This is a genomic window from Arundinibacter roseus (assembly GCF_004348825.1).
Taxonomy (GTDB): Bacteria; Bacteroidota; Bacteroidia; order Cytophagales; family Spirosomataceae; genus Arundinibacter; species Arundinibacter roseus.
On sequence record NZ_SMJU01000001.1, the window covers coordinates 286,282 to 343,952 of the forward strand.

51 protein-coding genes and 1 tRNA gene (2 of these 52 only partly in view) are annotated in these 57,671 nt (G+C 46.2%); 20 read left to right on the forward strand and 32 right to left on the reverse strand.

The window, feature by feature from the left end; genetic code table 11:
* The 9 genes from rseP to EZE20_RS01280 form a co-directional block, all read right to left on the reverse strand.
* Nucleotides 1–464, reverse strand: partial view of an RIP metalloprotease RseP gene (rseP, locus tag EZE20_RS01240; RefSeq protein WP_132113646.1) — the beginning only. Its footprint begins 856 nt before the window's first position; the window shows 464 of its 1,320 coding nt (coding positions 1–464); it begins with the start codon at nt 462–464; its stop codon lies off the left edge, out of view.
* Between the two features lie 95 nt (nt 465–559).
* Nucleotides 560–1,867, reverse strand: coding sequence for a flavin-containing monooxygenase (locus EZE20_RS01245; RefSeq protein WP_132113648.1), 1,308 nt, complete (start codon nt 1,865–1,867; stop codon nt 560–562).
* 54 nt (nt 1,868–1,921) lie between these two features.
* On the reverse strand, nt 1,922–2,824 hold the full coding sequence (locus EZE20_RS01250) for an SGNH/GDSL hydrolase family protein (RefSeq protein WP_132113650.1): 903 nt from the start codon (nt 2,822–2,824) through the stop codon (nt 1,922–1,924).
* 290 nt (nt 2,825–3,114) lie between these two features.
* The gene (locus EZE20_RS01255; RefSeq protein ID WP_132113652.1) at nt 3,115–3,663 is read right to left on the reverse strand and encodes a hypothetical protein; all 549 of its coding nucleotides are present in this window, start codon (nt 3,661–3,663) and stop codon (nt 3,115–3,117) included.
* Nucleotides 3,664–3,748: 85 nt separating this feature from the next.
* The gene (locus tag EZE20_RS01260) at nt 3,749–5,494 is read right to left on the reverse strand and encodes an Ig-like domain repeat protein (RefSeq protein ID WP_228713489.1); all 1,746 of its coding nucleotides are present in this window, start codon (nt 5,492–5,494) and stop codon (nt 3,749–3,751) included.
* A gap of 110 nt (nt 5,495–5,604) precedes the next feature.
* The gene (locus EZE20_RS01265; RefSeq protein WP_132113654.1) at nt 5,605–8,403 is read right to left on the reverse strand and encodes a TonB-dependent receptor; all 2,799 of its coding nucleotides are present in this window, start codon (nt 8,401–8,403) and stop codon (nt 5,605–5,607) included.
* Nucleotides 8,404–8,625: 222 nt separating this feature from the next.
* Nucleotides 8,626–10,107, reverse strand: a complete 1,482-nt coding sequence (locus EZE20_RS01270; RefSeq protein ID WP_132113656.1) for a M14 family zinc carboxypeptidase — start codon at nt 10,105–10,107, stop codon at nt 8,626–8,628.
* A 161-nt stretch (nt 10,108–10,268) separates the two neighbouring features.
* Nucleotides 10,269–11,054 carry a Fic family protein gene (locus EZE20_RS01275; RefSeq protein ID WP_132113658.1) on the reverse strand — a complete coding sequence of 262 codons (786 nt, stop codon included), beginning with the start codon at nt 11,052–11,054 and terminating at the stop codon, nt 10,269–10,271.
* 220 nt (nt 11,055–11,274) lie between these two features.
* Nucleotides 11,275–13,065: an RNA-binding domain-containing protein gene (locus tag EZE20_RS01280; protein WP_199879860.1), complete on the reverse strand. Its 1,791-nt coding sequence runs from the start codon at nt 13,063–13,065 to the stop codon at nt 11,275–11,277.
* Between the two features lie 207 nt (nt 13,066–13,272).
* Here EZE20_RS01280 and EZE20_RS01285 point away from each other — a divergent pair, with 207 nt between their 5' ends.
* The gene (locus EZE20_RS01285; RefSeq protein WP_132113660.1) at nt 13,273–13,995 is read left to right on the forward strand and encodes an RluA family pseudouridine synthase; all 723 of its coding nucleotides are present in this window, start codon (nt 13,273–13,275) and stop codon (nt 13,993–13,995) included.
* A gap of 46 nt (nt 13,996–14,041) precedes the next feature.
* On the opposite strand, the gene EZE20_RS01290 is transcribed toward EZE20_RS01285, so the two are convergent.
* Entirely contained in the window at nt 14,042–14,668 is a 627-nt protein-coding gene (locus EZE20_RS01290; protein ID WP_132113662.1) for a hypothetical protein, read from the reverse strand.
* Between the two features lie 248 nt (nt 14,669–14,916).
* Between EZE20_RS01290 and EZE20_RS01295 the strand changes: the two genes are divergently transcribed.
* Complete coding sequence (locus EZE20_RS01295; protein WP_228713490.1) at nt 14,917–16,449, forward strand: DUF4394 domain-containing protein; 1,533 nt, start codon at nt 14,917–14,919, stop codon at nt 16,447–16,449.
* 95 nt (nt 16,450–16,544) lie between these two features.
* Here the strand turns inward: EZE20_RS01295 and EZE20_RS01300 are convergent, their stop codons facing one another.
* Both EZE20_RS01300 and msrA read right to left on the reverse strand, forming a co-directional pair.
* Nucleotides 16,545–17,069, reverse strand: coding sequence for a hypothetical protein (locus EZE20_RS01300; RefSeq protein WP_132113664.1), 525 nt, complete (start codon nt 17,067–17,069; stop codon nt 16,545–16,547).
* Nucleotides 17,070–17,392: 323 nt separating this feature from the next.
* Entirely contained in the window at nt 17,393–17,974 is a 582-nt protein-coding gene (gene msrA / locus EZE20_RS01305) for a peptide-methionine (S)-S-oxide reductase MsrA (protein ID WP_132114171.1), read from the reverse strand.
* A gap of 277 nt (nt 17,975–18,251) precedes the next feature.
* Here msrA and EZE20_RS01310 point away from each other — a divergent pair, with 277 nt between their 5' ends.
* Nucleotides 18,252–18,794: a CopD family protein gene (locus tag EZE20_RS01310; RefSeq protein ID WP_132113666.1), complete on the forward strand. Its 543-nt coding sequence runs from the start codon at nt 18,252–18,254 to the stop codon at nt 18,792–18,794.
* Between the two features lie 47 nt (nt 18,795–18,841).
* On the opposite strand, the gene EZE20_RS01315 is transcribed toward EZE20_RS01310, so the two are convergent.
* The 3 genes from EZE20_RS01315 to hpt all read right to left on the reverse strand — a co-directional run bounded on the left by EZE20_RS01315 (nt 18,842) and on the right by hpt (nt 21,050).
* Nucleotides 18,842–18,925 (reverse strand) — tRNA-Leu (locus tag EZE20_RS01315).
* Between the two features lie 112 nt (nt 18,926–19,037).
* Nucleotides 19,038–20,435 (reverse strand): MBL fold metallo-hydrolase, encoded by a 1,398-nt coding sequence (locus EZE20_RS01320; protein ID WP_132113668.1) that lies wholly within the window; start codon nt 20,433–20,435, stop codon nt 19,038–19,040.
* An 84-nt stretch (nt 20,436–20,519) separates the two neighbouring features.
* Nucleotides 20,520–21,050 (reverse strand): hypoxanthine phosphoribosyltransferase, encoded by a 531-nt coding sequence (hpt, locus tag EZE20_RS01325; protein ID WP_132113670.1) that lies wholly within the window; start codon nt 21,048–21,050, stop codon nt 20,520–20,522.
* 123 nt (nt 21,051–21,173) lie between these two features.
* Here hpt and EZE20_RS01330 point away from each other — a divergent pair, with 123 nt between their 5' ends.
* Nucleotides 21,174–22,394, forward strand: a complete 1,221-nt coding sequence (locus EZE20_RS01330; protein ID WP_132113672.1) for a tetratricopeptide repeat protein — start codon at nt 21,174–21,176, stop codon at nt 22,392–22,394.
* A 54-nt stretch (nt 22,395–22,448) separates the two neighbouring features.
* On the opposite strand, the gene EZE20_RS01335 is transcribed toward EZE20_RS01330, so the two are convergent.
* The 3 genes from EZE20_RS01335 to fcl all read right to left on the reverse strand — a co-directional run bounded on the left by EZE20_RS01335 (nt 22,449) and on the right by fcl (nt 24,340).
* Nucleotides 22,449–22,922, reverse strand: a complete 474-nt coding sequence (locus EZE20_RS01335; protein WP_132113674.1) for an Lrp/AsnC family transcriptional regulator — start codon at nt 22,920–22,922, stop codon at nt 22,449–22,451.
* Nucleotides 22,923–23,092: 170 nt separating this feature from the next.
* Nucleotides 23,093–23,392 carry a TIGR03643 family protein gene (locus tag EZE20_RS01340; RefSeq protein ID WP_132113676.1) on the reverse strand — a complete coding sequence of 100 codons (300 nt, stop codon included), beginning with the start codon at nt 23,390–23,392 and terminating at the stop codon, nt 23,093–23,095.
* Between the two features lie 6 nt (nt 23,393–23,398).
* A complete protein-coding gene (gene fcl, locus EZE20_RS01345) occupies nt 23,399–24,340 on the reverse strand; it encodes a GDP-L-fucose synthase (protein WP_132113678.1) in 942 nt (313 codons plus the stop codon).
* Between the two features lie 91 nt (nt 24,341–24,431).
* Between fcl and EZE20_RS01350 the strand changes: the two genes are divergently transcribed.
* Nucleotides 24,432–25,454, forward strand: a complete 1,023-nt coding sequence (locus EZE20_RS01350) for a toxin-antitoxin system YwqK family antitoxin (protein ID WP_228713491.1) — start codon at nt 24,432–24,434, stop codon at nt 25,452–25,454.
* Between the two features lie 72 nt (nt 25,455–25,526).
* Nucleotides 25,527–27,230, forward strand: a complete 1,704-nt coding sequence (locus tag EZE20_RS01355; RefSeq protein WP_132113680.1) for a hypothetical protein — start codon at nt 25,527–25,529, stop codon at nt 27,228–27,230.
* Between the two features lie 6 nt (nt 27,231–27,236).
* On the opposite strand, the gene EZE20_RS01360 is transcribed toward EZE20_RS01355, so the two are convergent.
* A complete protein-coding gene (locus tag EZE20_RS01360) occupies nt 27,237–28,535 on the reverse strand; it encodes a D-alanyl-D-alanine carboxypeptidase/D-alanyl-D-alanine-endopeptidase (protein ID WP_132113682.1) in 1,299 nt (432 codons plus the stop codon).
* Nucleotides 28,536–28,732: 197 nt separating this feature from the next.
* Here EZE20_RS01360 and EZE20_RS01365 point away from each other — a divergent pair, with 197 nt between their 5' ends.
* Together EZE20_RS01365 and EZE20_RS01370 are read left to right on the forward strand one after the other, a co-directional pair.
* A complete protein-coding gene (locus EZE20_RS01365) occupies nt 28,733–30,658 on the forward strand; it encodes a RecQ family ATP-dependent DNA helicase (protein ID WP_132113684.1) in 1,926 nt (641 codons plus the stop codon).
* Complete coding sequence (locus EZE20_RS01370; protein ID WP_228713492.1) at nt 30,655–32,103, forward strand: DUF5723 family protein; 1,449 nt, start codon at nt 30,655–30,657, stop codon at nt 32,101–32,103. Before EZE20_RS01365 ends, EZE20_RS01370 begins: the two co-directional genes overlap by 4 nt.
* Before the next feature lie 27 nt (nt 32,104–32,130).
* On the opposite strand, the gene EZE20_RS01375 is transcribed toward EZE20_RS01370, so the two are convergent.
* The gene (locus EZE20_RS01375; protein WP_132113686.1) at nt 32,131–32,451 is read right to left on the reverse strand and encodes a four-helix bundle copper-binding protein; all 321 of its coding nucleotides are present in this window, start codon (nt 32,449–32,451) and stop codon (nt 32,131–32,133) included.
* 159 nt (nt 32,452–32,610) lie between these two features.
* Between EZE20_RS01375 and EZE20_RS01380 the strand changes: the two genes are divergently transcribed.
* Entirely contained in the window at nt 32,611–33,213 is a 603-nt protein-coding gene (locus EZE20_RS01380; protein ID WP_132113688.1) for a methyltransferase domain-containing protein, read from the forward strand.
* Nucleotides 33,214–33,368: 155 nt separating this feature from the next.
* On the opposite strand, the gene EZE20_RS01385 is transcribed toward EZE20_RS01380, so the two are convergent.
* Together EZE20_RS01385 and EZE20_RS01390 are read right to left on the reverse strand one after the other, a co-directional pair.
* On the reverse strand, nt 33,369–33,812 hold the full coding sequence (locus tag EZE20_RS01385; protein WP_132113690.1) for a hypothetical protein: 444 nt from the start codon (nt 33,810–33,812) through the stop codon (nt 33,369–33,371).
* A 383-nt stretch (nt 33,813–34,195) separates the two neighbouring features.
* Nucleotides 34,196–35,560, reverse strand: coding sequence for a dihydroorotase (locus EZE20_RS01390; RefSeq protein ID WP_132113692.1), 1,365 nt, complete (start codon nt 35,558–35,560; stop codon nt 34,196–34,198).
* A gap of 194 nt (nt 35,561–35,754) precedes the next feature.
* On the opposite strand from EZE20_RS01390, the gene EZE20_RS01395 reads away from it, so the two are divergent.
* The gene (locus EZE20_RS01395) at nt 35,755–35,967 is read left to right on the forward strand and encodes a hypothetical protein (RefSeq protein ID WP_132113694.1); all 213 of its coding nucleotides are present in this window, start codon (nt 35,755–35,757) and stop codon (nt 35,965–35,967) included.
* 79 nt (nt 35,968–36,046) lie between these two features.
* On the opposite strand, the gene hemB is transcribed toward EZE20_RS01395, so the two are convergent.
* Both hemB and EZE20_RS01405 read right to left on the reverse strand, forming a co-directional pair.
* Nucleotides 36,047–37,027, reverse strand: a complete 981-nt coding sequence (gene hemB / locus EZE20_RS01400) for a porphobilinogen synthase (protein WP_132113696.1) — start codon at nt 37,025–37,027, stop codon at nt 36,047–36,049.
* 77 nt (nt 37,028–37,104) lie between these two features.
* On the reverse strand, nt 37,105–38,244 hold the full coding sequence (locus tag EZE20_RS01405) for a cystathionine gamma-synthase (RefSeq protein ID WP_132113698.1): 1,140 nt from the start codon (nt 38,242–38,244) through the stop codon (nt 37,105–37,107).
* A gap of 122 nt (nt 38,245–38,366) precedes the next feature.
* On the opposite strand from EZE20_RS01405, the gene EZE20_RS01410 reads away from it, so the two are divergent.
* Nucleotides 38,367–39,041: a TVP38/TMEM64 family protein gene (locus tag EZE20_RS01410; RefSeq protein ID WP_228713493.1), complete on the forward strand. Its 675-nt coding sequence runs from the start codon at nt 38,367–38,369 to the stop codon at nt 39,039–39,041.
* Nucleotides 39,042–39,098: 57 nt separating this feature from the next.
* Here the strand turns inward: EZE20_RS01410 and EZE20_RS01415 are convergent, their stop codons facing one another.
* From EZE20_RS01415 to prfB, 3 genes are all read right to left on the reverse strand, one after another.
* Nucleotides 39,099–40,196 carry a sulfatase-like hydrolase/transferase gene (locus EZE20_RS01415; RefSeq protein ID WP_132113700.1) on the reverse strand — a complete coding sequence of 366 codons (1,098 nt, stop codon included), beginning with the start codon at nt 40,194–40,196 and terminating at the stop codon, nt 39,099–39,101.
* 69 nt (nt 40,197–40,265) lie between these two features.
* Complete coding sequence (locus tag EZE20_RS01420; protein WP_165933378.1) at nt 40,266–41,090, reverse strand: alpha/beta fold hydrolase; 825 nt, start codon at nt 41,088–41,090, stop codon at nt 40,266–40,268.
* Between the two features lie 72 nt (nt 41,091–41,162).
* A protein-coding gene (gene prfB / locus EZE20_RS01425) for a peptide chain release factor 2 (protein WP_132113704.1) occupies nt 41,163–42,237 on the reverse strand; the annotation gives its coding sequence in 2 pieces (ribosomal slippage) (nt 41,163–42,176 and nt 42,178–42,237; 1,074 coding nt in all).
* Nucleotides 42,238–42,425: 188 nt separating this feature from the next.
* On the opposite strand from prfB, the gene lpdA reads away from it, so the two are divergent.
* Complete coding sequence (gene lpdA, locus EZE20_RS01430; RefSeq protein ID WP_132113706.1) at nt 42,426–43,823, forward strand: dihydrolipoyl dehydrogenase; 1,398 nt, start codon at nt 42,426–42,428, stop codon at nt 43,821–43,823.
* 86 nt (nt 43,824–43,909) lie between these two features.
* On the opposite strand, the gene EZE20_RS01435 is transcribed toward lpdA, so the two are convergent.
* The 3 genes from EZE20_RS01435 to EZE20_RS01445 form a co-directional block, all read right to left on the reverse strand.
* Nucleotides 43,910–44,605: a LytR/AlgR family response regulator transcription factor gene (locus EZE20_RS01435; RefSeq protein WP_132113708.1), complete on the reverse strand. Its 696-nt coding sequence runs from the start codon at nt 44,603–44,605 to the stop codon at nt 43,910–43,912.
* The gene (locus EZE20_RS01440; RefSeq protein WP_165933379.1) at nt 44,602–45,465 is read right to left on the reverse strand and encodes a sensor histidine kinase; all 864 of its coding nucleotides are present in this window, start codon (nt 45,463–45,465) and stop codon (nt 44,602–44,604) included. The genes EZE20_RS01435 and EZE20_RS01440 overlap by 4 nt, the downstream gene beginning before the upstream one ends.
* Before the next feature lie 307 nt (nt 45,466–45,772).
* Nucleotides 45,773–46,027: a hypothetical protein gene (locus EZE20_RS01445; protein ID WP_132113712.1), complete on the reverse strand. Its 255-nt coding sequence runs from the start codon at nt 46,025–46,027 to the stop codon at nt 45,773–45,775.
* A 261-nt stretch (nt 46,028–46,288) separates the two neighbouring features.
* Here EZE20_RS01445 and EZE20_RS01450 point away from each other — a divergent pair, with 261 nt between their 5' ends.
* Nucleotides 46,289–47,776 (forward strand): tagaturonate reductase, encoded by a 1,488-nt coding sequence (locus tag EZE20_RS01450; RefSeq protein ID WP_132113714.1) that lies wholly within the window; start codon nt 46,289–46,291, stop codon nt 47,774–47,776.
* 103 nt (nt 47,777–47,879) lie between these two features.
* Entirely contained in the window at nt 47,880–49,034 is a 1,155-nt protein-coding gene (locus tag EZE20_RS01455) for a DUF748 domain-containing protein (RefSeq protein ID WP_132113716.1), read from the forward strand.
* Between the two features lie 203 nt (nt 49,035–49,237).
* Here the strand turns inward: EZE20_RS01455 and atpC are convergent, their stop codons facing one another.
* Nucleotides 49,238–49,480, reverse strand: coding sequence for an ATP synthase F1 subunit epsilon (gene atpC / locus EZE20_RS01460; RefSeq protein WP_132113718.1), 243 nt, complete (start codon nt 49,478–49,480; stop codon nt 49,238–49,240).
* A 15-nt stretch (nt 49,481–49,495) separates the two neighbouring features.
* Nucleotides 49,496–51,010, reverse strand: a complete 1,515-nt coding sequence (gene atpD / locus EZE20_RS01465; RefSeq protein WP_132113720.1) for a F0F1 ATP synthase subunit beta — start codon at nt 51,008–51,010, stop codon at nt 49,496–49,498.
* Nucleotides 51,011–51,180: 170 nt separating this feature from the next.
* Here atpD and EZE20_RS01470 point away from each other — a divergent pair, with 170 nt between their 5' ends.
* The 6 genes from EZE20_RS01470 to EZE20_RS01495 form a co-directional block, all read left to right on the forward strand.
* Nucleotides 51,181–53,838: a UDP-N-acetylglucosamine--peptide N-acetylglucosaminyltransferase SPINDLY family protein gene (locus EZE20_RS01470; protein WP_132113722.1), complete on the forward strand. Its 2,658-nt coding sequence runs from the start codon at nt 51,181–51,183 to the stop codon at nt 53,836–53,838.
* A gap of 34 nt (nt 53,839–53,872) precedes the next feature.
* Nucleotides 53,873–54,376, forward strand: coding sequence for a hypothetical protein (locus EZE20_RS01475; protein ID WP_132113724.1), 504 nt, complete (start codon nt 53,873–53,875; stop codon nt 54,374–54,376).
* Between the two features lie 41 nt (nt 54,377–54,417).
* Nucleotides 54,418–55,524 carry a serine hydrolase gene (locus tag EZE20_RS01480; RefSeq protein WP_132113726.1) on the forward strand — a complete coding sequence of 369 codons (1,107 nt, stop codon included), beginning with the start codon at nt 54,418–54,420 and terminating at the stop codon, nt 55,522–55,524.
* A gap of 22 nt (nt 55,525–55,546) precedes the next feature.
* Nucleotides 55,547–56,077, forward strand: a complete 531-nt coding sequence (locus EZE20_RS01485; RefSeq protein WP_165933380.1) for a DinB family protein — start codon at nt 55,547–55,549, stop codon at nt 56,075–56,077.
* Between the two features lie 106 nt (nt 56,078–56,183).
* Complete coding sequence (locus EZE20_RS01490) at nt 56,184–56,903, forward strand: ABC transporter ATP-binding protein (RefSeq protein WP_132113730.1); 720 nt, start codon at nt 56,184–56,186, stop codon at nt 56,901–56,903.
* A 153-nt stretch (nt 56,904–57,056) separates the two neighbouring features.
* Nucleotides 57,057–57,671: the beginning of an amidohydrolase family protein gene (locus EZE20_RS01495; RefSeq protein WP_132113732.1), read on the forward strand. It continues 999 nt past the right edge of the window; the window shows 615 of its 1,614 coding nt (coding positions 1–615); it begins with the start codon at nt 57,057–57,059; the stop codon falls past the right edge of the window.

The window sequence follows — 57,671 nt, forward strand, 5'->3', positions numbered from 1 at the left end:
CCCGTTTTGAGGCCAATTTCCTCGGCTAATTTTCCGGCCACAATCCCGTAGCGGTTCACTTCCTCCCGGGAAAGAAAACGGTCGCCGTTGTTATAGGCAATGACAATGAATATAAAAACTCCAACAACAATATTGACAAAAATTCCTCCCAACATCACTACCAATCGTTGCCAGGCGGGCTTGGAGCGAAACTCCCAGGGCTGAGGTTCCTGATTCATTTGATCGGTGTCCATAGACTCGTCAATCATCCCGGAGATTTTCACAAAACCTCCGAGCGGAATAGCGCCAAGGCCATATTCTGTTTCACCTTTTTGAATACTCCATATTTTGGGAGGGAAACCAATAAAGTACTTTTCGACCCGCATGCCAAACATTTTGGCGGCGACGAGGTGACCCAACTCGTGCAATCCAACTAAAATAGACAAGCCCAAAATGAGCTGTCCGGCCATTATCAAAATTTCCATGTAAGCTGTTATTGTAATTAAATGGGGGGTAATTTCACGAAATAATCCTTTTTCCTAACAAAAATTTAAACCGTAAAGTTACGCAAAAGGTGGTTCTATACCCTCATCTTTTTCATCTCGCGTTCAATACCGGCCTTGTAGGGGTAAAAGTCCACTTGTAACGTATGCCGGGGCGAAGGATTGTAGCGCTTCTGCACTTTTTTGGCATCCTGACTTATCTCCTGCTGCATCTGCTCCCGAGTGGGCAGGCGGCATTCACCCGAAATGAGCCGGGCAATCCATATTGCCTGCACTTCGGCCAAAGGCATAATGGCGCCTAAGGGCTGGATCAATCCCTGAAAAAACAGATTGGGGTAGTTGGGATGGACCACTTTCTTATACAACCGGATGTCGTTTTCTTCGCTATTAGTAAAAATAGGTTCTTTCAAAAAAGGAAACGAGATTTTATAACCTGTTGCATACACAATCTGATCATACGCTGCATGCGAACCGTCTTCAAAATACACTTCTTTTTCCTGAAATGCTTTGATGTTTGGCTTAAATTCTATGAGCCCCCGGCCGGCAAGCGTCAGTAAATCCTGTGAGAGCGTCGGATGTTCGCTCAGAATCGGTCGTTGTGGTGTAGGCACACCGTAGGCCTCCTGATTGCCCCGGGCAAGAAATAGGGTAGTTTTGAGCAGTAGCCGCTGCATGAACAGTGGCAAACGAGCCGTCAGGGGATTGGCAAGGCTGTCCAGCGGTTTACCCATGATCCAGTTGGGGACAATATATGCGCCACTCCGGCTACTGATTGTCACACGGCCCTTATGCAGCCGGGCGACCTCGCAGGCGATATCCACGGCTGAGTTTCCAATACCTACTAGTAGGAGGTCCTTCCCCTGAATTTGCTCCGGCACGCGGTAATGATGCGAATGAAGTACATCGCCGGTAAATAATCCCGGGAAGGGCGGATCCGGATACCGGGGGTTCCAGTGGTGGCCATTTGCTACAATTACGTAGTCGTACAGGTACTGATCACCCTGATCGGTACGAACAAGCCACCGTCCATCGGGCTGATGCAACAGCTCTTCCACAGAAGTTTGGAAACGAATCAGTTTTCGCAGCCCAAAATGATCGACGTAGTTGTCGAAGTACTGAATGATTTGTGAGTGATGCGGAAACATCGGCAATCCTCGGGGTAGCGGGTAATCGCTATATCCCATGATGTCCCGATTGGTGTTGATGTGTAAGGAATTATAGGCCGATGACCGTCCGTTATCGTTGTTATAGCGCCAGTTTCCTCCAATTTGTGATCCTTTTTCAAAGCAATCAAAGGAAATCCCGTATTCTTTCAGCGTTTTGGCTGCTGAAATACCCGACGCCCCGGCTCCTACTATGCATACTTTTTTTTCTTCATGTTCCATTGTGTTCTTTCGTAAGAGGGGGAATTCTATTTCTTTCTTGCCGTACTTTCTGCGTTACAAGCTGGAAGTTTGGCTGTTGGCCTCCTCGGTTTCAAAAACCGGCTGAGATTCTCCGGTCAAAAATCGTTCCACTTCTGTGGCAACAATCGCCGCTCCTCGGGTGGTAAAGTGGAGATTATCGTGTGTGAGGTCGTTGCCATGTATCTGAGCAATGCTGTTCCAACTTTGGCCGAGCAAGTAATGCCTGACCATCGAAATACTAATCAACGACCTTGTCTTGTGAAAACCATGCCTGATAGTTTTGGGATTTTGTAACAAAAATGCTTTCATCACCTCCCGGACGGGCAGGTAAGTCAAGCCCTTTTCCCTCGCCAGTATTTTAACAAAATGGCTGTACCGATCAGCTAATTGATTGGCGGCGCAGGAACTATCTTCGCTCATGACCGGAATGGACAACAGCGCAATTTTAGCCGAAGTTTCGGTCATGAGCCGCTCCACTATTTGTTCATAATTCGCTTTAAAAGTGTCAATAGAAGGCCGTGTACCGGGACTCAGCCGACCGATTTTATAGTAGGTCTGCAAGTTGGCAGAATCGAGTATTGCATTGATATCGTTGGTGCCGATCAACAAGGTAATGTACTTTGGTTGCAGGCGAATAACCACTTCAAGGCGATTCAGAACAGTGTAGGTCAGGTCGCAGTTTCTGCCGGCATTATAAAAAAAATGAGACTTTCCCAGCCACCCTTCGAGCAAGGGCACATAGCTTTCACCCATGTTGCCATGCGTGAGGCTGTCGCCTACACATACTACAATGGTCTTGTGGGATGCCTGTGCCAGGGTGGAAGCATTTTTTCGGGGATAGTTTTTAGGATAATGATAGACCACCCTTGCCCTCAGCTTCCAATAAAAATAGAGTACAATCAGTATGAAAATACTGATCAGTATAAAACGCAACATGTATTTACTGTCAATTAACGTTGATTCTGTAAAAAGAAAAATTTGCACTGCTTTACCGTTTCATGAGGTGTATACATGCATCATCTATTTGCTAATGTACTCACAATCAAGCGCAGCTTGGGTACCGTATACAAAATATACGTTATAGACTTCATGTATGGTTTAAAAAAGCAGGAAAAGTTTGAAGGGGCAGGATTTTTTATACAAAAAAAACCGGAGACAAGAGGCCTCCGGCTTTTCGACAATCTGACACCAATTTTAAGAATCAGGGGTTCCTTTGGACCCTATAATTATTTTCGGCTAACCCATTCGTGGATGCCTGTATCGTAGACCAGCGTTGCATCCGGCCATTCGATATAATGTTTCATTTCGAGTAAATGTTCGACGTTTCCTTTGGCGATCATTTCTTTGAATATATACTTTCCTCGTTCCTGAATAACCGTCTTTTCTTTAAAATGAGGCGTACACCACATTTCTTCAAACCCGGTAGGCATCAAAGAACCGGGCTTCAATCGAAACCGTCCGCCTACCCCTCTTTGGTAGAGATTTCCTCCGCCAACGGGCCGGCTTACAAAGAAATAGTGGGTAGAATCCGGAGTTATGTAATAATTTTCGATGGTATACTTCGTGGCCTGATTTTGGTAAAACGCTCTGAATTTTTCATCAAAGCGGGTTTCGTTGGTAGCTCCGGGTGCATAGGCATGCATGTAGGTTACCATATTTGTCAATAAAGTATCTGCATCCTGGCCGGAAAAATAGGCCGAAACTTTATCGTCAGAAGCCCCACAGCCGGTGAGCCATGCGGCCAGTATAAAGAAAAAAAATATTTTGAATTTCATGAATAAAGGTGTCGGTGCACTGGAATTAAAATGTAGAAAAGAACCCGAAGGTTTCGGGTTCTTTTCTGTGAATGGCATTGGTATTTTAACGGTACGTTTGTGCCTGTGGGTTAAACTCAGCCCATCCGCTCGTCCAGTCGGTATCTTTGAAAGCTCCGATGTAATCAACGGCCTGGAAGAAAGCACCGGAAGGCGCTGCTCCACCTTTGGTCAAAGATTCCGCTGCGGCTGCGTCTACCAGGAAGTTAGGACTGTTGGTAAAAATGGCAGGATTCAGTCCAAGTGTTTTATAATCAGCTACAATCTTATTTCCTGGCTGAGCTATAAACCACTCAGACGGCTTTTGTGTACCGATTGTAATAGGCGCTGCCGGACTTGCGGTGTTTACGTCACGAACGGCAAAACCATTGGGGACACCTGCTCCGGCACCGAAGTTGTTGGAGCCCCAACCTACTACACCTGCCACAACCACGCGGTTCAGTACGAGCTCACCATTCGCAGCATGTGTTTGCGTAGAGCCACCGTCAATATAGATTCCATTGGGGTAACCAACTACCACGGTATTGTAAATTTTCAGTTTATTTGAGCGACGCAGGTGCATACCATTCTGGTAGTTATTGCTGATCTGAGTCGTAGGGTCAACTTTGGGTCCGATAATCGATACATTGGAAAACGTACCCGAAGTATAAGGCTCTACCAATAATCCTTGTCCGTTATTGTCTACTTCAAAGCCATTGGATCCTGACTGATCTGCCAGAAGATTTCCACGAACTGCTACTGCAAACTGAACATTTCCAGAATAGCCAAAATCAACGTCAAAACAGTCATCCCAACCTTTCCAGGCTACGAGGTACTTTCCGTCAACATTTCCACCAAACCACTCAAATGAGTCATCGTTTCCAAAAGAAGCCTGCAGGTATTCCATCTTGGTTCCTTTTCCTACCGAGCCAAATGTAAATGAGTTTACTTCCTGATTTGGGTTAATCGGTACACCAGCATATTCAACACGTACATATTTCAGAGATCCTGAGTTATCGTTGTCATCCGTACCACCGCTAAATCCGCCGTATCCGCCTTCCAGCTGAAACACGCCATTGGGCTGGTTGTTGCGAGCTTTTCCACAAATTACCAGTCCACCCCAATCGCCGGGCTCACGCTCACCAGGAGCACGCTCAGACGTCATAATAATAGGTTCTTCGAGAGTTCCTTCGGCAACAATCCGGCTACCGCGCTGTACGATCAGTGTTCCTTTGCTGGCACGATCGCCGATGATAATTGTGCCGGGCTGAATAGTAAGTACGCCTGTTTTGGTAGGTTGACCATCAATCGTAGGATCTTCGCCTACACGTACGTAGCCAATCAGCTTATAGATTTTATCTTTGGTCCAGGTTACGTTACCTTCCAGCACACCGGTAACGTCTACTATTTGTTTAGCCGGAACAGCCGAAATCGTTACGATTTGGGTCGCAAGTGTAGAAGCCTGATTCTGAGAATCTGTTGCCTGGAATGTAAAGGTAACGGTACTCCCCACGGGCAGATTTTCGATGACGTAATCTTTAGTATAGCTATCGGTGGTGGTTCCGGCGGGATAGGTTTTAGAATCCCAGGCCTGACCATTTTTCAGTACTGTCATAGACTGAATTCCTTCCGGGGCATTGACAGTAGCTGTAATCTGCACGGTTGCTCCTACGGTTCCCTGTGCGGCAGTTCCTGCCGTAATAGTCGGAGCCGGGCCTATTTCCTCATCTTCCTTACAGGAGTTAAGTACGAACAGAAACGACAGGGCCGTCATGACCAGGAGTCGGGCATTGATGTGTGTTAAAAACTTCATGGGTTTTACTGTTAAGTTAAATTACAATCTGACGTATATTAATTTACATGGACTATGTACACAAGAAAATTCAACCCCTCATCGACCGCCAGGCCACCCGACTACCGGGCTTATAAAATGCGGTACGAAAGCCCCAGCTGCACCGTACTGCCGGGCCGGAAACTTTGGATAATCTGATCGTTGCGGCGGTCAAACTTTCCGTCCAGATTTCCATCCTGCAACAACAAATTGGTTTGGTTCAGAATATCCGTTACACCCCCTTTTACTGACCAACGCTTGCCGATTCCTTTGGAGAAAGTAAGGTCAAGTACGTTGCGGGGCATTTCATAAATATCAGGATAGCCATCAAAGCCTACGGCAAAAATCCGTTTGCCAATCACGTTATACAGCGCATTTACCTGAAAATCGTGCTCCTGATCGTTGTAGTTCAAGCCGAGGTTAACAATGTAGGGCGACTGTCCCTGCAAGGGTCGGTTATCGGATTGTCCAACGGCCAGGCTGCCTCCCAAATCGACCTTGCTGTAAATAAGCGCCGTGTTGAAAAGCAAACTCATCCGGTCCATGAGGGTAGAACCGGTAAGACCGTTCAGGCTCTTTTTGATTTCAATTTCTACCCCGGCAGAAGTAGCCGCATTGGCATTTCCAAAATTGATATTTTTGATTCCCTGTGAGCCAGCCCCAGCATCGAACAGCGCTTCGATCGGATCTTTGAATCTTTTATAAAATCCGGCAACACTGATAACTTCTGCAGGCGTTGGGTAGAACTCATACCGGAGGTCGGCATTCTGAACAGTAGCCGTCCGCAACGTAGGATTTCCTGCATATACGATGTTATAATCAAAATCAAAAAAGGCAAACGGCGCCAATTCGCGGAATTCAGGACGATTGACGGTCATGCCGTAAGCGAAGCGAAGCAAACTTTTTTCGTTGAAGTTGTAGCTAACATTTGCCGAAGGCAACAGCTTACCCAATGGGTACGATACCGCAACCGGCTGTCCGTTTAGTAACGAGCTGTTCAGTGCCTGCGTGTTGTGCTCGTAGCGGGCACCGACAATGGCATTCAGTTTTTTGGTAAGTGGAATGTTGACTGACACATAACCCGCTCCAAGGGTATTGGTAGCATCGTAGGAGTCGTTCGGGTTGGTTTGCTCGTCAATACGGATTCCGTTGGTATTGTTGATATTTTGGGGTTGAAAAAGGTTAGTAACCGAGCCCAAAAGAATATCCTGACTTGTCGATAGTGTTCGTACATATCCCAGGTTCCGTGCACGGAACGCCCGATCTTTGGCTTCATAGAAAGCACCCGCTTTGAGTTCTATAAAATCTTCTCCGCGGAAAGCAATTTTCTGAGTCAGATTCAAACCACCCGTATAAGCATTTTCATCCATTCTCGACGAAAAACGTCCAAGAAAGAAAGCTACTGCCGAGCCTACGGGTACGTACAATTCCTTTCGTCCGGTGGCAGGATCTACGATGTCGGCCCGGTAGCGGCGGTAGTCGGGTTGCTCACGGTACGAATTATTGTAGCCCGCCACCCAGTCAATAGTTGTTGCTTTTCCAAACTGATGCTTGCCCGTAAGTTGTCCGGTGTAGATGCCCCGATACACCTGATCAAAGCTGTTGATATCTGCCGAGAAGTTTCCTTCAATATTTTGGCCCGTCCGGTTTACGTACGTTCCGATGCTATTTTGATTGTAGAGGTTTTTGAACTCAATAGAATGGTTCTCGTTAATTTTAACGGCCCAGTTGTGGATAATTCCTACGCGGATGTTACGGCTCGACCGGCGGTCGTCGTAGTCATACACTACCTGTTCCTCATTATTTACGTTAGCATTGAACTCTTTACGATCCACATTGAAAACTGTACGCGAATCACTATAATTTACAGCCGTTACGTTACCGATTTTGAGTTTTCCGAGATTCATACGGAAATTTCCGGTAAGCGCAAAACGCTGATCGGGCGTAGCCGTTTGGCTGGTAGCGTCCCAGTTATTGCGCAGCATACGTCCGGCCTGTTCGAGCTGAGCACCGGAAATATTTTTCAAACTTGCCGGAAAAAACTTCGGCAAATCCTGATAACCATTGTTGAAGCCTGTCCAATAATTGGGGCCGGTTTCGGCCTGGTCAAAATCTGAGAAGGTAGTTCCCTGCCGAAACGTCGTGCTGTAATCAAATACAATAGAGTTTTCGTTGGGGATATTTTTAGTAAATATCTTGACAATACCTCCCGCAAACTCACCGGGAAGCTCCGCTGCGGGGCTTTTATAAATGAGCAGGCGGTCAATTTGTCCACTTGGGATTATATCAAAAGAAAACGCCTTTACGTCCGTTTCCATACTTGGCGTAAAAGCGTTGTGCAGCATTACATTATTATAGCGCTGATTGAGACCGCGAATCGTGATGAAGCGATCGCCAACGATTGTAATCCCTGGCACACGCCTAACTACCTGTGACGCGTCGCGGTCGAGGGTGCGGGCAATTTGCTGTGCCGAAATTCCGCTCACAATTTGCTGAGCAGCCTTAATTTCCGAAATCATGGAAATCTCCGTGTTGGTTTCACGGGCCGCTACTACACGAACTTCTTCAAGAGTCGTAGATTCTTCCAGAAGTGCTGTGTTGACCTCCGTTATTTTGTCGGCCTGAACCTCCACATTGGCGATGGTTTCGGTGCGGTAGGAGACGAACGAAACTTCCAGGGAATATACACCCGCTGAAAGTTTGGGGAGAGTAAAGAATCCTTCTACGTCGGTAGAAGCGCCGGTAGTTGTACCAGCCACGCGCACCGTGGCGCCAATGAGAGCTTCCTGGGTTTTGGCATCTTTGATGGTTCCCCGGATGGTTCCTTGCTGTGCGTTTGCCTGATAGCCAAGGCTGCAAAGCAAAAAGAAAGAGATTAAAATGTGTTTCATGAATTGGGTGTCAGTAGTACTTTTTACGTCAGCAAAAGTACTCCGACAATGTTACCCCAATGTTAACCCAGGATTACGGATGAATTATTTAAAAGAAATCATAAACTCACTGATTTTCAGGCATTTGTAAAAAAGAGTGACACGAAATTAAATTTGCACACTAGCTTTGTACGCATAATTTTATAGCTGCAAGTTCAATGAAACACACATGATTATTTGGCATTATTCCACAATCCCATTTCCTTTTCTAGCAAAAGGTTTTTCAAGATCATACACAAAACCATTAACAACAATGTAACGGATTTTACCATTTTTCTTCAATAAAAAAGTGGCCGTTTCGCCCAGTTCAGGCGCACCCGCAGGAGCCGCGCCATTGCGCAAAATATGGAAAGGCTGAGCCGTAAAATAAACGCCCACCGTGCGGCGTGGCGCATCTGAGGCCAGTTTTAGAAACGTATACCCCTGCTGCCACAGCGAGATAGGGTTCAGTTTTGCCGCTTCACTGATTGACTTTATCAACGTAGGATATACTTTCCCCGACTCCATTACATAGCCCTCGCCGTTGAGCTCTTCCGAGCCGTAGTGGGTGGAAAGATCGCCGTATTCTTCTATTTTACTATACTGAAAAAACTGCGTGGCATTGGCATAATTCACTTCGTTTCGATTGATGCCAAGATCCGTCTGATAGGTTTTTCCACCTTTTTTCACCGTCACATTTCGCACCAAAAGATCAAACAGGTAGCGCCCATTTTCGGGAATCGTGTAATAATCCTCCCGATCTTCCTCTACAATAGAGCCGTCGGCCACGGCGGAAAGGCCTGAAAGTAAGGCTACAAAATTCAGTTTTCGGATGTACTGCTTTTCAGGATCGCCCACATAACCACCCGATTCGATCAGGATTAAGGTCGTGCCCCATTTCTGAATATTGTCTCCAAATGCCCTTGGCTCGTGCTCGTCGGTGTAGCGCGCCACCTGACCGGGAATCATCACCTGCAACAGACGATTCATGCGTACAATCATTTTCATGGATCTTTCGCGTACCGGGTTAATGGACCGCTCGTAGTCGTAGGCCGTGGCCAAAAACGAAATAGTAGCCACCCGCCCGCTTTGACCAGCCGAGTAGCGTGGGCTTTGGTCGTGCAGGTTAAAGCCGTACTCGGGTTTCAGGCTTTGCTGCAACTCTTTCAGAATGCGCCCTTCGGGAGTTTGCAGGTACAGCGCGTCGCGGTTCATATCAATGCCCTGCGCGGTGCGCCGCTGATAGCGCTCGGCTCCATCGGGGTTGAGCATCGGCACAAAGTAGAGCGTGGTGCTGTCGAGCAGTTGCTTGCGCAGCGCATCAAATCCATCGTTTGAAGCTTCCAGAAAATTCAGAATATCGAAAACCGCCATTGTTGCGGTGGGTTCGTCGCCGTGCATTTGGGTCCATAGCAGGGCGGTATGCGGGCCGTGGCCTACTTTCAGCATCGTGATGTCGCGGCCTTCATACGACTTCCCAACATTTTTGATTTCGTACATTGGATTCTGTAAACGACTGGCAATGAGTGCCTGTACATCCTTATGTTTGAAGCGACGGTGGGCAAGTGCAGTTTCGCGGAAAGAGTCGTGCGCCTCGTGAAGTGCCTGAGCCAATACAATCGGTTGAGCGGAAAGCATAGAATACGTAAGCTGAAAAATAAAAAACAAAGCCACTACCCTTTTCATGATCTTTATTTTAGAGTGATTTACCCAACCGCAAAAGTAAGCAGATTCGGTAGTTTCCGAAGGCAGGTTTTCAAATGGCTACAAAAATTTGAGGTTTCGGTAATTTGGAGAAGTTTTTCTTTGCTTTTAAGAAAAGTCATTTTGTCAAAAACTCCCGCTGATTAGCAGTCGAAAAGAGCGTTGGGGAGCATGAGGAGGAAGGGTAAGGCCCGGTTGTACTCTAACTCAGGATATTCGAGACCTAACATTCGCAAATTTTTATAGTAGGTTTGATGCTGCTGATAGTACATTCTTTCACTTTGAATAAACCACGCTTTTTCACCCAATTTTTGAGCTAAGAACCATTTTTCCAGAAGTCTTGCGCATCTCCCATTTCCATCATTCCAGGGATGGATTTTCACAAAAACCAAATGAATCATAGCTGCGTAGAAAAATATTTCTTCACTACTCAACTGCGCATCAAGCAAAATGGAGACATCGTTATAAAACTTTGCCATTTCGGATGCCACCTCAAAAGGCGATACTGCCACGTACTCAATTCGTCCATCGGGCGTAGAAACATACATATTCATGTTCCGATAGTTGCCCTGCCACTGCCTTGCTACAATGTTCCTGCCCAATATACGATGGGCCTTTGCCACATTTTCATTATTCAGGATCTTTGATTGGGCAAAAGTATAGGCGCTGTATAAATCATCAATTTTGCGGGTATAATCTGGCAAAAACTCAATGCCAAATTTTTTATGCTTCACAAAGCTGTCCAGTTCAATTTCCTCACCTTCAATTTTGCTACTAAACACAGCAGATACCGACCTATAAAAGCTAAACGTATCGGTCGAAATCTCTGCATCCTGCAAGGCATCAAAGGCCTCCTTCAACCCGTTCGGAATCTGCTGCAGATACACGGGAAGCAATTCGGTTTTCAGGAGAGAGAGGTTTGAAATCATGGGGGATAAGGTATGTATTTGATTTGAAATGCTGTTGATAGTTCCTTATGTTGCAACTAAATAAGTATGCACTTTGGCCTGGAATCTCTTAAAACCGGATTGATTCCTTTTGAATTTTAAATCATATCATTTCATAAACAACTATAAATCAATTAGTTATGACTTAAACTCTCTTAAACTCTCTTAAACTCTCTTAAACTCTCTTATTTTTTTCAATTGATTACTCAGGCTTCACAGGTTCCCAGGTTCCGAAACCTACACTCTTGATTTTTCCCTGAATTCTTAAAGCAGAAAGCAAATTGCCCACTTTGTTTTTTTTTCGATCCTCTGAAAGTACATCGGAGAGTTTATCCCAAATAAGGTTTTCAATTTGCCTTCGGTTCGCCTTTCCCCATTTTGCGAGGTATTCTAAGATTAGATCTTTACAGTATTGATCATCAAAACCTCGATTGCGAATGTATTCTTGCCTTAGATTCTCGTTATTAATAGGCGCAATAACTTTTTCTGATAGATAGATATTTGGTTTTCTTCCTGAAATAAATTGTTTCTTTTTTAAATAATTATACTCTTCATTAGTTAGCGGCATCTTTTTTTGCACTTTGTCCATTGCAATGATCTCCTCTAAGCTTAAATCGGGATTTTGAACTAGGATATTTGCAAATTCTTCATCTAATACCTTCCCTAGAATAGTTACTTTCACCTTACCATCACTGAGGTCATAGTCAGGCATTGGGAAAAAGCGTTTTCGCTGAAAATTAAAGATTTTTCGGATACCTCCTCCTTGTGTTTCAATCATATCCAAATTCTTCATGGCCTCCACCAGATATGGATTTCGATAAACTTCCTCAGGTGAATCACTCAATACTACTTCTTCTACGGATTTAGGTAGAAAGGCTCCGTAATTGGAAAATACAAGATGGTCGTCTTCAAATTCAACGACATTAATTCTGGCCCCTTTGGTATAATCCTGGTGCGCTATGGCATTATTAAGAAGTTCCCTAATTGTAAAAGGCGCGTAACGTAATACTTCGTCCGGGAATAAGGTACCAGGTCTGAGATAACGATATTTTAGATTTCTAATTTTAGTAAATACCTCATCCACAGCCAGAATAAGAGGAATAGAAAAGACTTCGAAATCTTTGTCTTGGTTATCCAGAGTTCTCAGAGTCCATCTGATTTTCACTGTTGAATTAAGGAAATGCTCTTCCTCTTCCTTCCCCAGCAGCATCATACAAGCCCGTGTGATCTTACCTTTTATGGTGAGCCGGGCTTTGTCAAGAAACTTTACATCGTCCCATTGATCCAGCTCTGGAGCATATTTGGGGTTTCGCTTTTGAAACTCAAATCGGGCTTTTTTTAATGCCTGGACGTCAAGATCTTCAATAGTAGCCTCAGGCAAAATAACAGCTGACCAATCGTCGGTTGGTTTGACTTCGTAAAGGATAGCTTCTTTTCTTGCCTGAGTAAGTTCCACAAGGCTATCTCCCAGCCGCTGCCAGGCTTTTTTGTGTGCATAAACTGGCTGCCGAAATGGATGCTTTGGAATATGAATAACCCAAATCCACTTGCTACTTTCCAATGTCTGAAACTCCTCTACCAGTAAACCCTCTGAAACCAAATTTGGGCAGTCATTAATTAATCTTATCTTGATATTCTCTGGATTGTACGTATGAAAGTCTTGAATACCAACAATTTCCAGGGTAGTATCCTTTACTCCAAGGACCAAATGCCCACCTTTCATGTTTGAAATAGCCGAAACATAAGAGATAACGTCTTCACCAGCCTGACTCGCAATGGAATGTTTTAGGTTTTTGAACTCTTTCCATTCACATCTTTCATTTTCTTTCGGAAATTGTTGGAGTAAATACTCTTGTAACTCCTGTTCAGTAAATTTTTTCATACCCAAGATGTTAGCAGCCGTCTCTTTATGCGTCCAATTAAGCAACAGGCAGGCAATAAACAGGTCAATTCCTCTCTTGACCCAACAAAACTCTTTCTCGTAAAAAAGCATCTTTTTTATAGAAATTCAGCGTGTTCCGTAGATTTTTGTTGGACCACATGAGGTTACAGCCATTTCTGAATGATTCTGACAAAACATCCGACCCATGCACCTGCACGCAGGCAATACCAAGGCTTTTTGGTGGAATCTTCCGACCTTTGTCAACAAGTCAGATCTAACTATCAGCAAATACACACCTTCACAGGAAGGCAACAAGCTATGAAACTAAATTTTGCAGATTTAATACTTTTTGAGAACGATGATTTTTTGATTGTCAACAAACCTCCACATTTGGCTACGCTCGACGAGCGCACGCTTGACCGTGGCGGCAGTGTGTTGCGGTTGGCCAAAGAGTATAATCCCAACCTGCAGGCCGCTCACCGTCTCGATAAAGAAACGTCCGGAGCGCTGGCTTTTGCAAAAAATCGGGAAGCGTACCGGCATTTGGCGATGCAATTTGAGCACCGCGAAGTTACCAAGCGCTACCACGCCGTAGTAGGCGGCATGCACGACCTCGAAGGTGTGTCGGTTTACCTGCCGATTTTGCCGCTCAAAAACGGCACCGCCGTAACGATTGATCGGGTGAAGGGAAAATTGGCCGAAACGATCTTCAATACGCTGAAAGTGTATCGGGGTTTTACGCTCGTGGAGTGCATCCCGATCACCGGCCGCATGCACCAAATCCGGATTCACTTGTCGTGCCTGAAAGCTCCGATTGTGTGTGATCCGCAGTATGGCGGCGTACCGATTTTTTTGTCGAGCCTGAAACGGAAGTTTAACCTTAAAAAAGAAACCGAAGAGCAGCCGCTTATTCAGCGCGTGGCTTTGCATGCCTATTCGTTGTCTTTTTCTTTAATGGACGGAGAAGCTATTCAGGTGGTGGCGCCCTATCCCAAAGATATGGATGTACTCATTAAGCAGCTAAACAAATGGGGTGTATAAGCCCTTCGGCCTGTACACCCCATTTGTTTTCTCAAACTAAAAAACCTTACACAAATCCGTAAGAAGCCACGGCAGCGATGACGATTAGGCCCAAGAGGGTAACTAACCCGCCAAAAACTACGCCCAAAATAGCCATCGTACGGGAGGAAGCAGGAGCTGTGCCTTTACGGATTTTGCTAAGCCCTACAATACCCATCACAAGCCCGGCAAGGCCCAATAAAAGTCCGAGGCCGGTTCCGGCCAATAGAAGTAGTAAACCGGCGCCGCCAAAAATCAACGACAAAAGCGCCACGGTGTCCGGTTTGGCTTTGGCACTTTTGGCTTTTTCGGGAGACTGTGCCTTTTCTATTTTCTTCTGAATCTTTTTTGCCACTACTTTTTCCTTCCATGTAGTCTGGGCAGGAGTTTTTTTTGCTACATGCAGCGGAGTAATCGCCTCTGCCGGAATGGGCGTTGATTGTTCTGTCGCTTCTACAACGGCTGTCATATCTTCCGATGCGCTGGCTGTCAGTACAGAAGCGGTGGCAGATATTGGTACTTCTGCCGCTGGTTTGGGGGCAGTTTTGGCAGCAGTATACGATTCAAAATGAGGGTTATTAATAACAGGATACTGGTTTTTTTGGCACGCCTGGAAAGCAACGGCCACTACGAGCAAAAGAAGAATTTTTTTCATACGTGTTGATTTGGAAATAAGAATTGATGTTTAAATACATAAAAGCTTCATACTCCCAAATATAAAAAACGTGTCGTTAATTCAGGTATAACCTTTACCTATTTAGTAAAAGGAATTTGCTTTTGGACAATATTACCTTTCACTAATTTTTGCTGATTTTTTCAAATAGCATTCATCCAAAGAGGGAGCAACGAACGTATGTACCTGCTGTAACTATGTTTAACAACAAGCTCTAACTAGTAGAAGGTATGAAAAAATGTATGAGAAATCGGCTCAATCAGGCATTTCTGAGCCTGGGCGTGGTGCTGCTAGCCTTTTTACACCAATCCTGCGAAGACCATCGTCTTCCCCCTGCTGCTCTTGATCTACCCGATCAGATGTTCTACGCATTGACCAGCACTAATCAATTGTACGAACTAAACGTTCAGAACACAGCCACACCTTTACGCACAATTACAGTTTCGGGTCTTCAATCGGGCGAAACACTGCTGGGTATTGATTTTCGGCCAGCCACCGGGCAGCTTTACGGAGTTGGCAGCAGTAGTCGGCTTTACCACATTAACCTCGGCTCAGGGGCTGCCACGGCTCTAGGAGACGGACCATTTTCACCAGCGATTGAAGGTACAATGGTAGGTTTCGATTTTAACCCTACGGTAGACCGTATCCGCCTCGTGACCAATACAACGCAGGATTTGCGGCTGCATCCCGAACTCGGAACGGTAGTAGCCGTAGATGGAAACCTGAATGGATATCCCAACCCGATGGTGGCGGCAGTAGCCTATACCAACAGTTTTGCCGGGGCTACGACTACGCAACTATTTGATATTGATGCCAGTACCGACAAACTTTACTTACAAGATCCGCCCAATGACGGTGGACTAAAAGAAGTAGGGCTGCTGGGATTGGATATTTCGGCAGTTGGTGGTTTTGATATTTCGCCCGACAGCAACTACGGCATTGCCTCCGTGCTGTTTAACGGCACCTGGGAACTCAACTACGTAGATTTGTCGACTGGCCGCCTTCAAAAATTAGGCGATTTGCCCGCCGGAACTATCACCGGAATCGCAATTCCGGCCCGGCCCGTGGCCTATGCGGTGGATATGTCCAATACGCTCCACATCTTCAATCCTGCGGCTTCTTCCATTTCAACCATCACCCGTTCTATTGGTGGGCTGCCAACCGGCGTCACCATCGAAGGCATTGATTTCCGTCCGTTTAACGGTCAGCTGCATGCGCTTGGAAGTAACGGTTCTCTCTATACTATCAACCTGGCCAACGGTATGGCTACCATGCTTTCTACGCTGAATGTAACGCTGAGCGGATCAAGTTTTGGTGTGGATTTTAATCCCGTAGCCGACCGGCTACGCATTGTAAGCAACGACCGTCAGAATCTTCGGGTTAATGTTACCACGGGCGCAACGCTTACCGACGGCACGCTTACGCCGGCGATGGGAGTACCGTTTATAAATGGTGCTGCGTATACCAATAGTTTTGCGGGTACAACGTCTACGGTTTTGTATGACATTGATAGCCAAAGCGGTATGCTCTTTAAGCAAGACCCGCCAAATGATGGTGGACTGCAACCCATTGGCAGCCTGGGCATTACCATTGATGCGGCCAACGGATTTGATATTGGCGGTACGTCTGGCATTGCCTATGCGCTTTTGACCGTCGGTGGAAACACCGGTTTGTACTCAATCAACCTTACTACGGGAGCCGCAACAAAGATTACGGATTTCCCGGCAGCCGTGAAGGGTTTTGCGCTGGGTTTTGAGTTGTAGGGAAATAGAATTTAGTAAAGAATGATCAAAAAAAAGGTCGTCGGCAGGGAATACCCACCGACGACCTTTTTCTTTTATACGAAATGTTCTTTAAATCAGAACTTGAAAGAAAGACCAGCCTGCAACGTACCAAATCCGGAACCGAGCTCAGCAAATACACCTAAATTAGGTTTGAAGTAATACTTACCGCCAATGTGACCCAGGAAAAGAATACCGCTTCCGTAGTTGCTTCCACCCAAACCGATGCCATCATAATTCCAGCTGATATTACGGTATCCAAGACCTAAACCAGCATATAAATCAATCATATCATTGTCGAGATTAAGAAGCTCGTTGAAGTGATACGAACCGCGAGCACCAATCGTAAGTACTGACCAGCGAACACCAGAACCCAGGTAATTGGAACGGCCCGAAAAGCCACCCAACGCGCCCACGCTGATCGCATCATGAATACCTACCTCAAAGGAGCCACCCAAGCCAAGGCCACCAGCACCATAGGTACCAAGTCCAACCCCTACATTGAGTAGTTTATCACCTTTTTGATAGGATTGAGCCATTACGCCTTCGGCTGAAAACACCAGAAGAGCGACTAAAAACAGGGAAGAGAAAATCTTTTTCATGATCAATAGAGTAGTTACGTGAAAAAATTGTTGGCACAAATTAATGCGTTTATTTCCATGCCGCAAAAGCCCAAAATCCGGAACTTATTATTCGGTCATGAATATCAAACAAACACACCATTCGAGTGAGTAAAAGTACCAATTTTGAAAACAAAATAACTGACTACAATTAATTTCCTCTATGTTTTCTATCTTTTTTTGAAAGATCTACCCGTCACCACGTATCTTTTTTTAACAGGTATACTGGTGATTTTCAGGGAATCTATTCGCAAGTACCCGACAGATAATTAAAACAAATAAACCTACGGATACTTTCTCCCTCATTAGGGATTGACATATTCTTTTTTTAATTTTTCTTTAAACACCTTTTTAAACTTGTCCAGTTTAGGCGCAATCACATACGCGCAGTAGCCCTGATCCGGATTCCTGGCAAAGTAATCCTGATGATATTCTTCGGCTACAAAAAAAGGTTCTTCGGGAGTGATTTCCGTAACGATCGGGCGGGGATATGCACCCGATTTGTTAAGTTCGGTGCGGGCCGCTTCGGCGAGGGCTCGCTGTTCGTCGGAATGGTAAAAAATGACGGAACGATACTGCGTTCCAACATCATTGCCCTGCCGGTTGAGCGTGGTCGGATCGTGGCTACGGAAGAAAGCTTCCAGCAATTCGGTGTAGGTAACTTTGGCAGGATCGTAGGTAATCTGTACGCATTCGGCATGTCCGGTAGTGCCTGTACATACTTCTTTATAACTTGGATTGGGTTTTTCACCGCCGGCATAGCCCGACACTACATCGGCGACGCCTTCCATGGTTTCAAAAACCGCCTCGGTGCACCAGAAGCAACCCGTCCCGAAGGTGGCAATAGCCATTCCATCGGCAACATTTGTGGCTTGATTTGTCATCATTTTTTTCTTTTTGTTGGTTTGAGCAATTACCCGTTTCGCAGAAATTGCAAGGAATAAAGCCGCAAAAAATACGGTAAAGAGAATCGTTTTCATGAGCCGATCTGGATGTTTGGAAAAGAACTGTGCCTGGTTTTCAATCAGAACTTCACATAGCCCAAAGCTCGTTGATGAGCGATTCGTAGTAGTCCTAATTGTCGTACCTTTGCGGCTGGTATCACTACTTACTTAAACCATTCAGCCGGACAGAAAGTTTTTGATTCGGAAGAAGTAAACACGCATGGCTTATCTCTATATAAAGTCGCTTCACATCATATTTGTCGTCAGTTGGTTTGCCGGGCTGTTTTACATGCCCCGGTTGCTTGTGTATCATACCGAAGCCAACGCCCGTCCCGACGCCGAGCGGGCGATTCTTTTTCAGCAATTTATCAAAATGGAAGGCCTGCTTTTTCGGGCCATTATGGTGCCGGCCATGTGGCTGACGCTGCTCACCGGAACTGCCATGCTATACCTGATGCCCGATTGGCTCAGTCAGGGATGGATGCACATCAAGCTGACGTTTGTGCTGGGTTTGGTGGGGTATCATCTCTATACGCGCCGGCTGCTGTATGAAGTAAAGGCCGGACGTTTTCGGTTTTCGTCGTTTCAGCTGCGGCTTTGGAACGAAGTTGCCACAGTTTTTCTATTCGCTATTGTCTTTTTGGTTATTTTGAAAAGTACAGTTCAATGGCTGTGGGGTGTAGGTGGGCTTGTGCTGTTTGCGGTTATTATCATGAGTGCCGTGCGCATAGCCCGAAACCGACGGGAAAAGAAGCAGAATTAGACATAACAAAAAAACCTTCGGAAGTTTCCGAAGGTTTTTTTGTTATGTGACGAAGGCGAGACTCGAACTCGCATGTCCGTAAAGACACACGCCCCTGAAACGTGCGTGTCTACCAATTCCACCACTTCGCCGTTTTCTGATTGGGCTACAAAGATAAAAGTATCCGGAGCAGTTCTGCAAGCATTTAAAAAAAGAAAATCCAGAACGTTCAAATGGTAAACTCCGTGCCAAATTTATCCCGCGCTAAACCACGAAGCTTTCGTGCATAGCAGGTATATGAACATGCTGAAAACCAGCTTTTTGAAGTTTCAGTTTGAAGGCAACCTGCGTTTCGTATTCGCCATGAACCAAAAAGACATGCTCGACTCTCGACGCATCCTGACAGGACAAAAATTGCAGCATTTCGTTATAATCGCCGTGGGCGGAAAACGAATTGAGCGTTTCTATGCTGGCATTCACCTGATATTCTTCGCCAAAAATACGGACCGTTTTGTCGCCGCGCTTCAACGCTCCGGCCAATGTATTAGGTGCCGCATAACCTACCATCAGAATGGTAGTAGATGAATCTTCAATCGAGTTTTTGATATGATGCTTGATGCGCCCGGCCTCCGCCATGCCCGAGGCCGAAATAATAATGCAGGGTTCTTTTTTGGTATTCAGCGCTTTGGACTCTTCTACATCGGAAATATAATGCAGGTAAGGAAAGGCAAATGCATCGCCATCCCGCTCTATGTATTCCAGAATATCCGGGTTAAAATACGCTTCATTTTCTTTCATAATCTGCGTAGCTTTTATGGCCAGCGGGCTATCAATATATACCGGGATTCGCGGCAACCGTCCGCTGCTCGACAGCTGATCCAGCGAATAGATCAATTCTTGTGTACGGTCGACGGCAAATGCAGGAATCAGCAATTTTCCCTGATTTTCTACACAGGTCTTATGGACAATACGTTGCAAATGTGCCTGCAAGTCGGGCTGAGGCTCGTGCAGGCGGTCTCCGTAGGTAGACTCACAAATCAGGATGTCAGCTTGTGGAAAAGGGTCAGGTTTGCGTAAAATCTGATCTTCGGGCCTGCCAATATCTCCTGTGAAGGTTACACGTTTGAACGTACCATTATCCCGAATCGTTAAATGCACGGCGGCACTTCCTAAAATATGGGCCGCATCGGTAAAAAACACGTCTACTTCATCGGCACCAAGGTGAAACGTTTGTCCGTATTGTACTGGTTTAAATAATTTGAGGGCACGCTGCGCATCTTCCGAATCATACAGCAAATCGAGCAGGTTGCGTCCTTGACGCCGCCGCCTGGCATTGATGCGTTCGAGGTCTTTTTCCTGAATGTAAGCACTGTCCATCAACATAATACCACATAAATCTGCCGTAGCGGAGGTACAATAAATGGGTCCTTTAAATCCCTTTTTTACCAGACGAGGAATCAGCCCGGCGTGGTCAATGTGCGCATGAGACAAGATCAGGTAATCTATTTCAGAAGGTTTGAAACCAAAATCCTGGTTGAGGTCGTCGGTTTGAATGCCCTGAAAAAGCCCGCAATCCAGCAGAATTTTCGTGCCTTTTTCGGTAGTAATCAGGTGTTTGCTTCCCGTAACGGTGCGTGCGGCGCCAAAAAACTGTATTTGCATAGGAATTTGAATAATAATCTGCCAGAGGAACTATCTATTTTCTAATAAAGCCGACCACCAACCTACGTATACTTGCATTGCAGGTTATTCGGCCAATACGTAGATCGAATCCAGGTTTCTACCCTGCTCATCGTAGTCGAGGCCATAGCCGACCACAAAACGGTTCTCGATTTCGAAGCCAATATACCGAAGGTCAACGGGTTGTTTAAGCGCATCGGGTTTGTGTAAAAGCGTAGCAACTTCTACGCTTTCAGCGCCTTTTTGCCGGAGCTGCGCTACAAGTTGGGCCATTGTCAGGCCGGTATCCACGATGTCTTCCACCAGCACCACGTGCCGGTTTTCTACGGATTCTTCCAAACCCATAATCTGTTTGACCCGCCCCGACGACTCCATACTTTCGTAGGACGCAAGCCGCACAAAAGTGATTTCGCAGGGAATCGTTACGTGTTTGAATAGCTCTGCCGAAAACATAAATGCGCCTTTGAGTACCACTATGAACAAGGGCATTTTACCTTTGTAATCCTCGTTGAGTTGGTGGGCTACCTGAGCGATGCGCGCTTCAAGCGCGGCGGGAGAAAGGAAGGGTACAAACGTTTTGTTTCGGATGGTTATCATAGTTCTAATTCTCAATTCGGGCCAAATTAAACCATTTTTTAAAAACCCACCGTACAACAAACGGAAAATAAGAATCCGGCGTTACTAATGACATATTTTGAGTGAGTTATGAACATGCAACGAATGACCAAAAAAATAATTCAATTTCTTTCTTTTGCTCTCCTGATATTTCCGGCGCAGGCGCAGCTATATTCGGCGTCGGATCTGGACAAAAATTATGATTTATTACTGAAAAATCCAGGTGTACAGATCGAAGCTACGGAAGCGATTAATCTGCTGTACAACTATAAATTTGAAGAAGCCGATAAAGAATTTCGCTGGCTCAAATACCGCTACCCCAAACACCCGATGCCGCACTTTCTAATGGGATTGGCCGAGTGGTGGAAAATCGTGCCTAATACCGACAACACGGCCTACGACAATCGATTGCTGGCACATCTGGATTCGTGTATTGTGTTGGCCGAACAATTGTATGAAGAAAAGGAAAATAAGGTAGAACCTTCGTTTTTTCTGGCCGCTGCCTATGCATTCAAAGGAAGGCTGTACTCAGAGCGCAAGCAATGGACCAAGGCAACTTTTGCCGGAAAAAACTCGCTGAAATACCTTGAAAAAAGCAAAGGCTACGGCGATTTAAGTCCCGAGTTGCTTTTCGGAGATGGTGTGTATAATTATTATTCCGAATGGATTCCGCAGGAGTACCCCATTTTGAAGCCGGTCTTGATTTTCTTTCAGAAAGGAAATAAAAAACTAGGTACAAAACAGCTCGAAACGGTGGCCAACAATGCTTTTTACACACGGGTAGAAGCGCGCTATTTTTTGTTGCAGATTTACAGCATGGAAAATCAGCATGCCAAAGCCTACGATATGGCCAAGTATATGTGGCAAACGTTTCCGGACAATCCGTACTTTGAGCGCTACTTCTGCCGCTCCGCTTTCGTAACCGGCCACATGGCTGAGGCGCAACAGGCCGCCCGTAACATCCTGTCAAAAATAGATCAAAAAATGCCTGGCTACGAAGGAGTTAGTGGACGAAATGCGGCCTATGTACTGGCTTATTACGCACACAACTACGCCCGAAACTATACCGAAGCAGCGGAGTTTTACCAAAAAGCAATCAATTTTTCGGCCCAAACCAATTCGCTTAATGCCGGCTATTACGTGTCATCGCTGATTGGTTTGGGTAAAATCGCCGAAGTTCAGAAAAACCTGACCGAAGCGCAGCGCTACTACAAATTGGCTCTCGACAAAGCTGACCGCAAGTCTAACCAACATGACGAAGCAAAAAAGGCGATTGATAACCTGAAAAAAGCCCGGCGGAATGACCGACGGGCTAAGCGTAAATAAGGAAAAGGCAGGAAAGTACTGATTCAGAAACGGCTGCGCGCCTGCTGATATTTTTCAGGGAAGGGGCAGCGTTTTACTTTCTTTAAATGTAGAAAGGATCACCATCGTTTGGGTGCTTGCAACCTCTTCAATTTCGTTTATCTTTTCCAGCATCAGTTTTTGATACGTGCTGATATCTTTGGAAATTACTTTCAGCAAAAAATCTCCGGTTCCGGTAATGTGGTGACATTCAATAATATCGGCAATCGAATTGACTTTTTCCACGAACGATTCCGTCACGACTTTCTTATGCCCCACAAGCGTAATTTGCACAAATGTGGTTACACCAAGTCCTACTTTCTCAGGATCGAGCTGTGCATGATAGCTTTTGATTATACCGGCCTGTTCCAGTTTTTTGACGCGTTCAAGGGTAGGTGCGGGAGAAAGACCGATTTCTTTGGAAAGTTGCGCGTTAGTAATTTTTGCGTTGGATTGTAGTATTTCTAGTACCTTCCGATCTATCTGATCAAGTTTTAATGTAGAAGACATTGCTCTGCAACGGATTAAAATTAGTCTGTAATTGAATCCCGCAAAGCTAGTCAGTTTCCAGAAGATTACGACAAATAAATAAGGGATTTTTCACCAAAAATAAAATTATCGTGGGTAAAAGCTCTTTTTCACCCACAATAATTAGGTTTTACGCTCAAATACTTCACCAATTAATTTTTCCTCTTACTTATTTTATTGAGCGAAATTGAACGTTGTCGGTCGCACTTAAAGCGGGCATCGGTCACATTTGCTTTGGCCAAATGCTTGGTGGCGCGCCCTTGTACCCGGGCTCGCCACCTGCGCCACGACGACGCTTTTAATTCTCTTCGCATAAGCTCAATAACCCCTTGTTCGGGCAGACCAAACTGCACCAAAATAGCATCAAAGGGAGTACGATCTTCCCAGGCCATTTCGATGATCCGGTCAATTTCGGCGGGTGTTAGTGGGTTTTCCAGCGGCGATTTAGTCATTATTAATCATACGGCGTAAGCCTCCATTTTACTCAAAAAATCCTGATACGTGGCTTTTATTCCAGTTTCGATGTCAATTTTGTGTTTCCAGCCCAGACCATGTAACTTACTCACGTCCATCAGCTTACGAGGCGTTCCGTCAGGTTTTTCGGTATTCCAGTGAATGCTGCCTTCGTAACCAACTACCTTTTGAATTAATTCAGCTAATGCTTTGATCGTCAGGTCATCGCCCACACCAATGTTAATGAGTTCGGGTTCATTATAATTTTCCATCAGAAAGCAGCAGGCCTCCGCGAGGTCGTCGGCATGCAGAAATTCGCGCCGGGGCGAGCCCGTTCCCCAAAGTTCAACAAAAGGATTACCGTTTACTTTTGCTTCATGAAACTTCCGAATCATAGCCGGCAACACGTGCGAATTGGCCAGGTCGTAGTTATCATTTGGGCCGTAAAGGTTGGTGGGCATCACTGAAATGAAATTACTTCCGTATTGGCTGCGGTAGGCTTCGCACATTTTTATACCCGTAATTTTGGCAATTGCGTAGGGTTCATTGGTAGGTTCGAGCACGCCTGTAAGCAGATATTCTTCTTTCAGCGGCTGTGGAGCCATTTTTGGGTAGATACACGACGAACCGAGGAACATCAGTTTTTTGACGCCCGTGCGGTGTGCGCTGTCAATTACGTTATTTTGAATTTGGAGATTATCCAGTAGAAATTCGGCACGATACGTGTTATTAGCCATAATACCGCCTACTTTCGCTGCCGCCAGAAATACATAGTCAGGTTTCTCTTCCTCAAAAAATGTACAAACGGCTTCCTGATTCCGCAGGTCCAGCTCGGCAGAAGTACGGACTACAAAATTGGTGTAACCCTCGCTCAGGAGTTTCCGGTAAATGGCCGATCCCACCATGCCCCGGTGCCCGGCAATGTAAATCTTTGCGTCTTTTTCCAAGATGAATAAAAGTTTATTAATTTGTAAATCAATATCAATGAGTCGTTTTCGTTACAAAGGTAACAAACATGACTGTAAGAAAAACGTAACTATGGTACAGAAAACCGCCTGTTTGGCGTGTATTTTGTGGATAGGCCTTTCGGCAACCGCCTGGGCCCAAACCGAAAAGCCCCGAAAGTCGGGAAAGGAACGTCTGCAAAACTCGCAGTCTAAACTCGACACCCTGCGGGCCAAGGTTCAAAAATCGACCGGCCTGGATGCACAGCTTCCCGGTCTTGATCCGTCAGCCTCGCTTTCACTTCCGGGCGGCAAAGGAAAATCAGCGAGTCTGTCGCAGCTTTTGGGAGAAACAATCCCTGATTTGGGTCTGAAAGCGCAGGAACTCAAAAGCCGCCGCTCCGAGCGCCGCCGCAAGGTTCAAAAAGCCAAACTTGCGCGCGTGCAATACGAAGAAATTCCGATGCAAAAGATTCTGGTCAAATTTGGCAGTGGCGACCGCGCCACGATTGAAGAATTTCATGTATTGAAAGAGTACACCCCCATCAGCGCTTACGTACGTGACATCAGGTGGTACGATACTAAGGCCAAAAAACTGAGCTCATCGGTCATTAAGGATAAAGAAAGAGCCCTGCCGCTACATGGTCCCTACAAGCGCTACGTTGCGGGAAATCTGATGGAAGAAGGATACTACTTTATGGGAACCAAAGATGGGCGTTGGGTAAGATACGATGCGAAATATACGCTTTTGGACAAAACGCACTGGTACCGGGGTTTCCCGGCTTCGTCGCGCATTTCGTACTATGATTCTTCTCACACAAAAATCAAAGAAGTAATTCCTGTTTTTTATGAAGATATTGAAGGAGAATACTTTTCTTTTTACGAAGAAGGACAGCTCTCGGCCTACGGAAAATATGAACACAATGAGAAAATAGGCCGTTGGGTAGAATACTATCAATATCGGCGTCAGCGCAAAAAAGAGACGCAATATCCCAAATCCTGCTGGGATGAAGATTTTGAACCTTTTGTGCTTCGCGAGTGGGATGACAAAGGAAAATTGCTCTATGATTACACCAAAGATCCGCGCGCTACAACCGAAGTCGACGACCAAAACTAAATGAACGGCCTGCTTACAGAAAATCTTTCCTAATTTTGGCGGCAATTCAGTGCTTTCATTGACGTCCATTTCATGTACTTTTTTCGTTCTTTTCTGATTTCTCTTCAAAAACAAACCTGGCTCGCTGCGCTTTTGTGCGCGCTGCCCGTGTTTTTATATCTATTGACTTTTGTCAAAATTGCCCTCAATGTAAATTACGTTGCCTACGACGACATCCTGATTTTGGGCGTTATTCCGGGCTTTGAAGACGCCACCTGGCTCGAACGCTGGCACAGCCTCACCGATCCATTTCCCGAGCATAGACTGGTTTTTTCTCGCTCGCTGGTGCTGGCTTCTTATTTTTTGTTTGGAAAGGTCAATTTACTTAGCCTGATGGTCATCGGCAATCTGTGCTGGCTGGGTTGTGCAGGCGTTTTCTACGCTGTTTTTCGTCGAATGAGGCTCTCACTCTGGCACTTTGTGCCTGTGGTTTGGCTTTGGTTTACGATTCACTCCTTCGAGAATATATTCTGGGGCGTTAGTTCGCTGTGTAATTTTGGCGTGCTGCTATTTGCCATGATGGCTTTTTACTTCATCAGCCACTCGCAAAATTTGTTGGCCGCGCTGTTGTGCGCCCTGGCGGCTACATTTACCTACGGAAATGGCATTACCGTTTTTGTCATTATCGCTTTTGTTCTTTGGATTACCGGTCGGCGCAAGGCATTTTTTCTTACGACTGCCCTTTTTGTACTGACCGCCTTCCTTTACTTTTCCGGCTTTCCACAAAAAACCGAAAGTCTTGACTTCTCAGACCCGGAACAACTGTGGCAGGGCCTGGCCGGATTTTTCGGATTCATTGGCGCAATCACCGCTTTCGACGCTTACTCCGTAGACCCCATTCCGCTGGGAATGGCCGTAGTTACGGGGCTGCTCATGGCGGTGATTTTTGTTGCGATTTTTGGCAAAAAACTACCCTCCTTTTTTCAATCTCTTCTGGGCCGTCCCATGCAGCTTAGTCCTGCCGGGCAATTTGCCCTGGCGCTTTTGCTCTTTGTGGCAATCTCTTCGTTCGCCGTTTTGTATAAGCGAATACCGCTGGGTGGTTTTGAATCGCTCTTCAAAGGCCGCTACCGCATGTATTCTTCCCTCGGCTGGGTGATGTTGCACCTGGGTGCCCTAACCTGGCTCCGCAGCCAACGCCGGCAACGGTGGACGATCACGCTGGTTATTTTTGGAATATTAATTAATCTCACCCTCTTGTATGTCAATTTTGCGACAGCAGTGAACAACCGCCGGGCAGCCGTGGTGCAGGAGTTTAATACCCGCTACAACTCCGATTGGCTGGGCCTGCGTATGTTTCAGATGAGTCAGGCGCATTTTGAGACGATTCGGTCTTACTACCAATCCGACGATCCGCTGGCCGAAGGCTGGAACCCACGCACCGCCACCGATTCCCTTCCCTGCGTTGGTACGTACGAACTCGATTCGGTGCTACGCTACAAAGATGAGATTCATGCCTACGCCATGAGTGATTTTTTTGATGCCGAAGAAAGCTACACCGACGGCCCCTACGTTTTGTTGAAATCAGCGACTCACGTATATGCGTCACCTCCCAATCAGTTTGCGGTACCGCTGCGAACCATCCTGCGGAGATTTCGCTACTTCGCCCGCGGTTTTCAGGGGATTTTCCATGAAGATACCGTTGAGCCGGGAGTTTATAAAATCTATGTTTTGATGCGTCGCAATGGAAAAAATGAAATTTACTGCACCAACCAAACCTGGATTGAACCTAACTAATCCAGCCTAGTACTTTTCGTGCAGCCCCGTAAGTACGCGCGCTACTTCCTGACGGATTTCGGCAGTAGTTTTGGTGTAATTATTATTCATAAAACTAAAATAAAGCAGTTTTCCCTTTTGGGTAATCAGGTAGCCGCTCAGGCAAAAAACATTGCTCAAACTCCCCGTTTTGGCAAATACAAAGGCGTCTTTTCCTTTGAACATATTGCGCAACGTTCCCGATTGTCCACCTGCCGGTAAGATCATGAAGAGGCGCTCCTGCGGGATTTTCTCATGAATTTTATCCAACAAAGCTACCATAGTACGAGGTGTAAACAGATTATAACGCGACAGCCCCGAGCCGTCACGCCATAAGGGCAAATCCGGCAGATCGGCTAAGAGGTTTTCCTGGGCATGGGCAATGGCTTTTTTTGTATCCAAAGGCAGTCCATTGGCCGAAGCATACACCAACATGAGTTGCTCGGCCATCATATTATCGCTCACTTGCATCATTCTCCGATACAACGAATCGGACGGAATGCTGTATACTTTCTGAAAAGGGGGAAGCATTACTTCATTTTTCACCAAAACGTCTTTCTTTAAAGCCTTTGTCAGCAGTTGCGCCGTCAGCGCATCCGACGTCCGGAAGGGTACATCCTGTTCCAGCCCGGCTGGCAAAGCATTGACCGAGCGGCGAAACTGATTGCTAAACTGCGCACGGTCTATTCCCGAAATGGTAGTATCCAATGAAACCGAATCCTGTAAAAACTCCGGCTGCACGCGCACATACAAACCCGAAGGGCTGGTAAAGCGGGCAATGTTGCCATAGACAGGCAACGGCGAACGCTCGGCCTGGTAATAATCGCTGTAATCGCTCCATGCCCATCCTGGCCCAAAGGCAGTAGTTTCAAAGTTTTTTCCTGAAAAAACTAATTTTTCCTTTCGGTTTTTCAGGAAATCAACCACTGCACTTGGGGGTAAATCGGGATGAAACAGAGATGGGTCGCCGGTTCCCCGAAAAAACAAAGTGCTGTCCCGGAGCTGGTATTCAAGCCCCGGAACGGAGTCTCCCAAAACCGATAATCCGGCATAAAAACTAAATAGCTTGGTATTGGAAGCCGGGGTGAAATAATGATCATCCTGGTAAGCGGCAAGCGTTTTTTTACGAGCCGGATCATACACCGAAATCCCGACGTGATGCTGCGATAACACCGAAGATTTTTTTACTTCCCGATGAATATACTGAGAAACGGAACACCCCAAATTACTCAGAGCCAGCAAAAAGATAACAAACCACACTCGGGAACGAAGGAAGAAACGGGGCATTTTCCTGAAAAAAATTAGATGAATACAAAAATTGAAATGTAAGCCTGTAAACCACTTGGTTATTTTATGGCTGACGCAGGTTCGGAAACCTTTTTTTACGAATATAGCATAAATCATTCAATGCAGGAAAGACGTTCTTTCTGTGTATTTGCAGCAAAATCACTACTTTGCAGGCTACCGATTTTATCTTTTTTTGCATGAAAGATCTCCTCCTGATTCTTAAACAATACTGGGGCTACGATGCCTTTCGGCCCGTTCAGGAAGAGGCCGTCCGATCAGTTTTGGACGGCCACGACACCCTTGTGCTTTTACCAACCGGCGGAGGCAAATCGCTCTGCTTTCAGGTACCTACCCTGGCTATGGATGGGGTTTGTATCGTTGTTACGCCTCTCATTGCGCTCATGAAAGATCAGGTTGAGCAACTCAAACGGAGGCATATTCCGGCAGCAGCGATTCATGCCGGTATGAACCGCCGTGAAATTGACATTGTGCTCGACAACTGCATTCATGGCAACCTGCGGTTTTTGTACGTGTCGCCCGAGCGTCTCCGTACCGACATCATGATTGCCCGCGTGCAGCGGATGAACGTAGTCTTGCTGGCAATTGATGAAGCGCATTGTATCTCGGCCTGGGGCTACGATTTTCGCCCGGCTTATCTGCTGATTTCGGAGTTTAGAACTCTCCTGCCCGGCGTACCCGTGATGGCGCTAACGGCATCAGCCACACCCGATGTAGAAGCAGATATTCTGGAAAAGCTGCTAATGAAGCAGCCCCGGATTTTCAGGCAGTCTTTTGCCCGAAAGAATCTGTCGTATTCGGCTTTTCAGGAAGACAACAAGGAGCGAAAATTGATGCAGGTGCTAACCAACGTGCCCGGTACTTCCATTGTGTATGTTCGTACCCGCAAACGCACGCAACAAATCGCTGAATGGCTCGGGAGGCAAGGCATCAAAGCGGATTTTTACCACGCAGGCTTGCCCTTTCGCGACCGTACCGACAGGCAGATTGCCTGGCAGCGCGGGCAGCTGAGGGTCATTGTGGCTACCAACGCTTTCGGCATGGGCATCGACAAACCCGATGTTCGCTCCGTAGTACACCTTGACCTGCCCGATAGTCTTGAAGCCTACTATCAGGAGGCGGGCCGGGCCGGACGCGACGGACAGAAAGCCTACGCAGTGGCTCTGTATAATGACAAAGACCTGGACGACCTGCAACAGGCCGTGGAGCGCAAATATCCTACGATTGACCTGTGCCGAAGGGTATATCAGGCTTTGGCCAATTATTTCAAAATCCCGCTTGGGGGTGGCGAATTTATCAGTTACAGTTTTGATATGCACGAGTTTACCGGAACTTTCGGTTTACCTGTTTCGGAAACCCACTTTGCCCTTAAACTCTTGCAGGAAGAAGGGTTTATTCAGTTGAGCGAAGCATTTAATGATTCTTCCAAACTACATTTTCTGGTGGATAACCGTCAATTATACGATTTTCAAATACGATACCCCGATTATGATTCGTTCCTGAAACTGATTCTGCGGATGTACGGCGGCGAGTTGTTCTCGGAGTACGTTCGTATCTCGGAAGGTGAAATTGCCCGGGCATTTTACGTGCCGATTCCGGAAGTCATGACCCGTCTGCAATTTTTACAGGAAAGAACCATAATTGATTACGAAAAGCAGCGAAATACTCCTCAGCTTACGTACCTCACTCCGCGCTTCGATGCCGAACTTTTACCTTTAAATACTTATGAAATTGAGAAAAGAAAAGAACGGGATTTTAGAAAAGTAGCCGCCGTCATTCACTATGCGCAGCATCCGTCGCAATGCCGGACATTGCTGCTCCTGAATTACTTCAACGAACAAAATGGTACGCCCTGTGGCGTGTGTGATGCTTGTTTGAAGCGATTAAAATCGCAGGCCGTTCACGAATTAAGTACCGAACTTGTGGATGATCTCCTTGTATATTTACAAAAAAATGGCCCGCTGCTTCCTCAAACTTTCCAAGCTGCTTTTGAAAAAATTTCAGAAAAAGAATTGCTCGCAGCCGTACGAAAACTGCTGGACGAAGAACGAATTATATACGACAATCAGGGAAAAATAGGAATCAATCCCGCACACAATTCATGAAAAAAACGCTTCAAACGATCATTTGTTTTTTGCTTGCTGCCCTCGCAATGGCGCCTTCCGGATTGGCGCAGCAGGTTCCCGGTCTTGGCCTCAGCAACTACGGTGGGCTGTATCGCAGTACCGTTAACCCTTCGGTTTTAGGCGGTTCCCGCTATAAATGGCAGGTAAATCTCGTGACAGCGGGCAGTACGATCAACAACCGCTACTTTATTTTTTTTGGACGAAACGCCTTTTTATATCCCCAACTTGTACCCCACACGACTGACGAACTATATGGACGGTCGCGCACGATGGGTTCCATCACCACAGGCAACCCAATGTACGTAGCAAGTGAAATCCGGTGGCCGTCAGCGATGTGGTCTGTTGGTAAAAATCACGGATTTGCCTTTCAGGTTCGTTCCCGGGGATTTGTGCAGGGACAAAATATTCCGCAGGATATTCGCACGCTGTACTACAAACGGCTCGATTCGCCCGCCACTCCCCTGGCATCAGATACATGGGGAGACTTTGACCTCACGCAACAGAGTTTCACCGAAGCAAGCCTGGCATATGGTCTGCAACTCATCAATCTTCGGGCGCACAAATTAAAAGTTGGGGCAACCCTAAAACGGATGTTCGGCGCGCGTGCCGGCTATCTTCGGGGTGCTGTGGATACCTATCAAATCCGGTCTGTGGCGAGAGGTGAAGCCGATGAAAAAGAGCTGGTTCTCACCAATTTTTCCTACGAAGCCGGGTATACCTATCCGACTCAGAAACTTGCCATTGGAGATTTTTTTAAGTCCAATACCTACGGTTCCGGCTGGGGCTATGATTTGGGCGCTACCTATGAGCTGGGCTCTTACTGGAATCGTCTTGAAGATGACGACGACGCCCGCCCCGGCTACCTGATCCGGCTGTCAGCATCGGTAACTGACCTGGGCATGATTCGGTACCGTAGCACTGAAAGCCGGGTTGTTTCGGGCAATTTATCCCGGTTTGTTATTCAACAAAACGATTTGGAAATTCTGGGAAATGAAGGTGCTGATGGCTTTATGCAGGTAATAAATGCTCAAAACGCAGTTCCAATGAATCAAGAAGCGCAGCTCGCAACGGCAGTTCATCTGGAAGCTGACGTACAGCTTGTCAAGTCTTTTTTTATCAATCTTTCCCAAACCAAACGCTACGGTGATCCGCCTCAAAATGCGTTGGATATGACGCAGCCGGATCTTTTCACGATTACCCCCCGCTTCGAAAACGAGGATTCTGATTTTTCGCTACCTCTCACGTTTATTGAAGGAAACAAGCGCGTGTCGATGGGTGCAATGGCTCGTTTTGGTCCTATTCAGGTTGGGTTTAGCAATCTAAATGGACTACTGAACCGTAAAGATCCTGATGCTAACCGAGCCACCTTCATGTACGTAGGCTTTTCGGTATGGCGGTTCAAAGATCGGATGCAGGATAAGTAAATTAATCCTTTATGAATAGTTGAAATCTTACGCCATCGCCATGCATTCGGCGGCGCAGGTACGGCAAGCTTCGGCACAAGCCTGACAATGAGCGTGGTTGTGTTTTTCACATTCAGCGGCACAGGCATTGCATACATCAGCACACATCTCACAAAGTCGCTTGGCATAAGGCGAATCCGTAGCACTGAAACGGGCGCAAAGGCTGCAAAGCTCGGCACAGTCCAGGCAATTTTGTACGCAATCGAGCATGTGCTCGTCGGCCATTTTTATACATTCATGCGCGCAGTCGAGACACAATTTGTAGCAATTCAAACACGCATCTACACAGGATGTTACTTCATTTTTCATAGTTAGAATAAAATTTTAGGTTAGGTTATTTATTTCCTAAAATTTCATTCCAACCGGGAGAAATTCCGTTTTAAAACCTCTATTTGTAGAAAAAGCCCCGCGTTCCTGAACAAAAGGAAGCAATTTTATGGTTGAGGTTCTGTATAAAAATTATAATCCATGGAAACTCCCCTCAACCAAAACTATTGGGATACGCGCTATGCGCAGCAGCAAATCGGCTGGGATTTGGGCACGGTATCACCGCCTCTTCAAGCGTATTTTGATCAATTACCCGACAAAACCATAAAAATTCTTATTCCTGGCGGCGGCAACAGTTACGAGGCCGTGTACTTGTTGCAGCAGGGATTTACGGATGTGACGGTCGTAGATCTATCGGCGGTAGTGATTGAAACGCTCGGGAAGCGATGCGCAGAATATTTGGGTAGCGGCCTAAATCTGGTTCATCAGGATTTCTTTGAACATACCGGCAAGTATGATCTCATTGTGGAGCAAACCTTCTTTTGCGCCCTGGATCCCGCTCTTCGGGTGCAGTATGTGCAGCACATGCAGAAGTTGCTTAAAGTAAATGGGAAATTAGCAGGATTACTTTTTGACCGCGATTTTGTAGGTGGACCACCCTTTGGAGGACACGCAGCAGAGTATCAGGCTTTGATGAACACCTCTTTGTCTGTTCTGAAAATGGAGCCCTGCTACAATTCCATTGGGCCTCGTCAGGGCTCGGAGGTGTTTTTTATAGCAGAGAGATTGGAGGAAATTCATTAATACCACCATGTAGCTTCAAAACTTCCTAAAAAAAGGATTGACAGATATATAACCTATCTGCACAAAAAAAACAGGCACGACCAATGGTCAGTGCCTGTTCTCCCTCTTTTCAAAGTTCATGGCTATGTTTTATACCTATACTTCTTTCCTTACTTTTACAGCAATTTCCGCATGGGTGTATTAATGTAGGAAAGAATATTTCCGGTCACACCGACAAAACTCGCGTGAGTAGGTAACTCTTTCTCTACTTCATCGCTTGTCGAAAAAAGCGACACCAGTCGTTCGCCCAGCACCTGTCCGTTTATGGTCAAAATCCGAACAATCCAGCGGGCGATGTACTGAGAAAAAGACGCCGCCGAAGTGTCGGGTCGTAGGGATACTTCTTCCCTTTCCGATTCCTGCGACGTTGGGCAGGCCGTTTGCTTTACAACGGTTGGCGTTGTTTTCAGTTGGAGCGACTCTGTTTTTACTTCGCTTTTCTTAACTGCTTTTTTGGTCTTAAGCATTTTCTGTGCTACCAGCATATTGTGAGAATATCCGGTGGCATTTGCCTGCACGCTTATCAAAATCAATACGAAGAGTACTTTTAATGCTTTCATGGCTCTATGGTTATATCGTTGAAGGTATGGGCATTAGGTCGAATAATTCCCTGGTTTCAATAAGATGTTACAAATATATGGGTTTTGATAGGTATCTTGCAATACATAGTACCTTGTTTTTTGTTAATTTTTCTAAAATTTTACAAAAAGCTTCTTTTTCATTGAAAAAAGTGCCTTGAATTGTATGGATACTAACCGTCCAGCCTCTACTTTTCTTCCAAATGTCAGCCGCTGATATACAGCCTGCGACCACTTGTAAGTAAGTAGATGTGAATTACGTCAGAAACGTTGCATCCCGCAATACAAAAAAGATGAACAGGTGGTTTTGTGAGGACGAACTGTCTTAAAAAAAGGATGAACCGAAAATCGAATTTGCCAGATTTCTATCGCACAAATTCAAGTCGTTGTCCCAGAGCCGATTCATCGAGCTTTCCTTCGGAATAGGCCAAATGCCCCGACACAAACGTATGCCGTACCTGCGAATGAAACGTAGTGCCTTCAAATGGCGACCAGCCACATTTAGAAAACAGCGTATCGGGCGTCACCAAAGTAGACTGATCCAGATCAACCAGCACAAGGTCAGCCCAGTAGCCTTCCCGGATATAGCCTCTTTCTTTTATATCAAAGCAGTCTGCTACTGCGTGGCTTGTTTTTTCAACAACCCGCTCAATCGATAGTTTCCCTTCCCGGACCATTTCCAGCAGCACATGCAGCGAGTGCTGCACCAACGGAAGCCCGGATGGGGCGGGCCAGTAGCTCTGAGCTTTTTCGGCCTGCGTATGAGGAGCGTGATCGGTAGCGATTACGTCAATCCGATCGTCAAGCAGGGCGTTTAAAATCTGAGCTTTGTGGTGCGGTGCTTTTATCGCCGGATTGCACTTGATTTTAGTACCCCAGGCGTGATAATCTTCGGCATCAAACCATAGATGATGTACGCAGGCTTCGGCGGTAATTCGTTTAGGACTGCCATCTGCCAGCAGAATTTTCCCATTTGTACGCGTACCGACTTCAAAAAGCGAGGTTTCGTCGCCCGTAGAAATATGCAGAATATGCAAGCGTGTAGCATGTTTTCGTGCCAATTCCACCGCAAAAGAAGACGATTTGAGGCAGGCTTCTTCATTACGGACAATGGCATGAATATCATACGGTACATTCTCTCCATATTTTTCCTGAAAAAACGCCATTCGCTGCCGAACGGTCGGTTCGTCTTCGCAGTGCGTGGCAATCAGGCAGGGCGCATCGGCAAAAAGTTTTTCGAGTACCTGAGGCGCATCTACCAGCATGTTACCTGTGGATGAGCCCATAAAAATCTTGATTCCACAAATCTGCCGTGGATCGGTGCGCATCACTTCCTCATAATTATCGTTGGATGCGCCCATATAAAAGGAATAATTGGCCAGCGATGTCCGGGCAGCAATGGCATATTTATCTTCGAGCAATTGCTGCGTAAGAGCATTGGGCACCGTATTGGGCATTTCCATAAATGACGTAGTCCCTCCGGCTACTGCCGCTCGTGCCTCGCTGCCGATTGTAGCCTTGTGCGTCAGCCCTGGCTCCCGAAAATGTACCTGATCGTCGATCACTCCCGGCAATAGATGGCAACCTTTGGCGTCGAGTATTCGGTCGGCAGACAAATGCTGTAAATCTTTGCCGATTTGGGCAATGCGGCCTTCTTTTAGTAAAACATCGGCGTCAACTATGCGGCCCTCATTGACCAGACGAGTATTGAGCAGGAGTATAGATTTCATAGAATACAGAAGAATATCGGGAATCGAGTGAGGCTACAAAAGTACATGCTGCGGTTCATTACTAAAAGCAACCAAGGGATTTACGTGATGAGTTAAAACGCAAAAAGCGAGGTCTTTTTTACTCACAAGATTTGTTTCCCGAATTGGTATGCTTTTAGTAAATGGCTTTCGTAACCATCAATCCATCGTATACTATGAGAATCGCAGGAATTATACTAGCTATCGTCGGAATCGGCATGTTGATCTTTAACGGCTTCAACTACACACAAAAAGAAAAAGTGGTAGATATTGGGCCCGTAGAAATCAATGCTGATAAGAATAAAGAAGTATCGTGGCCAACCTATGCCGGTGCCATCGTTTTTATTGCGGGCATCGGGCTGGTGATCATGAGTCGGAAGCAGAAGTAATTATAAAAAACAGGCTGACTCAATTGCAGAATTGATTCAGCCTGTTCAGCATTTTTTACAAAAAAGAAAAATCCATTGGTTAACCGTTTTGTACCTGCGCCACTTCTTTGGCAAAATAGGTCAGGATAGCTTTTGCACCGGCTCTACGGATGCTCATGAGCACTTCGAGCATGGCACGTTCGCCTTCAATCCAGCCGTTTTGAGAAGCGGTTTTAATCATGGCATATTCTCCCGAAACATTGTAGGCCGCAATGGGCACATCGAAGGTATCATTCAGCAATTTGATAATATCCAGGTAAGACAAAGCGGGCTTAACCATCAGAAAATCAGCACCTTCTTCCAGATCAAGCTGTGCTTCAACCAATGCTTCCCGAGCGTTGGCGGGGCTCATCTGATACGTTTTTTTATCGCCAAATCGAGGCGCTGAGTCGAGTGCATCCCGAAAAGGACCGTAGAAAGCACTCGCATATTTGGCCGTATACGACATAATACTCACATCGGTATAGCCTTCGGCATCAAGAACCGACCGGATATGCCCAACCCGACCGTCCATCATATCACTGGGTCCGATGATATCGGCTCCGGCTTTGGCTTGTGCAACGGCCATTTTACCCAAAATTTCCAGCGTAATATCGTTGATTATCTGGCCGTTTTCTACGTAGCCATCATGCCCGTCGCTGCTGTACGGATCCATAGCTACGTCGGTCATAAGTGTCAGATTTGGAAATTTTTCTTTAATGGTCGACAGCGCCTGCAGGTACAATGTGCCCTGCTGATAACTCTCAGTGGCCAATTTGTCTTTTTTATCTTCCGGATAATTTGGGAAAAGACAAATCGATTGTATTCCCAGGTCGGTCACTTCTTTTAATTCTTCCAGTAAGGTATCGAGCGAAAACCGATAGATGTCAGGCATCGACTTGATTTCGCTTTTGATACCGGAGCCTTCGACAACAAACATGGGAAAAATCAGATGCGAGACCGACAGGGTTGTTTCCTGCACAAGCTCACGAATAGCTGCCGTGCGGCGGTTGCGACGCGGGCGACGAGGTATTTGAAACATACGTTGATCGTTTTTTATTGATAATTGATGCTGCATTTTTTTGGTTAAAACATGCAACATTGTTTAGAATTTATGAATTAGCCAATAGCCTGCTGTAAATCTGCAATCAGATCGTCTATATCTTCAATGCCTACGCTTAGTCGGATAAGGGTGTCTTTCAGCCCGGCTTTGGCGCGTTCTTCTTTGGGAATGCTGGCGTGAGTCATGCTTGCGGGATGCGTACAAAGCGACTCCACCCCACCGAGCGACTCGCCCAGCGAAAAAACGTGCAGATTTTCCATGACAGAAACGGCCTCTTGGTAGACGTCGCCTTTCAATTCAAAAGAAATCATTCCCCCAAACCCTCTCATTTGTCGGGCGGCTAGTGCATGTCCCGGATGCGTGGGCAAGCCCGGATAATACACCTTACCTACTTTGGGTTGATTTTGAAGCCATACGGCCAATTTTCCTGCATTTTCACAATGCCGCTGCATCCGAATATGCAGCGTTTTTAATCCGCGAAGAACCAGAAAACAATCCTGCGGGCCCGGAACGGCCCCGCTTGCATTCTGAATAAAAGCCAACTGCTGCGCCAGTGCGTCGTCGTTCAAAACCAAAGCACCCATCACCGTATCCGAATGTCCGCCCAGGTATTTTGTCACAGAGTGCATCACGATATCAGCACCGAGGTCGAGCGGATTTTGTAAGTAGGGCGAAGCAAACGTATTATCTACCACGCTCAGCACATTTTTTGAGCGGGCAAGTGAAGTGATTGCTTCTATGTCAATAATTTTGAGCAATGGATTGGTAGGCGTTTCAATCCATATCATTTTTGTAGCCGGCGAAAGCACCGCTTCTACCGCTACCGGATCGCTCATATCCACAAAATGAAAAATAAGTCCAAAAGGCTCAAATATTTTTTTCATGATCCGGTACGTTCCGCCGTACAAATCATTGGTAGCAATGATTTCATCGCCTGGCCGAAACAGTTTCAGCACGGCATCCGTGGCGGCAAGGCCGGAGGCGTAGCAAATACCGTGTTGTCCATTTTCGAGTGCAGCCAACGCTTTTTGCAAGGCCGTTCGGGTGGGATTGTGCGTGCGCGAGTACTCGTATCCCTTATGTTTGCCGGGGCTTTCCTGCACATAGGTGGACGTTTGGTAAATAGGCGTCATGATGGCCCCGGTGGTTGGGTCGGGCTCTACACCCGCATGTATGGCTTTGGTGGCAAACTTCATAAAGTTGATGAATTAAGTGCTGCAAAAATTAAGATGCAAGGTACGTAAACTCTTTTGGCGGGATACCGTGTTTTTCCTACAAAATACCATTCCGATAGTCATTTTAACGGCACCTGATACCCTTGGAAAAAGCCTTTATAAAAAAATATCCGCTCCCGGTTTTAACGAGCATCGTCCTGACAATCGTTCCGCTGTTTACGAGTTCTCTTTTGACCGGCTGGGCCATAACGCATGAACAACTCCTGGCCGAATGGCCGCTGGAAACCTGGATGCTGGCAACTATTGGCCTGGCCGTGGCGTCAGCTCTTGCGCTTTCGCCGCCCACTTTTCTGGCACTGGTTTATGGCTATTTTTTAGGTTGGATCGCGCTTCCGTTCCTGTTTCTGCTCAATCTCATGGCCATTTTGGTGGTATACACAGTAGCGCGCCGCATGCGTTCAGGCAGTATGCTTCTGCATTTACAAAGAGCGTATCCACAGGTGCATAGGTTGTTGCAGCGGTTTGAAGAGAACCAACTGCGGCTGATTTTTTTTGCCAAGCTTTCACCTGTATTGCCCTTTGCCGTTACTAATCTCTTTTTTGTTTTGGCGGGCGCACAGCTCCGGCAAGTACTTTTGGGAGGAACGCTGGGAATGGTTCCGCGTACGGTGTTGGCCGTTTGGGTTGGGCTGGAAGCCCGCGAAATCAGCTATCTTTTGGCACATCCAAACGAAGATCTGGCCAGTAAACTATTGCTGATTGTTCTCATCATTGCCTCGACGCTCGGGATTGCGTGGTTTTTTAAAAAGAAAAAATAGCCTGACGGAAAACTTTTCCATCAGGCTACCTATGATTTTTCTTTCCTTAGTCAACATTTATTTAAAGGCACTCTTCAAATATTCTCCCGCCGGGCGATTTCCCACAAAGGTAGTTCCAAGATAGCGGGCGATGGTTTGGGCCACCTGATTTTGGTAGAGCTGACCAGGCGATTTTACTTCACCCAACACGGGTGTATCCGGTCCAATCACCGCCATCCATATTTCGCCCGCATCCTTAATTTCGTCCCCGTGGCCAGTCCATTGGCTTTTAATTATATCGCCCCGACCGTGGTCTGTGGTCAAAATCAGCGTAGTTTTTCCTTTGTACTGTGGCTGCGCCTGCAAATAACCCCACAAATCCCGAAGGATGTCGTCCGTCGCTTTGGCCGATTTCAGGTAATGGTCATAGCGGGCATCGTGGGCAAAATCGTCGGTTTCGCCTAATGCCAGAAAGAGCATTTTAGGCCTATGTTTTTTTAGATATTCTTTGGCGAGCTGATACGTCAGAGCATCGAAGCGTACTCCCTCCCACTCGCGCGGCAGCGTTTCCTGCAACTCGTTGATTAGTTTTTCCCGGTCGCTCAGGGGTTCGTCTTTGGACAATTCATAGCCTGCATTTACGTACACGCCGCTACGGGCGTAATTTTCTATAAACGGAAAAACATCCCAACTCCCAAAGGCCGCTACTTTGCCTTTCCATGCAGGCTGTTTGTTCAGAAACTCTAAAATAGTCGTGTTCGGATTGGGGGTTTTGCTATTGCTTTTGATATGCTCATCATCGTGGCTGCCGGTCAAAATTTCGTTGTATCCAGGATACGAGAACCACATACTATTGGTACAATTCACATAATTATTTTCCCACCGATTTCCGTACAATTGTCCCTGATTTTGAGCTAGTTCCCATAGAAAAGGCATCAGTTTAGTCCGACGACTCACCGGATCAGCGGCCCAAAACTGGCGAATCAGTGCACTCGTATCGGGCGTGTACTTTTTGGTGCGAATCAGGGTAGAATCCACTCCACCAAAAACCTCCTGCCAGCGCATGCCGTCCATCGTCACTAAAATTACATTTTCGGTTTTGAGTTTATTCTGTGAAAATACCTGAGAGTTGGTCAAACCCAGAAATAGAAAAATAAAACAAAATTTTCGTGTCATTGGCTATCGAGTTTAGTACTGATTTTTTTGTTAAAATACATCAAAACCAGGTAAGCGGGCTATTTTTCATCAATATGATCCTGTAAAATCATTCTGTTGAAGTAGATAGCGGGCAGCTTTGGCTACCAACTGTGCATGGCCACATTCCAAAATTACTACCTGATTTTTGGGCAACAGCCTGGCGAGAGCCTTTACCTGTCGGGCCGGAAGAATAGTATCCCTCGTACCCACAAAAAGCCAGAGTTTGACATGGTTGGTTTGCAGGTGTTCATATAATTCTGGAATTGAAAAGCGAAGCCGACGAAAGTGTACCCACGACTGATAAATGACATCTCTTTGCGTCGGGGTTTGCAGCATATTTTTTACAAAACGAGCCGTACTGACCGGTATCAGACTCATTTTCTGAGCCAGGCTCATGGCGCTAAACATGATTGCCGGGTGCTGCATCACGTACCGAAAAACGGCCCGAACAGGCGAAAAACGAGTAGCTAGTCTATACAGGGGATGTTCGGAAACGCCATCGGGTGCGAGCAAAAAAAGTTGCCTGCATTGTGCGGGAAATCCCTCGGCCGTTGCCAACGCAAAACGCCCGCCCATACTGAATCCCACGAGGTCAAAGTGTGTAAGCTTCTGGGCGAGGATAAATGTCTGCATCAGCTGCTGCCAGCGTTCTTTGGTTAGCGGCGAGAGCTTTGTTTCAAAGTTAAGTTCATGGTGCGTTACGTTACTTTTTCCATGAAAAAAAAGGTCAAAGGCATAGATCGTGTATTGATGCCCCAACAGTTCGGCCCATGACTGAAAACAGCCGGCGCCATCCTGCCCGATGCCATGAAAGGCCAGCAGCACCTTTGGTCCATTGCCTAGTCGGGTCACATGCAGGGGGAATTCGTTCATGCGGGTTTGCTTAAAAAAGAATCCCTCCGGAAAAATATCCGGAGGGAACATACACGATCCGTTGGTTTCTGATTAGGATTCCATCAGGTAAGCTTTAATAAAATCGTTGATTTCACCGTTCAGAACGGCTTCTGTATTAGACGTTTGATGATCCGTCCGGTGGTCTTTCACGCGCCGGTCGTCGAGTACATAGCTGCGAATTTGCGAGCCCCACTCAATTTTCCGCTTAGACGCTTCTACCTCAGCACGGGCAGCATTTCGTTTTTCGAGCTCAATCTGATACAGCCTTGATTTCAAAAGTCGGGTAGCTACTTCTTTGTTCATGAGCTGAGAGCGTTCCTGCTGACAGGCGATCACGATGCCCGAAGGTTTGTGATGAAGCCGCACGGCGGTTTCAACCTTGTTCACATTTTGCCCTCCGGCTCCACCTGAGCGATAAGTATCCCAGGTAATGTCGGCAGGATTTACCTCAATTTCAATATCATCATTCGCCAGCGGATACACATAGACCGAGGTAAAAGACGTGTGCCTGCGGGCGTTGGAGTCGAACGGCGAAATACGTACCAGCCGGTGAACACCGTTTTCGGATTTAAGATTGCCATAGGCATACTCTCCTTCAATTTCCAGCGTCACAGACTTTACGCCTGCTACATCGCCATCCTGCAAATCAACTTCGCGTACTTTATAGCCATTTTTTTCGGCCCACATAATATACATCCGCATCAGCATAGAAGCCCAGTCCTGCGACTCGGTTCCGCCGGCACCGGCGTTGATTTCAATAACGGCAGGCAGGTCGTCGCCTTCTTCACCCAGCATTTTCCGAAACTCAATTTCATCGAGTTTTTCGGCGAGTTTTTTACCTTCCTCGTCTACCTCTTCTTCGGTAGCTTCGTTGGCTTCATAAAATTCCCAAATCGTGTCCAAATCATCGCGCCTGCGGGCGAGTTCTTCGTAGCCATTGGTCCAGAACTTCAATCCCCGGATTTCCTTCATCACCTTTTCGGCGCGGTCAGAATCGGTCCAGAATTCTGGTTGAGCGGTTTGCTGCTCTAATTCGTCGAGTTGTTTTTTACGATGACCGTAGTCAAAGATACCTCCCCAAGGCCTCAACTCTGGCCTTCAAGTCTTTCAACTGATCTTGTGTCATATCAGAATAAAAAGTTTAGTGATACGCCTGTTTGCTGTATACAAAACATACAGGAGCGAAAATAAAGTCACAAATATAGCAACTTTTACGGGACCGTTGGCGGGAGTTTCTAGTGGGCATTCGGGCAAAACCTATTACCTTTGTGACGTTTTAAAAGTAAAACCATTTTTACCCAAACCTAAAAGGAAATGGCTCAAACATACGACGTTATTGTGGTTGGAAGCGGCCCGGGGGGCTATCCGGCGGCTATTCGTGCTTCACAATTAGGATTAAAAGTTGCAATTGTTGAAAAAGAAAGCCTCGGCGGAATTTGCCTTAACTGGGGCTGTATCCCGACCAAAGCGCTGCTCAAAAGTGCTCAGGTTTTTGAATACATCAAGCACGCCAAGGATTATGGCATCACCGTTGGCGACTATTCTGCTGATTTCTCGGCAGTAATCAAACGCAGCCGCGGGGTAGCCGACGGCATGAGCAAGGGCGTAGCCTTTTTGATGAAGAAAAATAAAATTGACGTCATCATGGGCTATGGCAAGGTGATTGGCGGCAAGAAAGTAGAAGTAACTGATAAAGAAGGTAAAAAGACAGAATACGCAGCAAGTAAGGGGGTTATAATCGCCACTGGCGGTCGGGCTCGTGAATTGCCAAACGTAAAAATCGACGGCCAGAAAGTAATCGAATACCGCAAGGCCATGAGCCTTGAAAAACAGCCCGAAACAATGCTCGTGATTGGTTCAGGAGCCATTGGAGTAGAGTTTGCGTATGTATACGCAAGCATGGGTACCAAGGTTACGATCGTGGAGTTTTTGCCAAAAATGGTTCCGGTAGAAGACGATGATATTTCGAAAGAACTCGCCAAGCAATACAAAAAAATGGGCGTTGACGTGCTGGTCAATTCATCTGTTGAAAAAGTTGACACAAGCGGCAAAGGCTGTAAAGTAACTGTAAAAACACCCGATGGAGAAAAAACTTTTGAGGTAGACGTGGTTCTTTCGGCAGCAGGTGTAGTGGCAAATCTTGAAAATATTGGTCTGGAAGAACTAGGCATCAAAACGGAACGCGGCAAGATTCTGGTAAGCGAGTGGTACGAAACCAACGTAGCGGGTTACTATGCTATTGGCGACTGTACGCCTGGCCCGGCGCTGGCGCACGTAGCCACGGCTGAGGCGATTATCTGTGCAGAAAAAATTGCCGGTCACAAAACCGAAGCTCTCGACTACAACAATATTCCCGGCTGTACGTACTGTCAGCCCGAAATTGCATCCGTAGGGATGACTGAAGCCAAAGCCCGTGAAGCCGGATATGACATTAAGGTTGGTAAATTCCCCTTCATGGCATCTGGTAAAGCGTCAGCGGCGGGTGTTAAAGATGGTTTTGTAAAAGTAATCTTTGACGCCAAATACGGCGAATGGCTCGGTGCCCACATGATTGGCGCCAACGTGACGGAGATGATCGCAGAGGTAGTAGTAGCGCGCAAGCTCGAAACTACTTCGCACGAAATTCTTCGCTCCGTTCACCCTCACCCCACGATGTCGGAAGCTGTAAAAGGCGCTACCGAAGCGGCTTACGGTGAGGCGATAGATTTGTAAAAGTTTCTTTCATTGCAGAGGCGTATAAATTTTAGTACGTCTCTGCAATGACTTTTTAGTATACTTTCTCCTCCAAATTATCATTTTCAGGCTACTCTCCACTGCCTGCGAAGTTCTTCCAATAACGTAATCCGATGCGCAGATGACAGCGGGACGAAAGTATCTGACGCAACTTTGATTTGATGCCTTTCAATTTTTTGAATGTGCGTCAGATTAATCAGAAACGATTTGTGAGTTCGTACAAAAAGATTTGAAGGGAGCAATTCCTGCGCTTCAATTAGTGTCATTCGGGTAACAGTCTGCCGTGTTTTCTCCTTGAATTTCAAATAATTCCCATCAGATTCTACGTATAACAAATCGGCAAGAGTAATGCGCACCCAATCGTAACCGTATTTTACAAAAATATATTCACTAACAGCCGCTTCCTTTTTCACAAATCGGTACCCCTTTTGACAAGCCTGAAGAAATCGGTGAAAATCAAAAGGTTTGATCAGATAATCTACCGCATTGAGTTGAAAAGCTTCTACCGCAAAGTTTGAGTAGGCCGTAGTAAATACAAATCCTGACGTGGGTGGCAATAGTTTTGAAAAATCCAGGCCGGAAATATCCGGCATATTTATATCCAGAAATACTAAATCAACAGGGTGTTTGTGAAGAAACTGCAAGGCATCCGTCGCGCTTTCAAAAGTCGCAGCCAACGTAAGAAAACTCACTTTTTCGGCATATAACCGAATGACTTCCAAAGCCATCGGTTCATCGTCAAGGGCAATTGCCTGTATCATGTGAGGTTGAGAGTTAGGGACACATCATAAACTCCGTTGTCAGAATTAATATCTAAAAAATGTCGATCAGGATACAAAATTTGTAAGCGTTTGATGGTATTTTTTAGCCCCATTCCTGTTCCTTTCTCTACTTGGATACGCGTCACGATACTGTTTCGGCAAGTCAAAGTAAGTCGCTTATTTTCAACAAGTAATGACAGATCAATGAAACAATTCTGCTCAGGATTTATTCCGTATTTAAAGGCATTCTCGACAAAAGTCATCACGATCAACGGTGCAATCCGGGCCGGGGTTTCGTCCCAATTTAATTTTGTATCAATTAAAATATTTGGTCTTCGGGGAATACGCACTTTTTGCAGTTCTATGTAATCTTGTAAAAACCGGATTTCTTTCTCAATCTCAATTTCTTCCAATTCTGAACTCTCTACCGAATGTCGCATGATTTGGGCCAATTGCAGGATTCCTGTGGCTGTTTTTGGGCTTTCTTCCACAAGTGCGGTGCCATAGAGATTGTTGAGGGTATTGAACAGAAAGTGAGGATTTATTTGTGTTTTGAGCATTTCAATCTGTGCCCTATCTCTTTCTTTTTCAATCGCTTGTCGTATTTCTTCCGATTTTTTATAATCATAAATAATTGAAAAAAGCAGGGAGGTAATCCAAATGGCCCCTGCCATCGAATCTTTATCTTCGATTTCGCTGAACATGTATTTAGCAAGAACTATATCGTAGATCAAAAAAGAAGTCAAGACATATAAAACCAAATTAGCAATTCTATAACTCTTGAAAATGGGCTTATAAATAAACCAATAATGGAGTTGACCCAGTACTATTCCTACAAGAACCATAAAAAAAAGTACCATAGGAAAAATCAAAAAGATGGTAAAAGCAAGGCTTGTAGATGGGACGGATGGGAAATTTGAGTCCGCAGAGGCCTTAGAATCGTAGGAATAATTTTTGCCCTGACACGAATCCTGCCAGCCTCTGTACATGTCGTCAAGGGCATGTGAGGTCAACATCCATAGAGTAAGTATCAGCAATATCCACAGCCAAATACCCCATTTGCGCCAGTGTTTTTCTCCATTTTCCTGCCACCAATTCCTCCCTATTGAATATATAGAAGATAAATTTACACCTCGATATTTTTGAAATAGTAGTGTACTCATCGCTCTAATTCGCAGATTGTTTCTTCAAATCTCTACGCCGGGCGAGGTAGGTCACTACGCATGCAGCAAGTATTGATTTGAGTATAACACTCAAAAAATTGACCGAATGCAGGCATTCATTAAAGATCAGGGCGTGGTCTGCCTTAGAATCGAACAGACTTTTAATAAATGGATAAAAATCTTTGAGCGCAAGGCCGAGAATAAAATAGACCACGCAGACTTTAAGCGCATAGCCAAGGTAGTAGCGATTGGTTTTCATAGGTTTTGCTGAATTAGAGGGTTGTTTTGGATAAAGGTAGAAAGATCAGCATAAAAAAACTTTTGCCTGTGTCCACGAGCGCCAACAAAGTGATGATATAGGTTTACTTTGGGACAAAACAACGGAAGATTAATATCCCATAACCTTATGCATCAACTAACCGTAAGGGTTCAGCCGGCAATTATCCGTCCTTTACCGTACCATACGTTCCGGTATATAATCTAACGTTCAACCAACAGTAGCCTTTCTACAAAACTCGCAATGAATACGCCTCAACTGACACCCGCTTTGTTACAGCAGCGCCCAGAACTTTGTCCGGATGCGGCAAGGCTGCTTGCTCTTCCCGAAAAAATAATTCAGTTTGGTACGGGCGTATTACTCCGGGGTCTGCCCGATTATTTCGTTCACAAAGCCAATCAGGAAGGTATTTTTAATGGGCGAATCGTAGTCGTTAAATCGACGGACAGGGGCGGCGTGGATGCTTTTTCGGATCAGGAAAACCTCTTTACGCACTGCATCCGGGGCGTTGAGGATGGACAGGTTGTTGAACAGACTTTTATCAATACTGCCATTAGCCGCACCCTCTCGGCCCGAAGCGATTGGGCCGAAATCGTGCAGTGCGCCCATAATTCAGAACTTCAAATCGTCATTTCCAATACCACAGAAGTAGGCATTCAGCTGGTGGAAGACGACCTTACGGCTTCTCCGCCAACTTCATTTCCGGGCAAACTTACGGCATTTTTGTACGAGCGTTTTCGGGCGTTTGGTGGCTCAGCAGAAAGCGGCATGGTGGTTATTCCTACCGAACTTGTGGTTGACAATGGCCCTAAGCTGCGCGACATCGTGCTCGAACAGGCCCGCCGACATACTTTGGGAGACGAGTTTATCCAATGGCTTACCAACCACACGCATTTTTGCAGCTCTTTGGTAGACCGCATCGTGCCCGGTTTGCCCGATGAAGATACTCAACGGACGCTCATGGAAAGTTTGGGATATCAGGACGAGCTGCTGATTATGTCGGAAGTATATCGGCTATGGGCTATTGAGGGCGGCGACCACGTAAAATCTGTCCTGAGTTTTGCACAGGCTGACACTGGCGTAGTCATTAACCCGGATATAAATCTGCATCGTGAGTTGAAACTTCGCCTGCTCAACGGTTCGCACACGTTCAGTGTAGGATTATTTTTTCTTTCGGGGCTACAAACCGTCTGCGAAAGCATGGAAACTCCGGCAATGGAACAATTTATTACGGACCTCACGCTGAATGAACTCGCCCCGGCTATTCCGTACGAAGTAGACCTGGATCGCGCACGTACCTTCGGCAATCAGGTGCTGGATCGTTTCCGAAATCCGTACATCAAACATCAATTGATTGATATTACAGTGCAGTATACGGCCAAAATGCGGATGCGAAATATCCCGACTCTACGATCACACTATGAGAAATTTGGCACCGTACCTGCACGAATGGCGCAGGGTTTTGCTGCTTTTGTCCTTTTTATGAAAGCGACCGAGAATCGTGACGGTGCGTATTTTGGTGAATTGAATGGAATAAAATACCCGATCCGTTGCGATGCCGCAGGTTACTTCTACGAGCTCTGGGAAAAGTACCCGTCAGATCCTGCGACGCTGCTTGCCAGCCTGCTTGCAAATGAAGAACTTTGGGGCGTTAATCTCTCCGAACTCCCTGACTTTCAAGATACTGTTCTTGCCAACATGGAGGTAATTCACTCCGAAATGGCAGGGTAATTTCCACTACTTTATCTATTGGCATTATTTTTTAAAGGTTCTAGTTAATCAACGGAGTTCCAAAAAATTGGAACTCCCTTTTTTTCATTTAGATAGAACCGCTTTGAAAAAGTCTGTAAAAATTTTTCTGGGAATACTCGTCGTTCTCATCATCGCGCGCTTGATCCTGCCCTATTTTGTGGTACGATATGTAAATAAAGTACTTGCCGATATGGATGGTTACACGGGACACATCAGCGATGTACACATTGCACTATACCGAGGTGCCTATCAGATCGACAGCATCAATATCCGGAAGATTAATGGTAAAATTGAAGAGCCGTTTCTGCTGATTCCCAAAATGGATTTAGCGGTTCAGTGGAGCGCGTTATTTAAAGGAGGGTTGGTTGCAGAAGTGACCTGTTTCCGTCCTGAGGTAAATTTTGCTTTCAGTGAAGATGAAAACGCCAGTCAGACCGGAGCTGAAAACGACTGGACGCAGGTAGTTAAAGATCTGATTCCGATTCAGATAAATAAATTTTCGGTGGTAGATGGCACCATCAACCTGACCAATATTGTGAGTCAGCCCAGCACGGATCTTTCCATGAAAAACTTTCAGCTGGAAATTGAAAATATTAGAAATGTAGATGACAATTCCGACAGTTTGCCCTCTCCTGTTCGAGCATCGGGCGATTTGCCGGGCTATGACGGAAAGTTGACTTTCGACGCCCGCATGCAGCTTCTGAAACAAATACCTGATTTTGATTATAATCTGAAACTAAGCGGCCTGCAACTTCAAAAACTCAATACGTTGGCCAAACGCTACGCAGGTATTGATTTTGAAAGTGGCTCACTTGATTTGATCAGCGAAATGAAACTTACTGATAATCAGATTCAGGGATATCTAAAACCTTTGACTCGTGACATGCAGATTTTTGAATGGAACGAAGGCGATCAGCGAACAGTTACGCAGTTTGTCCGAGAGCTGCTTGCCGAGGGTGGAAATAAAATCCTGGAAAACAAACTCAAAGATCAGGTCGCTACACGTATTCCGCTTGAAGGCAACATTGAGAACATAGAAACTGATTTTTGGCCAATATTAATCGGGGTTCTGCGTAATGCTTACGTTTCCGCACTGACCGATACTTTTGATAATACGCTAAGTGTGAAAGAAGCATGGGAACTATACCGGGAAGATCGCCGCAACAAACGGGAAGAGAGAAAAAAAGAACGAAAAGAAAAGCGGCAGGAGCGCAAAGCCGAACGGGCAAGGAACTAAGTGCCTGCGATTCACTGTATTTTTTGCCATATTGGGAAGCCTGTTTTTCTGAAAGATATTTACCGGAAGATTCAATTTCCGGAAAAAGAATCTAAAAAACGGGAAGCGACACCTCCCAAAGAAGAAAACTAGGACAGGATTTATAAGCAAAAAGCGGAACCCGATGGGCTCCGCTTTTTGCTTATAAATCTATTTACAAATACTCAAATAATAGCCTCGGCCAACACCAACACTTTATTATTGAGTACTTCTACTACGCCTCCGTCAATGGTAAAAACCTGCTTTGCAGCTGACGTTTCTACCACAACCTCTCCTTTTCCGAGCGTACTAACGAGCGGGGCGTGGCTATTCAGTACCTGAAATTGCCCTTCGGTTCCAGGAAAAGTAACGGCAGTTGCCTCTCCGGCAAATACCTTTTTATCAGGCGTTATTATTTCTAGAATCATGAGTTTGCACGTGATTTATTTTGCAGCATCTGCCATCATCTTCTCACCTTTTACTTTGGCGTCGTCGATCGTACCGACCAAATTAAAGGCCATTTCGGGAAGGTGATCCCACTGTCCGTCCATGATTTGGTTAAAGCCTTTGATAGTATCGTTGATATCTACCAAAACTCCTTTCAAACCTGTAAACTGCTCAGCCACAAAGAAGGGCTGCGACAAAAAGCGTTCTACCCGACGCGCCCGTGATACGGTGAGTTTATCTTCGTCGGAAAGTTCTTCCATACCAAGGATGGCAATAATATCCTGCAATTCTTTGTAGCGCTGCAAAATATTCTTAACCCGCTGTGCACAGTCATAGTGAGGAGCACCGAGGGTTTCGGCAGTCAAAATACGTGAGCTTGAATCGAGTGGATCCACCGCAGGATAAATTCCTTTTTCGGCCACTTTCCGGCTCAATACCGTAGTGGCATCAAGGTGGTTAAACGTCGTAGCAGGTGCAGGGTCAGTCAAGTCATCCGCAGGTACATATACTGCCTGAACCGATGTGATAGACCCACGCTTGGTAGATGTGATCCGCTCCTGCATAGCACCCATTTCGGTTGCAAGTGTCGGCTGATACCCTACCGCTGAGGGCATACGTCCCAAAAGAGCGGATACCTCTGAACCCGCCTGTGTAAAGCGGAAGATATTATCAATAAAGAAAAGAATGTCACGACCTTGTCCTTCACCGTCTCCATCGCGGAAATATTCGGCAATTGTAAGACCTGAAAGTGCTACACGGGCACGGGCTCCGGGAGGCTCATTCATTTGACCAAACACAAACGTAGCCTGAGAATCTTTCAATTGCTCATAGTCTACTTTGCTAAGATCCCAGCCACCTTCTTCCATGCTATGCTTAAATGCGTCGCCGTATTTGATGATACCGGCTTCAATCATTTCACGCATCAGGTCGTTTCCTTCGCGGGTACGCTCACCAACACCAGCAAATACAGAAAGACCTGCATACGCTTTGGCGATATTGTTGATCAATTCCTGAATCAATACGGTTTTTCCCACACCGGCACCACCAAACAAACCAATTTTTCCTCCTTTTACATAAGGGGCCAACAGGTCAATTACTTTGATTCCGGTAAAAAGAACTTCGGTAGATGTAGCCAAGTCTTCAAATTTGGGTGCTGCCCGGTGAATGGACATCCCCCCGACTTTATCTACGGGGCTAAGACCATCAATGGCGTCGCCCACTACATTGAAGAGGCGTCCTTTAATAGCTTCGCCAATGGGCATACGAATTGGAGACCCATAGGATTTAACTTCCATGCCACGCTGGAGACCTTCTGTACCGTCCATTGCGATGGTACGTACCCGATCTTCGCCCAGGTGCTGTTGACATTCGAGGATTACTTTCTGACCGTTCGGTTTTAAGACTTCTAACGCATCGAGAATGGAAGGGATGCGCTCGCTGTTTTCAAACGATACGTCAACTACTGGTCCAATTACCTGCGTAATTTTTCCTATGTTTGTCGCGTTTGCCATTGTAAAAATATGATTATCGTCAAGAGGTTATTTTCAAGACCGCAAAATTAGAAGATAATTTGGTCAGTACCAAGTGGCTCGTTCTTCATTTATTGGATATTTTTTAGAAATCGTCCCCCTTTCCTGGAAAAGCGTATAGAATTTTTCAGAAAAGTCGTTTTACAGTACCTATGGAAAAACTTTTTTTTTGGAAGGCCTGGTCTATGTCCGAACAACGGCTGGCCTTCGGTGCGCTTGGCCTGCTGGCTTTTGCCCTTATTCTCTTTGTAATTCAACTCGGTGATCCGCTTTCTCACAGTGTGCAGTGGGATGTCCTCAGCGAGCTATCGGAGATTCCGGTAGTGGTAGATTTGCTCCCGCTGGAAGGCTGGCAATTTGGCGTCACAGTTCCTGCCTACCTTACGTCTGAGCAGTTTGGTGCCGGACTTATGGAACTGGATTTAACCATGATCCGCCTCTTTGGTGTTGTGGCTTTACTGGGCCTATGCCTGGTTTTATCTGCTCTGCCGTCTTTGCCTCGGTTTTGGTACCTGGGTGCAATGATCCTTTTTATCGTTTTACTAGCCGCCTGCCGGCCCGACACCCTGGGTGTAGGTGGCGAAGGTTCCCGGCTATTTTTTCTGCTGGCCGTGGCGGGGTATGGTGGGATAAGCTACTATTTTCATGCTTTCCGGCCTGATATGGGCATCCTGCTTCGCTTTTTTCTCTTCGGACTCTTCACAGCAATTCTCGTTCTGGTAGTAAGCTTTTCCTCGTCATCTTCTGAGCCACTCCTTACTGCCGCAGTTTTCAGCTTACCTATGGGCCTTGGCCTGACGCTGGTCTTCATTCTGATGTCGTCTACTGAAATCATGGCCGGATTGGTTTGGGTAAGCACAAGCGGACGGGCCGGAAAATCATCGCTGATACCTTTTCTGGTTATCAGCAGCTTTTATCTTCTCAATCTGCTTTTACTTTTTTTGCACAATACCCGACGGATAGATGCCGACCTTTCGTTCGTCAGCCCGTTGTTGCCGGGGCTTGTGGCGGGACTGCTGGGCATCTGGGGGTTCAAAAAACGAGCCGATGCTTCGCAGGGCGTACTTTCGTTTCGGGGCATGGGCTTTTGGCTCTACACAGGGCTTTTTGTAGTAGCACTTGCCTTTTCGGCGTTTATCCTGCATACAGCCAATGACCCTTTACAGGAAGTACTGGAAGATGCCGTTACGAATAGTCAGCTGGCGATGAGTGCGTTATTTTTATTTTATGTCCTGGCCAATTTTTATCCACTGATGCAGCAGGGCCTTGCCGTACATAAAGTACTCTACAAACCTCTGCGTTTTGACCTGACCAAAAGTCGGGTATTCGGCTTTGCCGGATTCATTGTTCTGATCTCTACCCAAGGCTTACTTCCGGTATATCAGGGCGTAGCGGGCTATTTCAACGGTCTCGGTGATTTGTATACGCACACCCGCGAGTATGCCTTGGCAGAGCAATATTACAAGATGGCTTTGCAGCAGGAGTTTCAGAATCATAAATCAAACTTTGCGCTGGCATCCCTGGCGCTGCGGCAGGATGACAAAACCGCCGCTGCATATTATTACAAACAGGCAACCCTCAAAAACCCTTCGCCACAGGCATATATTGGTCTTGGAAATGTTCTTTTTCAGGAAAATCTTTTCTTTGATGCCGTGTACAGTTTGCAGGAAGGCATCCGGCATTTTCCTAAAAGTAGCCATTTGCTTAACAATCTGGGCATGCTATACGCCCGGACCGATGTAGCCGACTCAGCGTACTATTACCTCGAACAGGCCGCCCTTGCATCCCGATCCAACGAAGTTCCAGCCAGTAACTTACTGGCACTTTGGGCAAAAAACGCAGATTTAACGTTACTTGATTCTTTGGTCAAAGATTTACCTCAAAAAAATTACCCTTCCTGGCAGGCCAATTGGCTGGCTGTTCAGAGTCTGCGTAAAAACTTCGCCAAGACTACCTTTTTGTCAACCGCCATTCGTCCTGATTCATTACTTAATGTGTCAGGATTAGCCTATATCGTTAATTATTCACTCAATCAGGCCCGGCACGACAGCCTGCCTACGCGGCTTATTCCTGCATTGGCCAATAAAAATCCTTTCCTGGCCGACGACCTTCTGCTGGCATCGTTGTACACGGAGTTTTACTCGGGAGACCGGGTGCGCGCGCTCGAAATTATGCAGGCGCTGGTAGAAGAAGGCGGAGAAAAAGTGCCCTTGTACCGCAAAATTTCCGGACATTGGCTCATGCAACTTGGCCTTTACGAACAATCTGCTCAGGCATTTTCAGAAGTACCTGGTGCCGAAGGGCTCATTGGGCAAATTCTGGCCAATGCATTTCTTGGACAGCAGGCCGCTGCGGGTATTTTGCTGGAACGTCTGCCACAGGTAGGTGCCGAAACCGCAATTCCGTTACTCCGTAAAGCAATAGATTCAGGCAAAAACCCGGCAATTCTGGGAGATTCACTTCTCAACGAAGCCCGAAAAAAACCTTCCGTAGCGGCATACCTGCGGGCTGTTCAGGCAAACCCAGTGGGTGGACCGGTCGTGAGCGAGGCTTCGGCTTATTTGAGAAGTCAAAAACAGGCAGCAAAAGCCTACGAAATTGTACTGAATGCGCTCCGGTTTAATACTTCCTCTCCCTTACTTTGGGAACAATACAGCTTCATGAGTGTTGAACAAGGACTGCTGAGTCAGGCCACCGAAGGAGCCGAAAAGGTCCAGCAATTGGCGTCAGAAACCGACTATCAGTCGTTTATGAGTCGCTATCAACCCATGCGGGCACTCATCGAAAAACAACGGGAAGATTTTCGATGATGCCTTATTTTTGAACTTAACTATTGATCACCTCATGAGTGTACGCTGGCAAATGCTGGGCACAGCGCAGGAATACCGTCTGTTTAATGAAAAACAGTTGATGGGAATTCTGAAAAATAATTTCTGGAATCGAAAGGCATATAGTGAATTCAAGGGGTTTCTTGTCCGGTTTGAACACTCAGGAATTGGTAAAAAAAAGGCCCGAATTCTGGATATTGAAGGCACACAGGAGCTAGGAACTATCGATTTTTCATTTTTCCCGGAATCAGCTATCATTCAGTACGAAGCCCAGCAGCATACCTGGCGTTTGGTCAAAACAGGGAGGCAAAAAAAATGGATTGTACAATCCGAAGAGGAACAAGCCGATTACTTGGCAAATGACCGTGTCGGTAGTACCGGACAAATCTCTGATTCGTATCTGCCTCCGGTTGTGGTGGTTGCCGGGTTGTACATTCACGGGTTTTTCTTTAAGCAAAGACTCCTGAGAATCATTGGCTTATGCCTTGTAATTCTTTTGACCGCTTTTTTACTTTACTAAACTAATTTCCGCTTATACATGATTTTTACAGCTCCGGTTTCATGAAAGTTCTTAAAATTGTCGGCATTGTAGTAGGGGTTCTGGTACTGGCTTTTGCCGGTATTGCCACGTATACTTACTATAAATATTTTAATGTAGAAGGAGATTATGTAGCAAATTTTATTGCCAAAAATCCCACCAAAAGCGCCATCTACTGGCTCAGAAATGATAGCGTACAAATCGAAAAAAACGGTGATCAAAAAATGCCGTTGGCGAGTACCGTCAAAACGATCATAGCCATTGAGTTTGCTCAACAGGTAGCCGCAGGCAAAATCCGCCCGCAAGACCTTATCCCAATTTCCGAACTCTCCCGATTTTATATTCCAGACACCGACGGAGGTGCGCATCCGGCCTGGCTGAAACATTGTCAGGAAAAAAAACTCATCACGCAGGGACAAGTACCCCTGCTGGAAGTGGCCAAAGGCATGATCCGGTTTAGCAGCAATGCCAACACCGAGTATTTAATGTGGCGCCTGGGGCTCAATTCCATCAACGAAAACCTGGGAAAACTAGGCCTAAGCAAGCACGATTCGCTCTATCCGTTTGTGTCGGCGCTCTATGTTTGCTCGGATGAAAACTCCGCCAAAGGGCTACGGCTTATGCCCATGAGTATGTACAAAGAGCGAGCGGACAAGTACTTTGAAATGCTAAAAGTAGATTCGACGGTAAAAGAAAAATTCACATTTGCGCACCTGAGCGCCTCGGTGCAGCGGGTGTGGTCCGACCGCCTGCCGGGCAGTACAGTGCAGGAATATGCCGGATTGATGGAAAAAATTCAAAGCCGCGCTTACTTTGACTCCACTACGCAGCAAACGCTCGAAACGGTAATGGAATGGCCGATGGAAGCTTTCGACAGCAATCGTGAAAAATATGCCCGACTGGGAGCCAAAGGAGGTTCTACGGCATTTGTGCTTACGTATGCCTTGTACGCAACGGATAAGCAGGGGAATCGGACGATTCTGGTGTTTTTCTTTGACAATCTTACTTTCGTCGAGAACCAGATGTTGCAGGCGCAGCTTACGACGTTTCAGCAAAAAATCATGTCGGGCAGCGCCGCTGAGCAAAAAGAAATTCGAGAAATTATTAATCAGGTTGCAACGGTCGATTAAAAGCTATCTGGCTAGTTTAACTATGAAAAAGCTTTTACTTTATCTCTTCTTTATGGGAATTGTCTCGCAGGGAATTGCCCAGGAGAATGTGGGCTACCTAACCGAAATACAACAGAAATGGGCCAATGCCAAAACCTATACGCTCGCACTCGCTGACTCAATGTCGGCAGATCAGTATGATTTTCGTCCGGTGCCCGATGAAATGACTTTTGCTGAACAATTGACTCATCTATCCGGCAATATGATTTGGCTGTGTTCGAGCTATTTGGGAACGGAAAAACCTCCGTTTACAGCCAAAGAACTGGCAGGATTTAAGGATAAATCAAAGTCTGAGATTATAGATATTTTAAATATATCTTTTGAGTACACCCAGGGTGTATTAAAAACTGTTCAGCCAGGCGAGCTAAATGAGGAAGTTAAGTTTTTTGCCGGCCCCATGACCAAACGTCAGATTTTGACGCTCATGAACGACCACCTGACGCATCACCGCGCACAGGCAATCGTTTATCTTCGTCTCAACGGCGCAACTCCACCCCGCTACGTGGGTTGGTAAGCTGAGGCGTTTAACTTTTAAAATTCAACTTTACTTTACATATTAGATAGATACAACTACTTATTCCTACTTATTCACCTATTTTTAACCCCTTGGCCATCAGCTCATGAAAATCATTGAAACTACCGATATATCCAAACGCTACATCATGGGAAGTGAAGTAATTGAAGCGTTGAAATCTGTCACTATTTCTGTAAATAAAGGAGAATACGTAGCTTTTATGGGCCCTTCGGGCTCTGGAAAATCTACGTTGATGAATATAATCGGTTGTTTGGACACCCCTACCGCCGGGCGCTATGTACTTAATAACAAAGACGTAAGCGACATGACGGAAAGTGAGCTGGCCGAAATCCGAAACAAAGAAATTGGTTTTGTATTCCAGACCTTCAACCTGCTGCCCCGCATGTCTTCGCTCGAAAACGTAGCTTTGCCGTTGATTTATTCAGGATTAAATAAAGCCGATCGGACCGAAAAAGCGCAACTTGCTTTAAAAAATGTAGGTCTTGACAATCGGGGAAGCCACAAACCCAACGAACTCTCGGGTGGGCAGCGCCAACGCGTAGCTGTGGCCCGGGCATTGGTCAACGACCCCAGTATTTTGCTGGCCGATGAGCCTACCGGAAACCTTGATTCAAAAACATCCTACGAAATTATGGATCTATTTGATCAGCTGCATAGCAAAGGAAACACGATTGTGATGGTTACGCACGAAGAAGATATAGCGCAATATGCCCACCGGATCATTCGCCTTCGTGACGGGCTCGTGGAGTCAGATGTCGTAAATCCTAATCCTACGAAAGTGAGCGAGATGGTGCATCGTTCCTAGGATTTTCTGTCGGTTTAATTCAAAATTTTTCTTCTTTTTTAAAGCTAAAAAAGCAAAATATAAACAGGCAGCGTAGCTGTGCGGGATTTTCTTATTTTTGTCAAAACAACTTTTGTTTCTTTCAAAAATAACTGAATTTACCCTTCCAGTTCTATGCTTCGATATCTACTTCTTGTTTGCTGGTTCTGTTCATTTTCTGTGCTGCATGCACAGGTGATAGACGCCCCCGCCCGCACCGAGGGCAACGGCCCTTATGCCCGTCTCATTATTCGTGGAGTTACGCTTGTCAATAGCACCGGGGCACCACCGATTGGCCCCGTGGATATTGTGGTTGAAAAAAACCGCATCCGCGAAATCCGGCAAGTGGGCTATCCGGGTGTGCCGATTGATCCCAAACGCCGGCCACTTGCACAGGCAGGCGATCAGGAGCTGAACTGCGAAGGAATGTACCTGATGCCGGGCTTTGTAGATATGCATGGACACACCGGCGGGCGGGCGCAGGGCACTCCTGCCGAATATGTATATAAACTTTGGCTGGGCCACGGCATTACGACAATCCGCGATCCTTCGGCAGGAAATGGCCTGGAATGGACGCTGACTCACAAGAAAAAAAGCCTCGAAAACAAAATTACCGCTCCCCGGATTCTGGCCTATACAGCCTTTGGTATGGGATCCAAGGAAGCCATTTCTACGCCCGAACAAGCACGTGAATGGGTGCGTCAAAATGCAAAAAATGGGGCCGATGGCATCAAGTTTTTTGGCGCAGAA

What these genes read in the sequence shown, in the direction of transcription:
- EZE20_RS01250 (WP_132113650.1), bottom strand. Translation starts at nt 2,824, where the DNA reads ATGTTGCGTTTTATACTGATCAGTATTTTCATACTGATTGTACTCTAT.
- EZE20_RS01405 (WP_132113698.1), bottom strand. Translation starts at nt 38,244, where the DNA reads ATGAAGTTTGCCACCAAAGCCATACATGCGGGTGTAGAGCCCGACCCA.
- EZE20_RS01265 (WP_132113654.1), bottom strand. Translation starts at nt 8,403, where the DNA reads ATGAAACACATTTTAATCTCTTTCTTTTTGCTTTGCAGCCTTGGCTAT.
- atpC (WP_132113718.1), bottom strand. Translation starts at nt 49,480, where the DNA reads ATGATTCTAGAAATAATAACGCCTGATAAAAAGGTATTTGCCGGAGAG.
- EZE20_RS01375 (WP_132113686.1), bottom strand. Translation starts at nt 32,451, where the DNA reads ATGAAAAATGAAGTAACATCCTGTGTAGATGCGTGTTTGAATTGCTAC.
- EZE20_RS01245 (WP_132113648.1), bottom strand. Translation starts at nt 1,867, where the DNA reads ATGGAACATGAAGAAAAAAAAGTATGCATAGTAGGAGCCGGGGCGTCG.
- EZE20_RS01370 (WP_228713492.1), top strand. Translation starts at nt 30,655, where the DNA reads ATGAAAAAAACGCTTCAAACGATCATTTGTTTTTTGCTTGCTGCCCTC.
- EZE20_RS01415 (WP_132113700.1), bottom strand. Translation starts at nt 40,196, where the DNA reads ATGACACGAAAATTTTGTTTTATTTTTCTATTTCTGGGTTTGACCAAC.
- EZE20_RS01255 (WP_132113652.1), bottom strand. Translation starts at nt 3,663, where the DNA reads ATGAAATTCAAAATATTTTTTTTCTTTATACTGGCCGCATGGCTCACC.
- EZE20_RS01285 (WP_132113660.1), top strand. Translation starts at nt 13,273, where the DNA reads ATGAAACTAAATTTTGCAGATTTAATACTTTTTGAGAACGATGATTTT.
- EZE20_RS01475 (WP_132113724.1), top strand. Translation starts at nt 53,873, where the DNA reads ATGAGTGTACGCTGGCAAATGCTGGGCACAGCGCAGGAATACCGTCTG.
- EZE20_RS01275 (WP_132113658.1), bottom strand. Translation starts at nt 11,054, where the DNA reads ATGATTTCAAACCTCTCTCTCCTGAAAACCGAATTGCTTCCCGTGTAT.
- EZE20_RS01350 (WP_228713491.1), top strand. Translation starts at nt 24,432, where the DNA reads ATGGTACAGAAAACCGCCTGTTTGGCGTGTATTTTGTGGATAGGCCTT.
- EZE20_RS01390 (WP_132113692.1), bottom strand. Translation starts at nt 35,560, where the DNA reads ATGAAATCTATACTCCTGCTCAATACTCGTCTGGTCAATGAGGGCCGC.
- EZE20_RS01445 (WP_132113712.1), bottom strand. Translation starts at nt 46,027, where the DNA reads ATGAAAACCAATCGCTACTACCTTGGCTATGCGCTTAAAGTCTGCGTG.
- EZE20_RS01490 (WP_132113730.1), top strand. Translation starts at nt 56,184, where the DNA reads ATGAAAATCATTGAAACTACCGATATATCCAAACGCTACATCATGGGA.
- EZE20_RS01395 (WP_132113694.1), top strand. Translation starts at nt 35,755, where the DNA reads ATGAGAATCGCAGGAATTATACTAGCTATCGTCGGAATCGGCATGTTG.
- EZE20_RS01335 (WP_132113674.1), bottom strand. Translation starts at nt 22,922, where the DNA reads ATGTCTTCTACATTAAAACTTGATCAGATAGATCGGAAGGTACTAGAA.
- msrA (WP_132114171.1), bottom strand. Translation starts at nt 17,974, where the DNA reads ATGATGACAAATCAAGCCACAAATGTTGCCGATGGAATGGCTATTGCC.
- EZE20_RS01355 (WP_132113680.1), top strand. Translation starts at nt 25,527, where the DNA reads ATGTACTTTTTTCGTTCTTTTCTGATTTCTCTTCAAAAACAAACCTGG.
- EZE20_RS01295 (WP_228713490.1), top strand. Translation starts at nt 14,917, where the DNA reads ATGAAAAAATGTATGAGAAATCGGCTCAATCAGGCATTTCTGAGCCTG.
- EZE20_RS01385 (WP_132113690.1), bottom strand. Translation starts at nt 33,812, where the DNA reads ATGAAAGCATTAAAAGTACTCTTCGTATTGATTTTGATAAGCGTGCAG.
- EZE20_RS01435 (WP_132113708.1), bottom strand. Translation starts at nt 44,605, where the DNA reads ATGATACAGGCAATTGCCCTTGACGATGAACCGATGGCTTTGGAAGTC.
- EZE20_RS01280 (WP_199879860.1), bottom strand. Translation starts at nt 13,065, where the DNA reads ATGCTTTTTTACGAGAAAGAGTTTTGTTGGGTCAAGAGAGGAATTGAC.
- EZE20_RS01485 (WP_165933380.1), top strand. Translation starts at nt 55,547, where the DNA reads ATGAAAAAGCTTTTACTTTATCTCTTCTTTATGGGAATTGTCTCGCAG.
- EZE20_RS01360 (WP_132113682.1), bottom strand. Translation starts at nt 28,535, where the DNA reads ATGCCCCGTTTCTTCCTTCGTTCCCGAGTGTGGTTTGTTATCTTTTTG.
- EZE20_RS01450 (WP_132113714.1), top strand. Translation starts at nt 46,289, where the DNA reads ATGAATACGCCTCAACTGACACCCGCTTTGTTACAGCAGCGCCCAGAA.
- EZE20_RS01330 (WP_132113672.1), top strand. Translation starts at nt 21,174, where the DNA reads ATGACCAAAAAAATAATTCAATTTCTTTCTTTTGCTCTCCTGATATTT.
- EZE20_RS01270 (WP_132113656.1), bottom strand. Translation starts at nt 10,107, where the DNA reads ATGAAAAGGGTAGTGGCTTTGTTTTTTATTTTTCAGCTTACGTATTCT.
- atpD (WP_132113720.1), bottom strand. Translation starts at nt 51,010, where the DNA reads ATGGCAAACGCGACAAACATAGGAAAAATTACGCAGGTAATTGGACCA.
- hpt (WP_132113670.1), bottom strand. Translation starts at nt 21,050, where the DNA reads ATGATAACCATCCGAAACAAAACGTTTGTACCCTTCCTTTCTCCCGCC.
- lpdA (WP_132113706.1), top strand. Translation starts at nt 42,426, where the DNA reads ATGGCTCAAACATACGACGTTATTGTGGTTGGAAGCGGCCCGGGGGGC.
- EZE20_RS01320 (WP_132113668.1), bottom strand. Translation starts at nt 20,435, where the DNA reads ATGCAAATACAGTTTTTTGGCGCCGCACGCACCGTTACGGGAAGCAAA.
- EZE20_RS01440 (WP_165933379.1), bottom strand. Translation starts at nt 45,465, where the DNA reads ATGGTACTTTTTTTTATGGTTCTTGTAGGAATAGTACTGGGTCAACTC.
- EZE20_RS01380 (WP_132113688.1), top strand. Translation starts at nt 32,611, where the DNA reads ATGGAAACTCCCCTCAACCAAAACTATTGGGATACGCGCTATGCGCAG.
- hemB (WP_132113696.1), bottom strand. Translation starts at nt 37,027, where the DNA reads ATGTTTCAAATACCTCGTCGCCCGCGTCGCAACCGCCGCACGGCAGCT.
- EZE20_RS01260 (WP_228713489.1), bottom strand. Translation starts at nt 5,494, where the DNA reads ATGAAGTTTTTAACACACATCAATGCCCGACTCCTGGTCATGACGGCC.
- EZE20_RS01300 (WP_132113664.1), bottom strand. Translation starts at nt 17,069, where the DNA reads ATGAAAAAGATTTTCTCTTCCCTGTTTTTAGTCGCTCTTCTGGTGTTT.
- EZE20_RS01290 (WP_132113662.1), bottom strand. Translation starts at nt 14,668, where the DNA reads ATGAAAAAAATTCTTCTTTTGCTCGTAGTGGCCGTTGCTTTCCAGGCG.
- EZE20_RS01480 (WP_132113726.1), top strand. Translation starts at nt 54,418, where the DNA reads ATGAAAGTTCTTAAAATTGTCGGCATTGTAGTAGGGGTTCTGGTACTG.
- EZE20_RS01420 (WP_165933378.1), bottom strand. Translation starts at nt 41,090, where the DNA reads ATGAACGAATTCCCCCTGCATGTGACCCGACTAGGCAATGGACCAAAG.
- EZE20_RS01365 (WP_132113684.1), top strand. Translation starts at nt 28,733, where the DNA reads ATGAAAGATCTCCTCCTGATTCTTAAACAATACTGGGGCTACGATGCC.
- EZE20_RS01310 (WP_132113666.1), top strand. Translation starts at nt 18,252, where the DNA reads ATGGCTTATCTCTATATAAAGTCGCTTCACATCATATTTGTCGTCAGT.
- EZE20_RS01340 (WP_132113676.1), bottom strand. Translation starts at nt 23,392, where the DNA reads ATGACTAAATCGCCGCTGGAAAACCCACTAACACCCGCCGAAATTGAC.
- EZE20_RS01470 (WP_132113722.1), top strand. Translation starts at nt 51,181, where the DNA reads ATGGAAAAACTTTTTTTTTGGAAGGCCTGGTCTATGTCCGAACAACGG.